Raw genomic sequence first — 57,671 nt, 5'->3', positions numbered from 1 at the left:
TATAGGCGCTGTTATCGGTGCTTTATGCCTGACGTACCTGGGTGAGTATTACGCTAAAATAACCAAAACCATTATTGCTTTCTACACTTTATACCTTGGGATACAGATTTTTTCAAATACTTTTAAAGGAAAGCAGAGTAAGGCTTTGAAGAGGAAAACCAATTTGACAAGATTAGGAGTGATCGGGGGCTTCATTGATTCTTTTGCAGGTGGAGGATGGGGGCCTTTGGTGACGGGAACGCTGATTAAAAATGCTTTTACCCCGAGATTTGCAGTGGGAAGCTCCACCGTTGCCAAATTTATTTTAACCTTAACTGCAGCGGTTACCTTCTTTTTCACATTGGGGATTCAGCACTGGAATATCATTCTTGGCCTTTTAATCGGCGGAATTGTTACAGCACCGTTTTCTGCAATGCTTACCGCTAAGCTTCCGGTAAGAAAAATGTTTTTTATTATCGGAACCCTGGTCATTGTGATGAGCCTGATAACTATTTATAAATCAATATTCAATTAAATTTTTCTGTTTAATGTGGAAAAATAAGACCGGCAAACAACAATTCGGTTTTGAAAATATTTTACTTTTACATCATAAATAACAGTACATGAATCTACACATCATTGCGCTTTTTAAGTTTAATGAAAATTATCTGATGGAAGCGGTTGAATTATTTCAAAATCTGGTAAAAGAAACGAGAAAAGAAGCCGGATGCCTGCAATATGATCTTATAGAAGATAAAGATAATAAAGGGACATTTTTTCTGATCGAATTATGGGAAAGTGTGGAACACCACAACAGCCATAACGGGCAGGATCATCTTCTGGATTTCCGTAAGGATGCTTCCAGGATCATGGAAAGCTCTGCCCAGGTTTATAAGGGATTTAAAATTTACTAAGGAGAAATTTTGTTTACACGTAAAAGGCTGCTTACAATTTGTAGGCAGCCTTTTTAGAAAAAATAGAAAGTATTAAAATTTAAATTATTTTACAATCAGCTTCTTGGTTTCGGTACTGCCTCCGTAAGTGATTTTTACCAGGTAGGTTCCTGAAGTAAAATGCGATAGATTCAAGTCCTGTTTATAGAAACCGGTTTGGTTGGTAAGCTCGGCACTGTATACTTTTTTACCGGTAAGATCATATACTTCTACATTTCCTTTATTGGAAGCCTTTTCTTTTACATCAAATAAAACCGTTACTTTTTTATCAGCAGTCGTAGGGTTCGGGTAAATACCGAAAGAAGCCTTCTGGCCAACCTCTTTTACTCCTAATGTTGACGTAATGTTTTTATATTTGAAATACATATTACCTGTAGTGCTACCTTCATTTGAAGTAAAATACATTCTGTAATAGTCTGACCCCTGCTTTACATAATACACAACATCGGTATAAACTCCTGAAGTAGGTTTCCAAGAATGGCCTATAGCCGTAATTTTAGCTGAGAAACTTCCTGATGCAGGCAGAGTAGCCGTGGCAGTTGCCTGAGTTTCAGGCTGTACTTTTGCGATGGTAACAGAAGGATTCTGAATGACTCCTGCCATTTTATACATCATTGATCCTCCCGGGTAAGTGTAATCTGTCCAGTATCTTGTAAACATTAAGTCCCAGTTGGCTTTTGCAGGCTCAAGATTGGGAACCTTATCTCCTGTAGCGAAAGAGAAATAATTAAAATAAGCATCATCAGACCCGTTCACTACGGTTTTTGTCTGGGTAGCATCCCATGATGTCCCGTTCCATTTTGCATATTTAAAGGTATATCCTGCTGAAAACTCGTTGATGAAGAATTTGTAATAGTTTTCATTTCCATAATCGATAACAAAAACAACCTGACCAACAACTTTATGTGTTGCTATATCATAATTTCCCCATCCGAAATTGAACGGTCCTGCAGGTAGAAGGGTAGATGAGTCAAAAGCTCCGTCCTGGATGCGGGTTGTCTGATCCGGATTATAAAGAGGATTTCCCCATGTTGCTTTCTGAGATGGATTTACCGTATCAAAATCAGCCGGTGTGCTGGAAGTCTGGTAAACTGTTGCTGTTTTAGCATCATTGATCCTGATTCCTTTATCCATTGCGCTGTTTCTGTAAAATGCAATGTCCCAGTTATCTGCGATCTGAGATACTGTAGTGTTGGCAGAAAAATCAAAGAATACACGATTTTGATAAGCAGGTCCCATCGTCATGTTTACTGTTGTGTAACCAAAAGCATCGGTCTGGGCTAATATGGTTTGCTGTACGCTTAGAGAAAGCAAAGAGGCTAAAAGTAGCTTTGTTTTCATAATCTGTTAAAGGTATTTATGTTATTTTTATTTAGAATTATTCTACAAAAATATAATTTTATTTTTAATTATTCTAAATAAACCATTATATTTGTCGAAAATTTTTTGCCTTTATGAAGAAGAAAGTGCTTTCCATTCTATCCTTATCTGTTGTGCTCTGGATAAATGCACAGGAAAAAGATTCTCTTAATCAGAAGAAAATAGAAGAAGTTGTTATTACAGGACAGTATACCCAACAGTCGATTAATAAATCTATCTATAAGGTTGAGGCAATTGATGCCCAAAAGATTAAAAGCATGGCGGCTACGAATGTTGCAGAAGTTTTAAATCAAAGTCTTAATATACAGATTACACCCGATACTGATTCCGGGAATTCCACCGCTAATATTATGGGGCTGGGTGGAGATTACATTAAAGTTTTGATAGATAATATACCTGTTGTAGGAGATACGGGGCTGGGAAGCAATATCGACCTTACCAAGTTAAGCCTGAACAATATTGAAAGAATCGAAATTGTACAGGGAAGCATGGGAGTTGAATACGGAAATGGAGCACTGGCAGGGGTTATCAATATTATTACTAAAAAGAATAATACAAAGAAAATAAGTGTAAGAGCCTCTCTGCAGGAAGAGACTGTAAGAAACGACTACGACCTGCGTAAAAAAGGAAACGGAAGACACATTCAGAATGTAAATGTGGACTATAATCTCAACAACAACTGGTTTGCGAATATCAGCTTTAATCATAACCAGTTTATGGGATATGAAGGAAACAGGGAAGGATACAAATATTTTGGGGATGATGTAGAAAAAACCAGAGGTAATGAATGGAACCCGAAAGACCAGTACGATGCTTCAGCCCTGCTAAAGTATACCAAAAATAAAACATCGTTCTTTTATAAGCTTTCTTACTTACACGAAAAATTCAACTTTTATAATCCGATAGTGACCAGGAAATCACTTAATGACGGCTTAGGTGGCGTTACCTACGAAAGCCTTGACAGAGAATATAATACGGAAAGATGGATTCATCAGTTTAATATCCAGACCCATTTAGGGCATATCCGTTACATGGGGGATTTTTCTTACCAGAACCAGGACCGGAAATATTTTGATTATAATTACGATATTCCAAGCCGTTCAACCAGAGAAAAGAATCCGGAAAATTCTTACTATAAAACAGACGTTATTTATTCAAGAGGATTGTTCAGTAACTTCCTTGACAATAAGAAGTTTGATTTTCAGCTAGGCTATGAATTAGACCATACAAGTGGCTATGCAGCCCTGATTGCAGGTGAATTTAACAGTAAAAATGTAAAGAGAAATATTTTTACCTATTCCAATTTTCTTTCTGCAGAATGGAATATTTCAGATCGGTTTTCTTTAAGACCCGGAGCCAGATTTTCAGTAAGTGACCGGTTTGAAAATCAATTTAATTATTCTCTTTCCGCGAGGTTAAAGACATCGGATAATTCCAACTTAAGGGGCGTTTTCGGAACTGCCAACCGTTTTCCTACCTATGAAGAGCTGTTTACTTATATGATAAACGTTAACCATGACATCCAGGGAGATCCCGATTTATCACCTGAAAAAGGATATTCTGCAGGATTATTCTGGGATCAGAATTTCAGAACAGGAAATGACTGGCGTATAGGATATGGAGTAAATGCTTTGTATCTGGATGTGGATGACAGGATAGAAATGGTAAGAATAGGGTCTTCCACGTATAAGTACATGAACTTAAACAAATACAGAAGCCTTTTATTTTCAGCGAATGCAGATTTCAGTAAAGATCAGTTTGCTTTTGGTGTAAGAGCCTCACTGAACGGAATTTCGGTTTCAATGAGTGAGCTTGAATTTGTTTCCCCTACAGATTTTCAGTATAATGTTCAGGCAGGAGCATCAGCGACTTATAAGTTAAAAGATATAAACACTGCTTTTGCGCTTTATTATAAATATACAGGCCCGGCAAGAAACTATGTCAATACAGGTGAAGGCTTTCAGCTTGGTAAGACAGATGAATTCCATATGATGGATTTTATTGTGAGCCAGCCGTTCTGGAAAAACCGTTTTGAGCTTTCAGTGGGTGTTAAGAATATATTTGATGTTACCACAGTTAACAGCACCATTACGGCAGCAAGCGGGCATAATGCAGCTTCGGACCGTCTGAATCTGTTTTACGGCAGAAGTTATTTTGCAAGATTAATCTATCAATTCTAAAAACTATCATTATGAAATATTTAAAGATATTATCCCTTGTCCTGGTTGCAGCTTTACAATCCTGTCTTTCAGCAGATGATGACCCGGTAGCAGTTGCTCCAATGACCGGTTCCGAGGTAAACGCAAGTGTAGGTGGCCCTACACAGCCCAACCAGCTATGGATCGATTTGAGTGATTATGAAAATCAGGTTGTGAATAAAAGAACCGACTGGGATTTAGGTTTTTATAGCGGAGATGAGTATCGGGTAATTATTAACGGTTCTATCGCAATGGCGGTAGCGAAAATTCCTGATGCCACCAATATTGATAACGTAAAACAAACCGATGTCAACAACCTTTTGGGAATTGTTCAGATGGGAACATTTGATCCCTCTAATATGCAATATGTTGATAACCCGGATGGGAATTTTCTGACACAAACCACAGGTATTCAGGAAATCAAAGAAAATGATGCTGAAAACCCGATCTACCTGGTGAATATGGGAAGAGCTCTCCCTGCCGACGGAGCTACGGTTGCACCTGGTTCTATATTGCTGGCAGGTGATACAAGAGGATGGAAAAAAGTACAGATTGTAAGAGTTCCTAACGGATATAAGATCAAATATGCGGACCTTAATGATACCAATCATAAAGAACATATCATAACAAAAAATACAGACTACACATTCAATTTCTTCAGCATGCAGAATAACCAGCAGGTAACCATACAGCCTGCGAAGAAAAAATGGGATCTGGGCTTTACAAGCTTTACCAATGAAGTATTCCAGAATGGTGCAAGTGCAGGCAGCTATTTTTATGCAGACTTTATTGTAACCAATATGGCTAATGGTGTGGGAGCTTATCAGGTGACCGTTTCCGGCAATCTGGATCAGGCATATAATGCTTTTAAACTCAATGATGTGGATCCGGCGAAATTTATTTTCAACGATCACAGGGCTATCGGAGATAAATGGCGTACTACGACTGGTAATAACAGTACTTCAAGTGCTTTTGTCTACACAGACCGTTTCTTTGTTCTCAGGGATGCAGAAGGATTCTACTTTAAACTCAGGTTTAACAGAATGAAGAATGATGCCGGTGAACGCGGGCATACCAATTTTGAATTTGAACCTTTATAAATAATCAAATATATAGTATATCATGAAAAAATTCATCCTTGCAGCTTCTGTGCTTGTCGCAGTGTATTCTTGCAAAAAAGAAGAAGGTGCTAAAAAAGAAAACACAACGGAAGTTTCTTCTGAAACTCCGAAAAGCAACAGTAAAATAGTTACCCTGAGCGGCGGAATTACAGAAATCGTAAGCGCACTTGGTCTTGAAAAAGAAATCGTAGGTACAGACGTTACCAGTACTTATCCTGAAACATTAAAAGCTACGGCTAAAGATCTGGGACATGTAAGGTCTATGACGATCGAACCGATTATGGCACTGAATCCTACCCTGATTCTGGGGTCAGATAAAGATATCAACCCGGAATTATTGGGGAAAATTAATTCTTCAGGAATTAAAGCTGAGATTTTTAAGCAGGAATATTCAGTAGAAGGAACTAAGAAACTGATTGAGCAGGTAGCAAAAGCTGTAGGAAATACAGATTATCAGAAATTGAATGATAAAATCGATGCTGATTTAAAACAAATCCAGCCGATCGCTAAAAAACCGAAAGTATTATTCATCTATGCCAGAGGAAATATGCTGATGGTATCAGGGAAAAATACACCAATGGCCGCATTGATAGGCCTTGCGGGAGGTGAAAATGCAGTGACTGATTTTGAAGATTTTAAACCTTTGACTCCTGAAGCGGTCGTAAAAGCAAATCCTGATGTATTGTTCTTCTTTACAACAGGTCTTCAGGGTGCCGGCGGAAACGATGGAGCCCTTAAAATGCCGGGTGTTGCCCAGACCAATGCCGGAAAAAATAAAAAGATCATCGCGATGGACGGAGGCTTGGTTTCAGGTTTCGGACCAAGATTGGGAGAGGCTGCAGTAGGACTAAATAAATTATTAATTGAAAGCACAAAGTAAATTATACTTTTATTTTGCTATAAGTACCATACTGCTTGTAATCATAGCAGTATGGTCACTTAATACCGGGGTTTACGACTTTGGGGGTAAATCTGCGTTTGAAATTTTAGGAAAAGTAGTAAAAGGAGATCCCAATTTATCTCTAAGTGATAAATATGTCATCTGGGAAGTGCGTGCAGCCAGGATTATTATGGCTGTTTTAATCGGAAGTATGCTGGCCGTTTCAGGAACGAGCCTGCAGGGACTATTTAAAAATCCTCTGGCAACGGGAGAATCGATAGGCTTAACTTCGGGAGCAACATTACTGGCTGCGATTGCAATTGTTTTAGGAGGGCATTTCAAGCAATATCTTCCTGAGATGGTGCAGTTCTCGCTGGTAGGCATTTCAGCTTTTTTGGGAGCTTTATTCGCAATGATGCTGGTGTACAGGATTTCTACCAGTGGAGGGAAAACCAATGTGGTAATGATGCTGTTAAGCGGTGTTGCCATTACATCAATCGGTTTTTCAATTACAGGATTCCTTATTTATATCTCAAAAGATGAGCAGCTGAGAGATCTCACCTTCTGGAATATGGGAAGTCTTGCTGCTGCAACCTGGACAAAAAATATTGTTTTAATAATCGTCTTGATTATTTCTTACCTTGTTCTGCTCCCGAAAGGAAAGGCATTGAATGCAATGATGCTGGGCGAAAAAGACGCTCAGCATTTAGGAATAAACGTTGAAACACTGAAAAAGCAAATTGTGATTGTTACCTCCTTAATGATAGGAACCTGTGTTGCATTTTCAGGAACGATTGGTTTTGTAGGCCTTATTGTACCTTATATTTTAAGGCTTTTATTTAAATCAGATTATACTTTCATTTTGCCATTGTCAGCGGTTTGCGGAAGTATTTTGCTTCTGATTGCTGATACGTTCAGCAGGAGTATTGTCGCGCCGTCAGAGCTCCCGATCGGTATTTTAACTTCGCTGATAGGAGGTCCGATTTTTATTGCTATTTTAATTAAATTTAAAAAATCACTTCAATGATAAAGGCACATCACATCAGCTATCTGCACCGGGACTTCCATATCCTCGATGGGGTAGATGTCTCTCTGGAATACGGCGAGTTTTTAGCTATTGTAGGACCGAACGGAGCCGGAAAATCCAGTCTGCTGAGCATTCTGGCGAATGAAGTGAAATCCGGGAAGCAAAAGATTTTATTCAAAGATAAGCCGATCAATGACTGGGAAGTCACAGAATTATCCAGGCATAAAGCTAAATTTTCCCAGCATAACAGCAATGATATCCCTTTAGTGGTGAAAGATGTTGTCATGATGGGACGATATCCGTATTTTGATGCCCGGCCGAGAAAAGACGACCTTGAAGCCATGAATAATATGATGTATGAAACCGATGTTTTCCATTTGAAAGACAGGGAATACAATACCTTGTCCGGAGGAGAAAAGCAACGGGTACACCTTTCCAGGGTAATGGCACAATTGCAAAATGATATTGCCCATAAGCTGCTTTTTCTGGATGAGCCTTTGAATAACCTGGACGTGAAGCATCAGTATAAAGCATTAGAAATAATAAAAAATTTTACTAAAAAGGCCAATTCCGCTATTGTTGTTTTGCATGACCTTAATTTGGCAGCACAATACGCAGATAAAATTTTATTAATGAAATCAGGACGGGTTTCAGCCTATGGAACACCGCAGGAAGTTTTTACTGCTGAAACAATCAGCCGGGCATACAATTTTCCCTGCACCATTTGCGATCACCCGATTACCAACAACCCAATGATCATTTTCGGATAACCATGGAAAAAGAAGAATTAAAAATACTTGCTCAGAATCTTGCCAATCCTCAGGGAGAAAAAGGCATTGAAATAGCTGAGATGATGAACGTTACCAACATAGGAATGACCCTGGAAAGTATCAGAACCCTTCTTATCGAAGACGATGAGCACATCCTCGAAATCGGACACGGAAATGCAGCACATCTGAAAAGTATTTTAAATAAAGCTAAAAATATTAAATACACAGGAATCGATATTTCCGAAACCATGTATCATGAAGCCAGAAAGATCAATAAGGAATTTGAAAGCCAGGCTGATTTTGTATGCTATGAGGGCCGGAAACTTCCTTTCGGAGATAAGACATTCGATAAAATATTTACGGTTAATACCGTTTATTTCTTGGAAAAACCGGTTGATTTTTTAAATGAAGCCTATAGAACACTGAAAGATAACGGAACTTTTGTCCTCACTTTTGCACAAAGGGAATTCATGGAAAAGCTTCCTTTTACACAATATAATTTCACATTATACAGCAACAAGGAAATGGAAGAAGTTATTTCCCGAAGCCACTTTAAAAGAATGAAAATTTCTGAAAAAGAGGAAGAAGTAACCAGTAAAACAGGGGAAGAAAAAATAAAAAGAATTTATACAGTTTTAACGATAAAAAAATAAGTAACAAAATGAATACATTAGTTAACGATCTAAAAGAAAAGTGGGCTGCTTTGAAAGTTGAAAATCCACATTTGAGAATAAGAAATGCTGCTGTACAACTGGGAGTAAGCGAAGCTGAATTATTGGTGACAAACATTGGTGACGGAGTAACCGTTCTTAAGCCTGAGTTTCAGAATATTTTAACAGAGGTTGAGCAATTAGGAAAAGTAATGGCTCTTACCCGTAATGACGAATGTGTGCACGAAAGAAAAGGAACGTACCTGAACGGAGATTTCAGCAGCCCTCACGCACAGCTTTTCGTAGGTGAAGATATCGACCTTAGAATTTTCCTTAATTCATGGAAATTTGCATTTGCAGTCGTGGAAGGAGATAAAAAAAGCCTTCAGTTTTTTGGAAAAGACGGTTTGGCCCTTCACAAGATCTATCTGACAAAAGACAGCCATGCAGAAGCATTTGAGGCTATTGTTGAAAAATTCAAGGCAGAAGGTCAGAACCAGGCTTTCGGATTTGAAGCGATTGCTCCGAAACCTGCTGAAAAACCGGATGCTGAAATTGATACGGAAGGTTTTAAAAAGGCATGGACCGAATTGAAAGATACTCATGATTTCTTCATGATGACAAGAAAGTTCGGGGTAAGCAGAACCCAGGCTCTAAGATTAGCTCCTGAAGGGTTTGCTAAAAAAATTGATAACGCTAAAGTTGTGAATATCCTTGAAGATGCTTCAGAAAAGAGTCTTCCGATCATGGTATTCGTAGGAAACAGAGGTATTATCCAGATCCATACCGGAGAAGTAAAGAAAACCCTTTGGCACCAACAGTGGTTTAATGTAATGGATCCTGATTTCAACTTACATCTGGATGTAACGAAAATCGCAGAAGCATGGATCGTTAAAAAACCTACAGAAGACGGAGAAGTAACGGCTGTTGAGGTATTCAACAAAGAAGGAGACTTTATCGTTCAGTTCTTCGGAAAAAGAAAACCGGGGATTCCTGAGCTGCAGGAGTGGAAAGACCTTGTAGCAGAACTGGAAAAATAAATAGTTAGATAATTTGAATGAAGCCGTTTTGTTTTTGTATTCAAGGCGGCTTTTTTATTATTGAAAAGGTGAAATTGCTGACCTGCAAATCGTAAAATTGTAATGAGTATGCATTTCAATTTTAAAATAGACCGTAATAATTTGCGATATTTGTGCAAACCATTCGTGTAATTTGTGTTTAAATAAAATAAAATGAAAAATATTTTCATAGCGGTATTGATGATAAGTCTGGGGTTGATGAATGCTCAGAATTTTAAAGCATACCAATTTTACAACCAAAAAGGAAAAGCTGTTAAAACCGATAAGCTGGTTAAAGAGCTGGCAGACTACGATGTTGTTTTCATTGGAGAAAATCATAACAGTTCTATCAACCACTGGCTACAGCTGAAAATAACAGAGGCTTTGTATGAAAAGAAAAACGGACAGCTTATTTTAGGTGCTGAAATGTTTGAAAGAGATAACCAGGCTCAGCTAAACCAGTATTTAAGCGGGGAATTCGATGCAAAAACACTGAAAGACTCAGCCCGTTTGTGGAATAATTTTGTAACAGACTGCAAACCCTTGGTCGATTTTGCTAAAAATAAAAAACTGAATTTCATTGCAACCAATATTCCGAGGAAATATGCTTCCCAGACCGCTAAAGAAGGCTTGGAATCTTTGAATAAATTAAGTGAAAAAGAAAAATCTTACATTGCCCAATTACCTATAAAAGTAACGCTGGATACTCCGGGATATCCCGAAATGAAAGCAATGATGGGTGAACATGCCGAAGGAACGAAAGTAATGAATTTTATCTCGGCACAGGCTACAAAAGATGCAACCATGGCCGAATCTATTTTGAAAAATATCCAAACCGGGAAAACTTTTATTCATTACAACGGAAATTACCACAGTAAAGAATTTGGCGGAATTTACTGGTACATCAAGCAGAAAAACCCGAACCTGAAAATGGCGGTGATCTCTGTTTTTGAATCTGAAGACCCTGAATTGAAAATTCCTGAAAAAGATTATATCCCGACAGATTTTAATCTTATTATTCCTGCGGATATGACGAAGACTTATTAAACTTTAAGCTTTCCAAATTTTATAAAAATGTTATTTGATTGAAACGGGCTTCAGCCCGTTTTTTTAATAAAGAAAAATCTATCGGCTTTAGCCAAACCCAAGAGCTTGCAAATTTTTAAATGACAATCTTTATCTTTGTGGAACATTCAACAGAAAATGAAAGAAATATCTTTTCTCCTGGTCTTTTTTATAGGTTTAATCAATGCTCAGAATCTGACTTCAGATGAATTGTCAATCATCAATCAGGGCGATATCAATACTGCTTTACCCATTTATCAGACGACAGATTCCAACCAGCATAAAACATTACTGAGCCTTTCAGCAGAAATCAATCCGACCGATCCAAATACGGCAATTCTGGTGAAAAGAATGAAAGAATCACTGCTTTCAACAGATGGCGGAGTAGGAATTGCAGCACCACAAGTTGGTGTCAACAGGAAAATCATCTGGGTTCAGCGTTTCGATAAAGAGGGAAACCCTCTGGAATATTTTATCAATCCTGTCATTGTCTGGAGATCAGATTTGCAGAATTTAGGCCCTGAAGGAGACTTATCAATCCCTGAATTCAGAGATCAGTTTTACAGAAGCAAAGTCATTCAGTTAGAATATGTTGATCTGAAAGGGCAGAAATATTCAGAGATTGTAGAAGGTTTTACAGCCGTCATTTTCCAGCATGAGACAGATCATCTTTTCGGAATCCTGATATCGGATAAAAAAGAAAAAGAGAAGAATGATGCTTATAAAAAAGTAGATGCTTATCAGAATAGCGATTACAATAAAAGATAAAAATAGACTGTTTCATTTGTAAACAGCCTATTCCATGATAAATTATGTTGTAGAAAATTATCTTAGCCGTTGTTGGACACCGAAAGTTTAACCTCAATATTATTTCTTGTCGCATTGGAATAAGGGCAAATCTGATGAGCCTGATCAGTCAGCGACTGAGCTTCCTCAATAGATACACCCGGAATATTTACATCCAGCTCAACGGCCAGTCCGAATCCACCGTTTCCAATCTGTCCGATGCTTACCTGAGCGGTTACAGAGGTTTCACCCGTTTGGATTTTCGTTAAACTGATAACTCTGTTTAATGCGCTGTCAAAACAAGCTGAATATCCCGCAGCAAAAAGCATTTCAGGATTGGCAAAATCATCATTGGCACCGCCCAGAGCCTTCGGCATTCTTACTTCAATATCCAGAACTCCGTTTTCACTCTTTACCTGTCCGTTTCTTCCGCCTTTTGCGGTAACGCTGGTTGTATATAATGTTTTCATACTGTTTATTTTTCTATTTTGTTTAAAATTTTATGTATTGATGTCTTAAGTTCCATTAAATCTTCTATAGGAACATTTATTTTTTCCAGAATTTTCGCCGGAACATCACAGGCTTTCTGTTTTAATTCTTTTCCGTTTTCAGTCAGAAATATCTGAACCACTCTTTCATCTTCCTTTTTTCGTTTCCTGCTGATAAAACCTTTACTTTCCAGTCTTTTAAGGAGCGGAGTCAAAGTACCGCTGTCGAGGAAGAGCTCTTCCCCGATATGATTAACGGTGTACCCGTCCTTTTCCCATAAAATCATCATTACGAGATATTGAGGATAGGTAATATCCAGCTCATCAAGAAACGGGCGGTATAACCCGGTGATTTCTTTTGCGATAGCATATAAGGGAAAGCAGATCTGATTCCCTAATTTTAAAGATTCTGAATTTTCCATAACAATTGAGGAGTGAGCCCTAGACAATTAAAATTATTTTCTGATCGTGAATTCATCCATCGGAATGCGCACTTTTTTCATAGACGACATCCAGTCTTTTTCTTCATCCCTATAACCAAGGTATAAAAGGCTTACACTTTTTAATCCCAGGTCTTTCAGCCCGAGAGCTTCATCAACCACCTGATTGCTGAAACCTTCGGCAGGAGTACTGTCAATTTTCAATTCAGCAGCCTGTGCTAAAGCCATTCCCAAAGAAATATAAGTCTGGCGTGCTGTATGGGTGAAATGCTCATCCGGAGTCTGCGCTCCATAGATAGACTTGATTTTATCCGTATAGCTGTTGAAACGCCCTCTCGGTAAATCTCTTACATCCGTATGAAGGTCATACACCTGATCGATCTTTTCATTAGAATAGCTGTCCCATGCGGCAAAAACAAGAACATGTGAGCTGTCTCTCATGACTTCAGGATTCAATGCGCCTTTAACCATTTTTTCTTTTAATTCCTGATTTTCCACAACGATAATACGGAATGGCTGAAGTCCGGATGAGGTAGGAGCTAACCTGGCTGCTTCTAAAATGGTATTTAAATCTTCTTCTGAAACTTTTTTTGACGGGTCATATGCTTTTACAGCATGTCTCCAGTTTAAATCTTCTATTAATGACATTGCTTTTTATTTTAATGATGTAAATTTTTCAGAACCGAACATCTGGGTTCATAAATTAACGGGACAAAGGTATGATAAAATTAAATTGTGTACAATTTAATTTTAAGAAATATATTTTAGATAAAATCAATTATCTCTTAAACTCCGCAAGTTTCGGATTTTTTCCGAGACGGAAAGTCCCAATCTTTGTCATAGAATTTTAAACCAAAAACAATGCAGAGATTTAAAGACAAATTTGCCCTGATCACGGGCGGAACAAATGGGATGGGTTTTGCAACTGCCCAACAGTTTATCAACGAAGGGGGAAGTGTAATCATTACAGGAAGAAGTGTGGAAACTGTAAATAAAGCAGTGGAACAATTGGGTGAAAGGGCTTTTGGAATTGTTTCCAATGCCGGAAGTATAAAAGACCTGATGAATTTACAGCAGGAAGTGGGAAAATATACGGAAACCATTGATCTGCTTTTTGCCAACGCCGGTTATGGAAAATTTGCACCTATTGAATACATTGATGAAGCCTTTTTTGATGAGCTGTTCAATATGCTGGTAAAGGGCCCTTTCTTTACTGTTCAGCAAATATTACCATTCATGAAAAACGGAAGTTCTGTAATTTTTAATACTTCTGTAGCTACAGAAATATCAATGCCTAATTTTTCAATATATTCTGCGGCAAAATCAGCGGTACAGTCTTTCATCAAAACTTTTGCTACTGAACTTACGGAAAGAAGAATTCGGGTAAATGGCATAAGCCCGGGACATATTAAAACGAATATATTTAACAATACGGGCCTGAACCCGGAGCAGATAGATGAAGCTGTTCAGAATATTATCCCTACGATACCTTTTAAAAGGCAGGGTGAGCCGTCAGAAGTTGCCAGTGCGGTACTTTTTCTGGCCTCCGATGAAGCTTCCTACATACATGGTGCGGAGATCAAAATAGATGCCGGGATTTCTGTGGTTGGGTAATTAAGAATAAAACCCATCACATGGGTGGTGGGTTTTATGTATCAATTGATTTAAACAGCTATTAAGGCTTGCTGCTTATCAAACTGCTTTTCAATACAATATTTTTAATTAAAGTTTCAAAATAATAATACAGGCTGCTGTCTTCACTCATCTGATTTTCCAGGACGATAATGCTTACATCGGAATCAGGAATATAAACATTTAAAGAAGCGAAACCGTCTCCCAATCCGGTATGCCCAAGATACCTGATCCCATTGTCTTTTACAATTCTGATATTATATCCGTAGCCCATTTTATCTTTTCCAAAAACATCGTGTTGGGACTGTACAGTTTCTGCTGTCATTAACCTGTAGCTTTCAGGGTTTAAAATTTTCCCTTTATGAAGCTGATTATTCCATACTGACAGGTCTGCAGCGGTAGTAATCACGCCGTCTGCCGGTAAATTTTCATCGTTAATAAAAGATTCTTCAACAGGAGTGAATGTATTTTCTTTATTTATATGTCCATACACAAGATTCCGTCTGTCAGTTTTTGAATAACAGAAAGTATTCTTCATATTGAGTTTCCGGAACAGCTCATCTGCCATTTCGGTATAAGATCTGCCGGAAGTAGTTTCAATAATTTTCCCTAAAAGAATATTGGAAAGATTTCCATATTTGAAATCTGTTCCCGGCCTAAAAAGTAAAGGCTTATTAATATCCGAAATTCCATGAGTGTGATTCAATAACTGGTGTACAGTAACGGAATCTGCCCAGGGCTGTGTTAAAAAAGGCAGGTACTTTTTTATCGGGGCCTGTAAATTCACTTTTCCTTTTTCAACTTCTTTCAAAAGCAAAACAGAGGTAATCTGCTTGGTGTTGGACATGATCTCAAACTGATCATCAGTTTTTAAAGGTGTTTTGGTTCTGCTGTTTTCAAAACCGGATGCTTTAAAGTATTTATTTCCCCCATTTTTGGTAATTAAAACAACACCATTGAATGGCCTTGGACTTTTTGCTTTAATGAGGCTGTCAATTCTGTGAATATAATCTTTTTTATATTGTCCGTAAGAATAGGAAATTGAAAGGAATACTATTAAAATGGATAGTTTAATAATTATATTCTTCTGATTTTTTGTCTGCATGGATTCAGGTACGATATTTTGATTGTAAATATATTATTTACTCACAAGTTCTGCCCCGAAAACGTCAATAAAATGTTTTCTGATCTTTGCTTTAATATCTTCTACTTCTTCAGGAGCCAGGTCTCTTTCGAGCTCTCTTTTTAAAGAAGTGACCTGTTTGTCTTTGATCCCACAAGGAATAATGTATTCAAAATACCGCATATCCGTATTCACATTTAATGCAAAACCATGCAGGGTCACCCAACGTGAAGCTTTTACCCCCATTGCACAGATTTTCCGGGCATAAGGTTTCCCCACATCCAGCCAGACTCCGGTTTCACCCTGGGAACGTTCACCTTTCAGTCCGTATTCAGCAATAGTCCTGATGATTACCTCTTCCAGGTTTCTCATGTACAAATGAATATCTGTGAAGAAATTTTCAAGATCTAAAATAGGATAGCCTACAATCTGCCCGTAACCGTGATATGTAATGTCTCCACCACGGTTTACTTTTACGAAAGTGGCATCGATTTCCTTTAATTTATCGATTCCGGCCAGCATATTTTCTTCATGGCCGCTTTTCCCTAATGTATAAACGTGAGGGTGTTCTACTAAAAGAAAATGATTCAGAGTGATTGTATGCTGCTCTGCAGGTAAGTCACGGTTTTTAATCTTGGTATCAATAATATCTTTCATCAGTTGTTCCTGATAGTCCCACGAAGGCTGATATTCTTTTACGCCTAAATCTTCAAATTTTACTACTTTATTTTGATTTGTATTCATCTGTTGGTATCTATTTTCTTTTTAATGGCCATATGGAATCGAGATTTCATACCGTTTATTGATATACAAATTTAGTGAATTTTACCCTTTTACGGAATTTATAAAATCTATGGCTTTATTCTTCCAATCTTTATTCTGGAGGAGGATGTTGACAAAAGCAGTTCCGATGATCCCTCCGTCAGCTTTTTCAGTCACATTTTCGAAATCTTCTTTAGATTTTATTCCAAAACCGATCATTACCGGGTTTTGAAGCGGGAGGGACGCTATTCTGGAAAGATAGTCCTCATTTTTCAATACGGCATTTTGATTTCCTGTTGTAGATGAAGAACTTACGGCATACAGAAATCCTGAGCTTAGAGAATCCAGATACAGTGTCCTTTCATCCGAGGTTTCCGGGGTGATCAGAAATGTAAAATTGAGATTGTATTTTTTTAAAATTTTCCGGTAGTTTTTTTCGAATTCAACAGGTGGAAGGTCAGGAATGATTAATCCTGAAACCCCACTTTCTGAGCATGCTGCACAGAAATTTTCGAAACCGAAGCTTAGAACGGGATTGATGTAACCCATCAGGATGACCGGGATCCTGATCTCATTTCTGACCGATTTCAGCTGGGAAAGAAGCTTTTCAATGGTCATTCCGTTTTTTAAAGCAAGTTCATGGGCCTGTTGAATCACAGGTCCGTCTGCCACAGGATCGGAATATGGCATTCCGATTTCCATCATATCGGCTCCGGAATCCTGAATAAGTCTTATTATATCGGCAGTATCTTCCAGTTTCGGAATCCCTGCGGTAAAATAGATGTTGAGTTTTTTCATACTTTTGTATTAATGTCTTATGTAAAATGTATTAATGTATCTCAAAATCATTTTACATGAATACTTTTTGCATTTTACAGATTTTTTAAATAAGTTTCCATATCCTTATCACCACGCCCGCTTAGGCAGATGACCACAATATCATGTTCTTCAAATTTCTTTTTATCTAAAACGGCGAGCGCATGTGAACTTTCCAGAGCGGGAATAATACCTTCCAGTTTTGTCAGTTCAAAGGCAGATTCCAAAGCTTCATCATCATTAATGCTGAAAAATTCAGCTCTTTTTTCTTTGAATAGATTGGCATGGAACGGTCCTATTCCCGGATAATCCAATCCTGCAGAAATAGAGTGAGGCTCAATCACCTGGCCGTCTCCGGTCTGCATTACCAGACTTTTACTTCCATGTAAAACGCCCAGGGTTCCAAGAAAAGTAGTGGCTGCTGATTTTCCTGACTCCATTCCTAAACCACCGGCTTCTGCCGCGATGATTTTTACATTCTCTTCATTTACAAAATGATAGAAAGTTCCTGCTGCATTGCTCCCGCCACCTACGCATGCAATGATGTAATCGGGATTTTCCCTTCCGATCTTTTCGTTCAATTGCTCTTTGATTTCTTTAGAAATAATGCTTTGAAAGCGTGCAACCAAATCCGGAAAAGGATGCGGGCCAACCACACTTCCAATCACATAATGAGTGGTTACAGGATTGTTGATCCAGTCTCTTAAAGCTTCATTTACGGCATCCTTCAGTGTTTTTGAACCGGAAGTTGCAGCAATGACTTCTGCACCCAGCATTTTCATTCTTGCGACATTAGGCGCCTGTCTCCGGATATCAATTTCACCCATGTAAACGATGCACTTCAGGCCAAGTAATGCACATGCTGTAGCGGTGGCCACCCCATGTTGTCCGGCGCCTGTTTCTGCTATGATCCGGGTTTTTCCCAAGCGCTTTGCCAGTAAAACTTGTCCGAGCGCATTATTGATTTTATGAGCTCCCGTATGGTTGAGGTCTTCTCTTTTCAGATAGATATTGGTATTATATTTCCGACTTAGATTTTTAGCAAAATAGAGCGGTGTGGCACGACCGACATAATTTTTAAGAAGATCCTGATACTCATTCTGAAAATCTTCAGAAGCTATAATGTCAAGATAATTTTTCTGTAATTCCTCCACATTCGGATAGAGCATTTCCGGGATGAAAGCTCCTCCGAATTCACCGTAATATCCGTTTTCATCCGGGTTTTTATAATTCATATATATTCTTTTATTGTATTAAATAAGCTATATTATCCGAACCGCGGCGGTTGAGTAAGAGCTTTTTTTATTCAGGCAGGTTGAAAATTAAAATATCATCATCTTTCATAGAAATTTTTATTTGGGAGTCCCGAAGGGACGACTTAATAAAGGATTGGATGAAAATCCATTCTATAAATAATATTAATCCCATAAATATTTTTCATTATATTCAATTTTATGTTTTTTTTCCAATATTCCGGTCAGTTCATCTTTGTAATTGGTATTTTGATGATGCTGACGCTGATTTTTAATGTAACTGATTATTTTATCAATATCTTTTTCACAGACTGAAAATGCTCCATAGCCGTCTTGCCAAAAAAACTGCTCGTATTTTCTTCCTTTTGTCTTTATCCATTTTGGTGAATGTGCCTTAATTTCCTGTACCAGTTTCATTAAGGGGATTTTATAGGATATGGATATGATCATCTGTACCTCCAATCTGCAGTGCTGTGCTTTCAAAATCTTTGCATATCGCCGCAATGTATGCAAATAATTCTTTTTCTATCTGCTCATCAATAAAATCTTCTCTGTGTTTAGTACTGAAGACCATATGAATATAGTTTTTGACAAGTGATTGTGACATTTCGTTTGTGTTTTTTTTAACCGGATTGACATCCGTTTTTTTGTTAAGTCGTCCCTTCGGGACTCCCTTTAATCAAGCTTTTAAATCTTTTAATTTTTGCTATATTTTTGGCCCCAGGTTCAGTTTCAAATTTAGAATTGATATCCAATGCAAAAGGTTTCTGTTTCAGCATCTGAATGTTTTCTGTATTTTCTTCTGAAATTCCACCGCTTAAAAAGTAGGGAAGGGGAATTTTGAATTCGTTTAAAATATTCCAGTCAAACTGTTTTCCTGTTCCGCCAAAGGCTCTTGAATCAGTATCAAACAGGAGGTAGTTGAATGTTGATGGTTGGGCATTGATGACTTTTTCAATTGCATGTATTGCTTCCGGTTTCTGATTTCCTATTCTGACCGCTTTTATAATTCCGGTTTCAGGACCGAGCTTTTTTCTTAATTCAGAAATGAAATCCTGATTTTCATCACCATGGAGCTGGACAAAATTCAAATCTGCTTTCTGAACAATCTCTACTATTTTATTGATATTTTCATTGACGAAAACTCCCACTTTTCCTTTATGATCAATATTTGAAATGTCTTTTAAACTTAGATGATTTAAAACGTACCTCGGTGATCTTTCATAGAAGATAAAGCCAAGAAAGTCTATTTTCAGGGAAATGAGCGCTCCGGTTTGCTCTAAAATGGTCAATCCACAGACTTTAATTTTAGGATTCATTTTTCTGAAGCTATTTGTTCAATGTTGAAGTCTTTTGTTATAGAGACTTTATTTTTATCAGTGAAATGAGCCAGCTCTTGTAGTGTTAAGCCATCTTGCCTTAAAAATATTTTTTTTCCGGGCATCTGAACTTTTAGGCTGAGGCCTGCAGAAGTCTGACCACCATTTTCAGATTCAAATAAGATCCGTCCATCGGGGGGAATGGTGAGATTCCAGGTTTCATTCATATATTTTCCGGTATATCTTTTCACGAATTTTTCTCTTTCTCCGAAAACCAAACCGATAATATGCGGAAAGTCATTATAAGGTTTTCGGTTTTTCATCATCATTTCATCAATTTTTTTCCATTCATCACGCATGAATTCATAATATTTTTGATTCCGCTCATCTTCAGCACCGGGAAAAAGATATAACATGGTGTTGAAAACGGCATAAGACCCCGGTTCGTAATCTTTTCCTGTATACACCGTATCTTTATCTGTAATATAATGGAAAGGAGTGTTTCCGTAAATTTTAGTGCTGTAAGGCGGGCTCCAGTCTGTATTTTCAACACCGAACTCAACAGGTTTTAAATTTCCAAGCTTCATTTGCCATTCAATACGGCCGCCTGCTGAAGACATGAAAGATGTAGTTTGTTTGCTCTGAAGCTGATATTTTGTGCCTTTATAAGTGCCTTCATGAAATGTTTCCCAACCCATATTGCTGCATCCGGATAAAATAAGGATGGCAAATAACATTATGATGTATTTTAGTTGATGGATCATGTCGTAATTATATTTGTGATTTGGAGTGGTTTGGTATAAAATTAAATAATATTTTTAACGAAATGAGAGAAAGCTGTACCCGGGTTTTTATTCTTCATAAAGAACTCACCCATCAAAAATCCGTCAAATCCTTTTTCTTTTAAATATTTAAAATCTTCAATCGTGTAGATCCCGCTTTCAGCAATTGACAGACAATCTTCCGGTAGCAGATTTTTTAACTGCACGGAATGCTTCAGATCAACTTTAAAATCTTTTAAATTTCTGTTATTAATCCCAACCAGATCAATTTCAGGATGATAGTATTCCAGTTCTTCTTCCGTATGGATTTCCAGTAGAACTTCCATTCCAAGCTCATGGGACAAAGCTGTAAATTCTTTCACTTGTACAGGCGTCAGGCAGGCAGCAATCAGCAGGACAACATCCGCACCGATACTTTTTGCCTCATAAAACTGATATTCATCAATCATAAAATCTTTACGGAGAATAGGGACCTGAATCTGATTTCTGACATTTAAAATATCATTAAAAGAACCTCCGAAAAAATCTTTATCGGTAAGAACTGAGATTCCGCTGGCTCCGAAATTTTCATAAGCAGAAATGACTTCCAGAGGAGAGACCTGATCATTAATAATTCCTTTTGAAGGCGATTGTCTTTTAAACTCAGCAATAATTCCGCTTTTGTTTTTAACAGATTCCTTTAAAGAAAACCCGGCATTTTCAAAGAATGCTGAATCATTTAATTGATCAATTGAAATTTTTGATTTTGAAAACGTGATTTCTTCTTTTTTTCTTACTATTATTTTATCTAATATGGTCATATGCTTATTTATCAATGTAACAATATAACAGTGTAACAATTTAACAATCTGAAATAAATGAACTTTTAATTCTCAATCATCAACTTATTTTAGCAGCAATTCCAGGCTTTTCAGTGCCTTTCCGCTGTGCAGACTTTCCTGAGCTGATAACAGACAGTCATCGTAGCTCCCGAATTGGCCAGTGTGGTACAATGCTACGGAAGCGTTAGCCAGGACCACCGAATTTTGCTGTTCTGTACCTTTGCCTTCCAGAATATTTCTGAAGATTTTTGCAGATTCCTGTGCTGTATTGCCGGACTGTATACTTTCCGGGCTTATCACATCAAAGCCTAAAGTTTCCGCCGAATAAATTTCTTCTCCTTTTTTAGTCATAATTTTAGTTTCATGGGTCAGGCTGATTTCATCATAACCATCTAAACTATGAACAAGTATAAACTCCCTCTGATCTTTTTGCAGAAGGTACTGATAGATCCTTGCAATCTCAAGGTTATAAACTCCGATCATTGAAAAACGGGGTTTTGCCGGATTGACCAATGGTCCCAGTAAATTAAAAAAAGTCCTTAGCCCTAAAGCTTTTCGTAGTGCTCCCACCGACTGAAGAGCCGGATGAAAATAGGGGGCGTGTAAAAAGCAGATATTAGCCCTTTCCAGCTCTTCATTCAGTTGGTCTGAATTATTTTTGAAACGATAACCGAGTTCTTCCATAACATTAGAAGATCCTGTAATCGCAGATGCTCCGTAATTTCCATGTTTGGTTACCTTTTGCCCGGCTCCGGCAACAACGAAGCTTGCCAGTGTTGAAATATTGATTGTGTTCTTACCATCGCCTCCGGTTCCTACAATATCCATTGTATTATCTGTGGATAAACTTACAGGAACGGCCATCTGTAAAAGAGCTTCTCTGAAACCTTCAAGCTCATTAAGGGTAATATTGCGCATCAGGAAAATACTGATGAATGCGGTGACTTCAGTCGTGTTGAATTTATTCTGTGCAATTTCAATCATAATCGCCTTAGCCTCAGATTTAGATAAAGTATAATGATTAAAAAGGTATTGTAATATTTCTTTCATTTGTGGTCGTTTTACAGTGGAGGGAATTTCTATAATTTTCAATTGAAAAGGAAGTTTTTAATGATTGTTTCCCCTTCCGGAGTCAGAATACTTTCAGGATGGAACTGTACCCCGTGCACATCATAGGTTTTATGCTGCAGTGCCATGATCATTCCGTCTTTATCAACAGCGGTGATTTCCAGTTCCTCCGGGAAATTATCCGGATTTACAGCCCAACTGTGGTATCTTCCAACTTCAAGAGCTGAGGATAAGTTTTTGAAAAGTCTGGTATTGCTTTTTATAATTTCAGCAGAGGTAGCCACCCCATGGAAAATTTCGGAAAGATTAATTAAACTTCCTCCAAAAGCTTCTGCAATGGCCTGTTGCCCAAGACAAACCCCAAGAATGCTTTTTGTTGGAGCATATTCTTTGATCAGGTCTAATAAAATCCCGGCCTCTTCAGGAATTCCGGGTCCCGGAGAAAGAATTATTTTATCATAAATATTGATTTTTTCCAGAGTGATTTTATCATTTCTTACAACATCCACTTTTTCGTTCAGGATTCTTTCGATAATCTGAACCAGGTTATAGGTGAAGCTGTCGTAATTATCAAAAACTAAAACTTTAGTCTGAGATTTTGAGCTTTGAGTACCAGATACTTTATTATTGTTCATTTTTTTATTTTCTATTGTTATTTTGCTAAAAAACAGTATGTTGACTAATAGCCAATTTTAGTTGCCTTTTCTACAGCTTTTTTCAATGCATTTAATTTATTGTTGACTTCCTGTAATTCATTTTCCGGGGTTGATTTTGCAACCAATCCTGCGCCGGCCTGGTAATACAGCGTATTGTTTTTGCTTAAAAAGGTTCTGATCATAATGGCCTGGTTACAGCTTCCGTTTAAACCGATGATACCGATGCAGCCACCATAATAGCCGCGTGAATCTTTTTCATACTGATTAATTAGCTGCAATGCCTTATGTTTGGGTGCTCCGCTTAAAGTTCCCTGGGGAAAAGTGGAGGCAACCATTTCAAAAGGTTTGGTATTTTCCGGCAATTCTGCAGTCACTTCACTTACCATATGAATGACATGGGAAAAAAGCTGAATTTCTTTCAGTTTGGTCACGGTTACATTTTTTCCGAGCTTTCCAAGATCATTTCTTGCCAGATCTACAAGCATGGTGTGTTCTGCATTTTCTTTAGGATCATTTTTTAATTCTTCAATAGATTGTAAATCAGTTTCAAAATGCCCTGTTCTTTTAAATGTTCCGGCAATAGGGTGGATAATCGCTTTGTTGTCTTTTATAATTAGCTGGCTTTCAGGGCTGGAACCGAACAGCTTATAATTTCCATAGTCAAAAAAGAATAAATAGGGAGAAGGATTGATATTTCTTAAAGCACGGTATACATTGAATTCATCACCCTGAAATTTCTGTTGAAACCTTCTGCTCAGCACCAGTTGGAAAACATCACCTCGCATACAGTGCTTCTGAGCGGTTTTTACAAGATCTAAATATTCTTCATCAGTAATATTTGAGGTTTCCTGACCGGATTTCTCAAAAGGGTAGATCACAGAATTTTTATTTTTCAGTAAATTTTCTAATGAATGAAGCTCAGATTTTACGCCATCAATCTGGTTTTCAATGATGTGCATTTCATCGTTATAATGATTGATGGCAATTACATACTGGTACAATCTGTATCTGAGGATCGGGATTTCAACCTCCGGGCTCTGTGCTTTAAAACTGATATTTTCAAAAAATTGTACGGCTTCAAAACTGGTATAACCGAAAAGGCTCTGTGCTGTTTCTTCTATCGGATCATTGGTTTTTTCACACTCAAAAACACCTGAAAATTCTTCCAGAACATCCGGAATTGTATGATCAGTGATGAATTGTTTGATTGGCTCTTGTCCGGGAAATTTAATTTCAAACTCTTTAAGGTTTTTAATTTCAATCCCTGCAATGGCATTAATGGCAATAAAAGAAAAATTATTGTCAATATTTTTAGAATCTGAGCTTTCAAGAAGAATGGTGTCCCTGAATTTGTCCCTGATCTGCAGGTAAATTGTCATGGGAGTTTGCAGGTCACCCAGTGTTTTTTTCGAAACGGTTTTTATTTGTATTTTTTTGTTAAACATTTGCAATTTATTTTTCAGTTTGAGCGATAAGGATAAAAAAAAGACTTCAACGAAATTCGTCAAAGCCTATTATATAGTTTCTATATTATTTCTGTGTACGTTAACAACATGATAATACCTTCAGACCCGACGAAGAGTTTGAAAGCCACCACCAAATATTGTTACTGTTATTAAGCATGGGACAAATGTAAATAATTTTTCGATACAAAAAACAAAAAAAATAAAAATTAAAAAAACTTATCTGAAAAACAGTTATTTCAGTTCCTTTAATTCTTTCTTTAATTCTTCGATTTTCATTTTATAATTTTTATCATCGTATATTTTTACATAATCTTCTAATGCAGAGATGTATTCTTCTACAAATTTTTTATTGGTTCTGTCTGCTTCATATTTAATTTTAGCTGTATTTACAGGTACCTGCATTTCGTATTGCTGCATCATTTTACCTTCTTCAGACTGATGATAGAGAATGACAATATTCTTTTCATATCCGGGAATATATTTTACGGGAAACGGCTGATCCATCTGCGGAATCCGGATTGCATTTTCTATCGGATAAATGGCTGCTGAGGTTGTTGAAAAAAAAGTATCAATATATTTTCCATCCTGCTTTTTTACAATAGCTTCGTAATCATGGATGTACATGTTATTTAAAGTAGAGTTGGTTTCAACATCGGAGGTGATAATTGCCGTGCTTTCGACACCGTATCGGTTGAGAAACCATGCATTTAAGAACTGGCCTGCAAACCCGTTGAGAATAGCAAGAGGCAGGATCGGGATTAAAAATAATGCCTTTTTAGTTGTCCATGAAAGCAGTCCGAAAAATAAAATAAGAATAACCACAGTATAAAATCCATGATGGCTGGTGAAAAACAAAATTTTTGAAATTAAAACCATGCATTAAATATAATTATTTAAACGCTAAGATCACAAAGATGTTATTTTTATAACTGTAGAATTTATCACAAAGACATTTCACTCAACAAGATACATTGTCTTTAGCTAACGGAGTAGCTTTGCGAATAAAAAAACTATCATTAAAGTCTTGCGATCTTAGCGTTGAAATCATTTATTGTACCGGTTCAGACAAAGGAATATCGGGAGTTCCGCTGTAGAAAACAATCAACGTGGCTCCCTGCTCTCCGGTTTTACCTCTGTGGGCGGTATTAACCACTTCAGGAAGTACCTGACCTTTTTTTACCCACTGTGTCTTTCCGTCTTCTTTTCTCTCAATCTGAATTTCACCTTTTTCTACATAAGCTGCATTAATAACCGGATGTTTATGCCAGCTCAGTGACGAATTGGGAGGTACGGCAATTTTAAGAACCGAGATCTCCGGCTGCGTTGCAGGATAAGCAGGATAGGCAGTTCCGTCCCACGATTTAGTGGTTTTTAAAAGCGTTATCGATTCAATCTTATCAGAATATTCTGATTGTGGCTCGCTTGATGAATTATCACAAGAGAGAAAGAGGGAAGAAAGTACAGTAAAGAAAGCTGTACTCAATAAACTTTTTTTAGTCATACATTTTTAATTAATAAGTTGATTTTTGGTTCGGATTATCCAATATACAAAAATAGCAACTCAATTTAAAATTCTCTAATATTTGAATTATTTTTTATTGATCATTTAAAATCCTGATGTCAAAAAATATTTCCTAAAGAAAACATTTGTCATAAGTTTAAAAGTTTATTTTTTATATTTTTGTTTCCAAATTAGAAAAAATGAAAAAAGTATTAGCAATTGCATTTATCGGAGGTTTATTCGTAGTAAACTGCTCTAAAAAACCGGATCATTCATTACAGGACAGCAACACAATGCTGGATGAGCCTGAAACTCCTACAGTTGTAGATTCTACTGCTAAACCTGCTGCTCCGGCTGCGACCCCTGCAACTGCTGCTCCTGAAGCTTCTAAAACAGATTCTACAGCGAAAAAATAATGAAAAAACTGTTTTTGACAGGAAGTATAGGTCTTCTGATCTTTTCCTGTTCCAAAAAAGAAATTCCACAAACAGATACTACATCTTCTGAAACAGCTGTTGTTTCAGAACCTGCAAAAAACAATCTTTCAGGACAACAGATTATTGAAACCCTGGATTGTACAGCGTGTCACAGTGTGAATGAAAGAATGATAGGACCTTCGTATCAGGAGATTGCAGCTAAATATTCTGATAAGGATGTTGAAATGCTTGCTTCAAAGATTATAGAAGGCGGAAGCGGTGTTTGGGGTGGCGTACCCATGTCGGCCCATCCTCAGGTATCAAAAGAAGATGCCAAAAAAATGGTAGAATATATTTTAAGTCAGAAAAAATAATATATGCCTGCTGAAAAATCCAGTCTGCACACTAGAAATCTGCATCGCAATCCTTATGATTTTGATCAGCTTATTTCTTGTGTGCCGGAACTGAAGCAGTATGTCTTTGTTAATGCTTATCAGACTTTGACCATTAATTTCAGTATTCCTAAAGCTGTTAAGTTGCTTAACAAAGCTTTATTACAACACTTTTATAATATTCAGAACTGGGATATTCCTGAAGCTAATCTTTGTCCACCTATTCCCGGACGGGCAGATTATATCCATTATATTGCAGATTTACTTGCTGGACAACAAGGTGAGATCCCGACAGGGACATCTGTAACCGGTTTGGATATTGGAACAGGAGCCAATCTTGTGTATCCTTTAATTGCTCATCAATCTTACGGATGGACAATGCTGGGAACAGACATTAACCAGGATTCTCTGGAGAATGCCCGACAGATTTTAGATCATAATCCGGATTTGTGTATCCGGCTAAAACAACAGCCTGATTCTGATCATATCTTCAAAAATATAATAGATATTGAAGACCGGTTTATGTTTTCGTTATGCAATCCTCCTTTTCATGATTCTGAAGAATCTGCCATCAAAGGAAATATGAGGAAAACAAAAAACATAAGCAAATCAAAGTCCCGGAAACCCCTGCTTAATTTTGGCGGGCAGCACTCTGAATTATGGTGCGAGGGCGGTGAGCTGGCTTTTATCACAAAAATGATTGAAGAAAGCGCTCTATATTCATCACAGGTCCTTTGGTTTACATGCCTGGTTTCTAAAAAAGATAATCTGTATAAATTAACCACGTTGCTGAAGAAAGTTAACGTAGCAGAATTCAAAACGATTGATATGGCTCAGGGGCAGAAAATCAGTCGAATTTTAGCCTGGACATTTATTCCTCAGAAGGATAGGAAAGAATGGTTTTAAAATGTCAATAGTGAATCTGCTGCGCAAGTGAATGGTGAATGAGTGGGACATTTAGAAATCTGGTGTAAAGCAGATTTATTATTCGTTAAGAAATTCACTGTCCAATAGATTTACAATGGATATTTGATCATTTAAATTGTTGACAATCAGTAATAATCTATACTAAGAATTTCACTGCGAAGCAGATTCACTATTGATAATTCACAGCCTGCTGTCTCCATTTAAGAAATTTATGCCAAAAGCCATTGACGATCAATTCAAAAATGCCTAAATTTGTACGCTTTTAGAAAAATAAGAAATGCAATTATCAGAACAAGAAATCATTAGAAGAGAAAAGCTGAATAAGCTTGTTGAAATGGGGATCAATGCGTTCCCTGCAGATGAATACAAAATTACAGATACGACAGAATCTATAAAAAAGGATTTTTCTGAGAGTAAACAGGTGAAGATTGCTGGCAGATTAATGTCCCGAAGAATTCAAGGGAAGGCTTCTTTTGCTGAATTGCAGGATTCTACAGGTAAAATTCAGGTCTATTTCAACAGAGATGAAATCTGTACAGGAGAAGATAAAACCTTATATAACGAGGTATACAAACATCTTTTGGATATCGGTGATATCATCGGTATTGAAGGAGAATTGTTTACTACACAGGTAGGAGAAAAAACCGTTTTGGTGAAGAACTTCACCCTTTTAACGAAAGCTCTCCGTCCGCTTCCACAGGCCAAAACCGATGATGCCGGAGTGGTGCATGACGGTTTTACCGATCCTGAATTAAGATACAGACAACGTTATGTAGATTTAACGGTGAACCCACATATTAAAGAAATTTTTGTGAAAAGAACAAAACTGTTCAATGCTATGAGAACTTTCTTTAATGATGCAGGATATTTTGAGGTGGAAACCCCGATTCTTCAGTCGATTCCGGGAGGGGCCGCTGCAAGGCCGTTTATTACACATCATAATGCTTTGGATATTCCATTATATTTAAGAATTGCCAACGAATTATATCTGAAAAGACTGATCGTAGGTGGTTTTGACGGGGTGTATGAATTTTCTAAAAACTTTAGAAATGAAGGGATGGACAGAACACACAACCCCGAATTTACAGCAATGGAAATCTATGTAGCTTATAAAGACTACAACTGGATGATGGATTTCACCGAGAAACTTCTGGAGTTCTGTGCCACTCAGGTAAACGGAAATGCAGAATCTACTTTCGGGGAACATAAAATAAACTGGAAAGCGCCTTATCCGAGAGTATCTATGACGGAAGCGATCCAGAGATTTACAGGTTTCGATATTACAGGAAAAACAGAACAGGAATTGTTTGATTTTGCTAAATCTATCGGAATTGATGTGAATGAAACCATGGGTAAAGGAAAATTAATTGATGAGATTTTCGGTGAAAAATGTGAAGGAAACTTCATTCAGCCGACGTTCATCACAGATTATCCTATTGAAATGTCTCCGCTTACAAAGAAACACAGAAGCAAAGAAGGTTTAACAGAACGTTTTGAATTAATGGTATGTGGAAAAGAAATTGCCAATGCTTATTCAGAGCTTAATGATCCGATCGATCAGAGAGAACGTTTTGAAGAACAGATGAAGCTTTCTGAAAAAGGGGATGATGAAGCGATGTTTATCGACCAGGATTTCCTTAGAGCCCTTGAGTATGGTATGCCACCAACATCAGGATTAGGAATCGGAATGGATAGACTGATCATGTTTTTAACGAATAATGAGTCTATTCAGGAAGTATTGTTCTTCCCTCAGATGAGACCGGAAAAAACCGCTCCTCAGATTGAATTGGGTGAGGATGAAAAAGTGATTCTTGAAATCCTAAACTCTCAGGAAGAAGCCATGTCTTTAGCTGAAGTAAAAGAAAGAAGCCAGTTATCCGGTAAAAAATGGGATAAAGCTTCCAAGACTTTGACAAAGAATAATCTGGTGAAAGTAGAGAAAATTGATGAAAATCTTTTGATAAAATTAGCTTAATTTTATAACATATATAAAAACCTCCGTATTTACGGAGGTTTTTTCTTGTTGTATATCTTTATCTTCTCTGCTTACTGAACGAAGCCATTAAGTAAAATAAAAACGGCAGAATAAATAATGATCCCAGCATCAATGCCCAGGCTAATGCTGAAATTGTTTTCGGGGCAGCAACGTGTTCCAGTAAAGAAAGATGCTGTCCGTTTCCGAATAAAATAATATTGGGATTGTGCTGATAGGTTGCAGCAACTAATATCATAATCACCTGAAAACCGGCTAAGGCTCTCACAGGAAGCAGTTTTCGAGTATACATTGCTCTTAAGATTAAAGCCAGACAAATTGTTGCAAAAGCAGTTGCCATAATTCCTAAAGGCTTTGAGAAAACCCGCATTAATAACGGAATATCCGAGATATAAGCCGTGAAAAATACCAAAAGCCCTGTGATGACAACAAAAATCATGGTCTGTTTTGATTTTTTGATCATTAAACCCAATTCCAGGCGATCGGTTGTTTCTCTTAAAGCAAATACGGAAGCAAGGTAGGCACAAATTGAAACGGTGAATAACCCAACCGCAACCCCAAACCAGTTCAGCCAGCTGAAAATATATAAATCTAAAAATCCCGTTGCGTCCGGATTGATGGAATGTGAAACCGTTGCAGCTGCAATGAGTCCCAGGAAAAATGGAGTCAGCAGACTCGAAAAATAAAATATCTGGGTGTAAACATGCTGCCAGTCATCTTTTACCACATCGTAATGCCTGAAAGTGAAAGCTGTTCCTCTTGCAATAATCCCCACAAGCATTAATACCAATGGAATATGAAGATAGGTAGATAATGTAGTGTATATTTGAGGGAAACCGACAAAAAGAATCACGATTGCAATAATCAGCCACATATGATTGGCTTCCCAGACCGGGGCGATAGATTCATACATGATCTCTTTGGTTTTAGGACGTGCTTTTTTATTTGTGAAAAGTTCTACGATTCCCGCACCGAAATCTGCCCCGCCTAAAATCATATAAAGACAGATGGAAAGCCAGAGAAAGCCTATTACAACATAGATCATGATTTCTTGTTTTTATCGTTAAACTGAGCATCCGTAGGATCATATAGTCTTGGGACCATCTGTATCTGTCTTCTCAGCAGGAAAATAATAATTAGTGATAATGATACAAAAATAGCAGTGAAAAAGTAGAATGAATACTGTATTCCCGGCATTGGGGTTACTGCATCAGCAGTTCTCATGATTCCGTAAATGATCCAGGGCTGGCGTCCGACTTCTGTTACCGTCCATCCGGCTTCCAGAGCGATATAACCGAAGGGGGTGGCAATTAAAAATGTTTTAAGCAGCCAGTTTTTATCAAGCCATTCTTTCCTGAAAAAGAAAGCGTATAAATAAACGATTCCGATGCAGATCATAATAACTCCAAAGAAAATCATAATCTGAAAAGCATAGTGCACAACAGCGATTGGTGGCCATTCATCTTTTGGGAAATCATTTAATCCTTTTACTTCGGAATTGAAATCATTACTCACCAGGAAACTTAAGACTTTCGGGATCTTAACGGCATATTTTATTTCACCTTTTTCTTCATCAGGAATTCCGCCGAGAACGAATGCTGCACCTTTTTCTGTTTCAAAATGGGCTTCCATTGCGGCCAGTTTTATAGGCTGTCTTTCAGCAACAGATTTAGCTGCGATATCTCCGCTTAGAGGAGCTCCGAATGCACCTATTAATGCAAAACCTGCAGCTATTTTAAAAGCTTTGGTATGAAATTCTACATTTTTCTTTTTCATGATTAAAAAAGCATGAACTCCAGCCACTGCAAATCCTGTAGCACAGAATGCCGCAACAGTCATATGCAAAGCCTGAGGAAACCATGCATCATTGAACATGGCTTTTATCGGGTCTATATTGACATATTGTCCGTTGATATAATCGAAACCGGCTGGAGAATTCATCCATGCATTGGCGGCAACCACCAGAATACCGGAAGCTAATCCGCTTAAACCGACCAGAAAGCCACAAAACCAGTGAAACCATTTATTGAACCGGTCCCATCCGTACAGAAAAAAGCCAATGGCAATGGCTTCAATAAAAAATGCCGTTCCTTCCAGAGAAAAAGGCATCCCGAAAATAGGTCCTGCATGTTTCATAAATCCCGGCCAGAGAAGGCCAAGCTCGAAAGATAACATGGTTCCGGAAACTGCTCCTGTAGCAAATAATATAGCAACTCCTTTGCTCCATGCTTTGGTGAGCCCTTTATATACTTCGTTTTTGGTTTTAAGGTATTTCCAGTGGGCAAAAGCCATTAAAAAAGGCATCACCATACCCACACAGGAAAAAATAATGTGAAAACCCAGAGACATGGCCATTTGTGCACGAGCGGCAATGAAATCGTCCATAATATCAACTTTTTGAGTAAATAAAGTTACGGATAAATTATTGACCGTTCATATGATTTACGACAGTTGTTATTGAGGAAATTCATAATAACTTTGATTTTTTTGAATGGGTTTTATGTTGATAAGTCAACTTTTTTTGACATATTTTAACTTTCATAAGTCGAAAAAAATCACGATATTTGTAAGTCTTTGCATTTAGCAAAAATTTTAATATTTGATATGAGTCAGAAACAATATACAGCTAGTAGTATTCAGGCATTGGAAGGAATGGAACACGTTCGTATGCGTCCTTCAATGTACATTGGTGATGTAGGGCTTAGAGGTCTTCACCATTTGGTTTATGAAGTAGTAGATAACTCTATTGATGAGGCTTTGGCAGGATACTGCGATACCATCTTCGTTAGCATTAAAGAAGGAAACGGAATTGAAGTAATTGATAATGGTAGAGGTATTCCTGTAGATTTCCACGAAAAAGAACAAAAATCAGCTCTTGAAGTTGTAATGACCAAGATTGGAGCAGGTGGTAAATTCGACAAGGATTCTTACAAGGTTTCGGGAGGTCTTCACGGAGTAGGGGTGTCATGTGTGAATGCACTTTCCAACGAAATGATAACTACTGTTTACAGAGATGGAAACATTTATCAGCAGGTCTATTCCAAAGGAAAAGCACAGACGGGAGTAGAGGAGATCGGAAACAGTGACAAGAGAGGAACAAAGCAGTTTTTCCAGCCCGATGATACTATTTTTACAGAATTAGTTTACAACTACGATACATTAGCAAGCCGTTTAAGAGAGCTTTCCTATCTTAATAAAGGAATTACCATTACACTTACCGATGAAAGAGAAGCTTTGGAAGACGGGTCTTTCAAAACAGAAGTTTTTCATTCCGAGGGCGGATTAAAAGAATTTGTTGCATATATCGATGGAAGCAGAGAATCTATCATGGAGCACGTAATCTTCATGGAAGGTGAAAGAGATGATATTCCTGTGGAAGTGGCAATGCGTTATAATACTTCATTTAACGAAAATCTTCACTCTTACGTTAATAATATCAATACCCATGAAGGAGGAACTCACTTAGCCGGTTTCAGACGTGCTTTGACGAGAACGTTGAAAAAATATGCCGATGATCTGGGAATTCCACAGAAAGAAAAAGTAGAAATTACCGGAGATGATTTCCGTGAAGGCTTAACAGCCGTAGTTTCTGTTAAAGTGATGGAGCCTCAGTTTGAAGGACAGACCAAAACGAAATTAGGGAACTCTGAAGTTTCAGGAGCAGTAGATAAAATCGTAGGAGAAATGCTTTCCAACTTCCTGGAAGAAAACCCTAATGAGGCTAAACTGATCGTTCAGAAAGTAGTTTTAGCTGCAAAAGCAAGGCAGGCTGCTAAAAAAGCCCGTGAAATGGTTCAGAGAAAATCTCCGATGGGAGGTTCCGGACTTCCGGGGAAATTATCCGACTGTTCATCAAAAAGTCCTGAAGAATCTGAATTATTCTTAGTAGAGGGAGATTCAGCAGGTGGAACAGCGAAACAAGGTAGAGACAGACATTTTCAGGCTATTTTGCCTTTAAGAGGTAAAATTCTGAATGTTGAAAAATCAATGCTTCATAAAGTATATGATAACGAGGAGATCAAGAATATTTATACAGCTCTTGGTGTTTCTGTAGGAACAGAAGAAGACAGCAAAGCCCTGAATATGGTTAAATTGAGATACCATAAAATCGTAATCATGACCGATGCCGATATCGACGGGTCCCATATCTCAACGCTGATCCTTACTTTCTTCTTCCGTTATATGAAGGAACTTATTGAAAACGGATATATTTATATTGCCCAGCCACCTTTATATTTATTAAAAAAAGGAAATAAGAAAATATATGCTTATAACGAAAAAGAGCGTGAAGAATTTACGTTAGAAATGTCTCCGGATGGCAAAGGTGTTGAAGTTCAGCGTTACAAAGGTCTTGGGGAAATGAATCCTGAACAGCTTTGGGAAACAACTCTTAACCCTGAACACAGGATTTTAAAGCAGGTAACCATTGATAATGCAGTGGAAGCAGACAGTGTTTTCTCAATGCTGATGGGGGATGAGGTTCCTCCAAGAAGAGAATTTATCGAAAAGAATGCAAAATATGCTAAGATTGATGCTTAATTGCAATTAATTTTTTTATATGATATAAAAAGGCTTCATTTTTTGAAGTCTTTTTTATTTTAATGTAAACTATAATTATTTTAACATTTATTAAGATTTTGCTATTTTTGCTAAATTTTAATAACCAATGATGAAAATCTTAACGGCAGGGGCTCTGTGTATTGCTTCTGTTTACTATGCACAGAATTATCCAGTTTCTGCAATTCCTGAAAATCTGAAGAAAAATGCTGATGTTGTTGTCAGAAAAGATTTTACAACCGTTCAGATCAATAGTATTGACGAGATAAAATATCAGATTAATACCGTAACCTCTGTTTTAAATAAAGACGGTGATTCTCATGCACAGCCTTATATCCCGTATGAAAAAGGAGATCAGATTTCAGATGTTAAAGTAATCATTTATGATGAATCCGGGAAAAAAGTAAAGAGTTATTCTAAGTCTGATTTTGGTGATTTTGCTAATAATTCACAAGGTGTTTTTTATTCTGACAACCGTTTTTTAGGATTATCTTACACGCCTACGCAATATCCTTATACCATTGAGTTTTCTTATCAGATTACTGATGAAAATACAGTTTTTATTCCTGATTTTGTACCGTTTACTACCACTGGTGTATCGGTGGAAGAAAGCCGTTTTACAGTGATCAATAAATCAGGGATTGAGCTTCATACAAAAACCTATCCCTCTAAATACAATTATGCTTCAGTAGTAGAGAACGGAAGTACTACTCAAAAGGTATATTCTTATAAAAACGTTCCCGCAGTGGAGGATGCATTTCTCCTTCCACAACCATCGAATCTTCTGCCCAAAGTAAGTTTTGCTCTTGAGAAATTTAACCTTAAAGGGAAACAGGGCAGCATGGATAGTTGGAAAGCATTCGGAACCTGGTATTATAACAGCATTATACAACCGGTTTCATTGTCTACACCGGCTATTAAATCTGAAGTGGCAGCCCTTAATCTACAGGGTTCAACAGAAGAAAAAGTAAAAAAGCTTTACCAGTATATGCAGTCTAAAACCAGATATATTTTCGTCGCATTAGGTATTGGCGGCTGGCAGCCGATGCAGCCTGATGAGGTACAGAAGAAAGGATATGGTGATTGTAAAGGACTTACCAACTATATGAAAACCCTTTTGGATGAAGCCGGAATTCCCTCATATTATTCAGTGATCAATTCAGGGACATCCCAGATTTCTTTTGATCCGGAGTTTCCTAAAATGGGTGGAAATCATGTTATCTTAATGGTTCCGACAGAAAAAGGCAATATCTGGCTGGAAAATACTTCTCAGCAGGTAGCATTCAATCACCTGAGCTTCAGAACAACAGATCGTAACGTACTTTCCATTACAAAAAACGGGATTGAGCTGATTAACACACCCTCATATCCGGCGGGTAAAAATAAAGAAAAGCAAATTTTAAAAATTAAGCTTAATGAAGACAACAGTATTACAGGGCAGGGGCAGTTTGCATTTTCAGGAAGTCAGTATGACTATAGTTTAAGATATGCTACGTTGTCCCCAAAGGAAAAAAATGAAACGGTAAAAAGTCAATTGGATCTTTTACATTTCGAAAAAATAGAAATGAAAGACTTCGTTAATGATAGAGATAATGCTGTTGCAAAATTTAATCTTGATTTTAAGGCTAATCATTATTCTAAGAATGCGGGAAGCAGTATGATTTTCAGAGCGGTTCCTATTTATTCGGATAATATTTATAAGACAGATGAAAAACGGGAGCTACCCTTTGAAATTCTACAGTCTTTTGAAGATGAATACCTGATCAGTTTTGAAATTCCCGAAAACTATAAGATCGATGAAATACCAAATGATACCAGTTTCAGTTCAGAGTTCGGGACTTATAAACTGAGTTTTGTGAAAAATGGAAATGAGATTAAAGTGAGCAGAATAATCAAAGTAAATAAAGGGATATATCCAAAAGAAAAATACAACGATTACATCGGTTTCAGAAAAAAAACAATAAACATCGATAACTCTAAAATTTTAATTACAAAAATTTAAGCATGAAAAAAACAATATTAATTGCTTTATGCTCTATCAATATAGCTTTTATACAAGCCCAAAAACATGAGTTTCTCGACCCTCCGAAATTCAATGATGCAGATTTGTCTAAACAGAAATCTTTACTGGATGAAAATGCGCCGGCGGAAATCTTATATAAATCGATGCATTTCAGTATCGATTCAAATACCGGAACCCTCCAGAAAAATGCTTTTTACAGGGTGAAAATTTATGATAAAGAAAAAGCGGAAGACTGGTTAAATCTTGAGGTTCCTCTTTATCAGAGTGGAAGTGATCATGAGATTTTGTCTAAAATGAAAGCTTATACCTATAATATTGAAAACGGAAGCGTAATAACAACAAAAGTAGACAAAAGCTCTAAATACAAAAGCAAGGAAAATAAATACGTTTCAATTACCAAATTTGCCTTTCCCAATGTGAAAAACGGTTCTGTTATAGAATACCAATATGAAGTAACCTCTCCTTTTTTATTTTCAATTCCTGAAATACTGATTGAATCGGATACCCCTTCATTGTACACGGAATATGTATTGGATACCCCGGCTAATATTGCTTATAACGTAAATTATACCGGCTCGCTTAATCCTAAATACAGGGAAATAGAAGAAAAAATGCTATTTGGATTAAATTACAGGACTTATAGATTCGGATATGAGAACCTTAAAGGCTTTAAAACCGAAAAATTTATTAGCAATGATAAAAACTACCGGACTAAAGTAAGTGCAGAGCTTCATTCTACCAATTTTAGGGAACTGAAGCTGTATTCATCATCATGGGAGAAAATTAAAGACAGGCTTTATGAAAATGATGATTTCGGAAGTGAGCTCAAAAGAATGAAGCTGGCGAAAGACAATATGCCGGCAGAAATTGCAGGCTTAAGTACTGATCTGGAAAAAGCCAATGCCATTTTTAAATATGTTCAGAGTACATTTACATGGAACAAATATTCCGGGGTGTATACTGAAGACGGAATAAAAAAACTATTGGAAACCAAAACCGGAAATGCTGCAGAAATTAATTTATTTCTGGTTATGCTATTGAGAGAAGCCGGGATTAAGGCAGATCCGCTGCTTATTTCTACAGTAGGTAATGGCATCATCAATGTGGCATCACCCAATGTTTCCAATCTGAATTTTGTTATTGCAGCCCTGAAAATTAAGGATGAATTCCATTTATATGATGCTACTTCCAAACAATCGTCAATAGATATGTTGCCACCCAGAGACTGGAACCAGTTTGGAATCTTATTGGCCAAGGAAAAGGTACAGCAATTATCAATGGTGAATGGGAAACCTAGTTTTACTTACCTTACGGCTCATGCTAAAATAAATGAAGATGGAAGTGTTTCGGGAACATATTCGGATAAAGATACCGGAACCTATGCCATGTTTGCTAAAGAAAATTATGATGATAATGCCGACAAATATAAAAAACAATACAAAGATAATTATGCTATAGATTTCACTGGAATTGATTCCAAAGTGCTTGACAACGGAGATTTTGAAAGTACAATGAACTTTTCATCAGATAATTTAATTGATAGGATAGGGAAAAAAATGATCATCAATCCGATGCTGTTCCTGAATAAAAATTCCAATGAATTTGATCAGACGGAAGCAAGAAAATACCCTATTGATTTTATTTCTGCCTATACAAAGATTAAAAAAGTGATTCTTGAAATTCCTGAAGGTTATAGTATTGAAGAGATGCCGAAAAACAAAAAGATTGTTACCGATGATAAAGAAATAGAATACAGCTATATTATGGAAAAAAAAGGAAATACATTAGAAGTAACATCAACCACCAAAGTTATGAGCCCCGATTATCCTAAAGAATATTATCCTGCATTCAAGCAGATCTGGGGAGTAGCCTCGAAAAATGAAAACCAGGTAATAAGTTTAATTAAAAAATAAAAAAAAAGCTTCTATATTTTAGAAGCTTTTTTTTTATATTTGGTAAAACCAATAAAATATAATAATATGTTAACTCTTTTACAAACAGATCCTTACGATAGTATGGATGGAGCCGCTGCTGCAGGGCTGGGAATCGGAATGATGCTATTTTATCTTGTCGTGTATCTTTTTTACGGATATTGTATGTATAGAATATTCCAGAAAGCAGGACGTCAGGATGCCTGGGCGGCATTTATTCCGATTTATAATATAATTGTTTTACTTGAAATTGTTAAAAAACCGGTTTGGTGGATCATCTTATTTTTCATTCCGCTTGTTAATTTATTTGCAGGTTGGATGGTAAATGACGGCCTTGCGAAAGGGTTTAATAAAGAAACCCCATTGTATACGATTCTTTTATTCTTTCTGGGATTCATCTTTATTCCTGTCTTAGCTTTTAATGATGATAAATTTGACAGTCAGAGAGTTCCGGCAAACTAGAAAAAAATAATAAAAAATAATCAGAACCATTCATTTTGTGAATGGTTTTTGCATTCATACAAAAAAATAAATTATGAAAAATACCATTGCTATGGTAGCATTATCCTCTTTCTTTATTTTTTCAGCTTGTAAAAAGACTGAAACCAATAATGCAACCCCTGAAAAAACAGAAACCTCACAGCCTGATACATTTGTTGTAGACTCTGTAAAAGTGAATGATTCAATAAAAATAAGTGATTCACTTTCAGTGAGTTTTTCTTCAAAATTATTGGTGTTTCCGGCTATAAAAGAGAAAAAGCTGCTTGACAGTATTTATTTTGGGAGTAAAGGGCTTACAGATTTCTCAAAAGAAGGCTTACAGAGTTTTTTGCAGAAAGATAAAAATGAATATTTTAATTCAATCAAAAAAGACAGTAAAGACTGGATATCAGATATGGGATATGCCCAAAGCTGGAATTCAGATTTTTATATGAACTTAAAATCCAATACCAATGATTTTATGCATATCGAATATCTGTCTAGCTCTTATGAAGGAGGAGCTCATGGAAATTATGGCTTTTCGGAAAGAGTTTTTGACTTAAAAAACAATAAAAAAGTAGAACTGAAAGACATTACAACCATGCCTAAAGATAAAATAGGGTTGATCTTAATGAAAAACATCAATAAGATCAAAAGTGGAACTACAGATGAAAAAGGGCAGGTCAATAATTCAGAAATGCTTTTGGTAGAAGCAATTCCGGCTACAGATAATTTCTATTTTGATGATAAAAACTTATATTTTCATTACAGTCCTTACGAAATTGCAGCTTATGCAGCAGGAGATATTACAATTCCTGTTTCATGGGAAGATTTAAAAGGAACTTTAACTCCCGGATTTAAAGAAAGAATGAAATTTAAATAATATAAATGCTTCCGAATATGGAAGCATTTTTTAATTTTGCAATAATGGAAAAAGTAGCTTTTATTATCAATCCTTTTTCGGCTAAAAAAAATTATCAGCCGTTTCTCAATGAGCTTAAAAAAAAGGTGAAAAATCCTTTATACTATATCTCAGAATCAATTCAGGGTACGGATGATTTTATTCAGGAACATTTTAATACAACTGATATTTTTGTTGCGATAGGAGGGGATGGTACTATTTCTACAGTAGCAAAGAGCCTTATCAACACTGAAAAGATCCTGGCCATTTTTCCTGCAGGTTCAGGAAACGGATTTTCGAACGAAACCCGGTTCAGTAAAAACCTGGATGAATTATTGGAAAAAATAAAAGCAAAAAAATCAAGGAAGATTGATACGTTTACTGTGAATGACAAGCTTTCAATTAATGTTTCAGGAACCGGTTTCGATGGGAAAGTGGTCAAAGAATTTGAAAAAACCGATCGCGGATTCAAAAACTATATCAAAGTTTCACTGAAAACATTCTTTAATTATAAGCCAATTAAAATAAAATTTTCAGATGAAGCCTATCAGCAGTATAATGGTAAATATCTGATGCTGAATATTGCTAATACCCGTCAATTCGGGAACAATGCCTATATTGCCCCAAAAGCAAGTAAAAGTGACGGTCTGGTAGATATGGTTTTGGTGAAAAAATTTCCATTAACCTATTCGGCTCTATTTGCCTTCAGGATGTTTACCAAGAGGCTGAAGGATGATGAGTATGTAACCTATCTTCCTGTTTCAGAAATTGAGTTTAAAGTAAATACCAAAAACTGGCACCTGGATGGGGAGTTTAATAAAATAAAATCTCCGGTTCACGTAAAAGTTCAGCCTTCAAGCCTGAATATTCTGGTTTAAGGTCTGGGTTTGATGATGCTTTACTGGCGAAAGATAAAAAAGAATTTATCTTATTTAGTATAATTTTTACAAAGCTTATAGATTTCAAAAACCTATAAGCTTTATTTTTTTTAAATCAAAATACTTGAATTTAAGGGGAAAAACCCTGATTTCATTCATGTAATCCCTAAACCTCCAGTTTCTTTTCAATCTCATGCGGGTGATCAAGGCAGAATTGCAATTGGTTTTTATCCAGCTGCTTTTCCCAGTTGGCCACAACAACAGTTGCTACAGAATTTCCGACCACATTGGTTAGAGCGCGGCATTCACTCATGAATTTATCAATCCCCAGGATTAAAGTCATCCCCGCAATTGGAATTTCAGGAACAACCGCTAATGTTGCTGCTAAAGTCACAAAACCTGCTCCGGTGACACCTGCTGCTCCTTTGGAACTTAGCATTGCTACAAGAAGCAGCATCAGCTGCTTTTCGAGGGGAAGATGAATGTTCAGAGCCTGGGCAATAAACAAAGAAGCCAGGGTCATATAAATATTGGTTCCATCTAAATTAAATGAATAACCTGTAGGAACAACAAGGCCTACAATTGTTTTAGAGCAGCCCGCTTTTTCAAGCTTTTCCATAATACCGGGTAATGCAGATTCTGAAGAACTTGTTCCCAGTACTAAAAGAAGCTCCTCTTTAAGGTAATACATGAATTTAAAAATATTAAATCCGTTGTACCATGCTACAGCTCCCAGTACTAAAACCACAAACAGGATAGAAGTAATATAAAATGTACCTACAAGGAAAATGAGATTTAAAACGGAGTGAAGTCCATATTTTCCAATGGTGAAAGCCATTGCCCCAAAAGCCCCTATCGGAGCAAATTTCATCAGCATGTGTACAATTTTGAAAACGGGGGTTGCAAGATCCTGAAGGAAATCTGTTACTTTCTGGCTTTTTTCTTTCGTTAAAACTAGCGCAATACCCATTAAAATAGCAACCAGAAGCACCTGTAGGATATTATCACCGACCAAAGGACTGAAAAGCGTCTCAGGAATAATATTCATAATGAATCCTGTAAGTGTAGATTCGTGAGCTTTATGCTGGTATTGGGAAACATCTCCAGAAAGTGTTGCCGGATCTATATTTAACCCCGATCCCGGCTGTAAAATATTCCCGACCACCAGACCTATAATCAGGGCTAATGTGGAAAATGTGATGAAGTAAATCATCGCTTTCACTGCAATTCTTCCCACTTTTTTTAAATCGGTCATATGAGCGATACCTAATGTAAGGGTAATAAAAATAACCGGTGCAATGATCATTTTCACCAGTTTGATGAATCCATCTCCCAATGGTTTCATTTTTTCTCCCAGTTCAGGGTAAAACCTGCCCAGAAGAACCCCGGCGATAATAGCTATAATAACCTGAAAATAAAGTTGCTGATAGAATTTTGTTGTTTTCAAGGGATTTTTTGGCTTTTAAAGGCCGAAAATTAAGGAAATTTATTTTGAAATATGATAAAAGTCATGAAAAGTTTTTGAGGGGGCTGAAAGCGTCGCCAAAACTATAACTATAAATTCTAATTTCTGATATATATTTTTTTCCAATATCAGTTTGAGTAAAGCTGATACTCTTTAATAATCTTAGTCTCTTATTAAGCCAATGGTTTAATCTATTCCACAGCAACAGAATCATCGCCTCTTCCGTCTGCTACAGCATGGATACTTCCATTATCATCAATTAAAATCATTTCTGTTCTTCCGATTTGTTTTATCCTGTCGATTTTATAATTTTTTTTCTGAAGTTCTGAAATGGTAGTTTCCGGGAAATTATTTTCTACAGAAACGGTTTCAGGGAGCCATTGGTGGTGAAATTTCGGGGAATTGACGGAAATATTGGTATTTAATTTAAAATCCACCACATTGACAATCGACTGGTATACTGAAGTGGGTATAGTCGTTCCACCCGGAGTTCCCACAACCATGTAAGGTTTTCCGTTTTTGAGAAGGATCGTTGGAGTCATCGATGAAAGCATTCTTTTATTCGGCTGAATGGAATTTGCCTCACCACCCACAGCTCCAAACATATTCGGAACACCTGGTTTTACAGAAAAATCATCCATTTCATTATTTAAAAAGAATCCGGCTCCGGCAACCACTACTTTACTTCCGTATAATCCGTTAAGGGTAGTAGTGACTGATGCTGCATTTCCGTCTTTATCAATAACTGAAATATGAGTGGTTTCAGTAGATTCTTTCGGCTGCTGAATAATTTTTCCTACCTCAGCGCTTGGAGTAGCCTTATCAAAGCTAAAATTTTTCCATCTGCTTTTTAAATACCCATCGGAAATTAAATAAGCTGTTTTATCCTGTATAAAATCAGGATCACCCATATATTCAGCCCTGTCGGCATAAGCTCTTCTTTCTGCTTCCACCATGATTTGTACTGCCTGGGTAGAATTCTGCTGATACTTTTCAAGGTTTTCATAGCTTGCCATTTTAAGCATCTGGGCAAGAAGTAAGCCCCCACTTGATGGTAATGGCATAGACACAACATTATTTCCTTTATAATCAAACTCCAATGCTTTTCTTTCGGCTACTTTATAGTTTTTTAAATCTTGAGAAGTGACAATCCCGTTTCCCTTTTTCATTTCAGCAACTAAAAGCGCTGCTGTTTTTCCTTCATAAAACCCTTTTAGACCTGATTTCTGAATCAATTTTAAGGTTTCGGCCAGCTCTTTCTGAACTAAAATATCACCGGTTTTCCATGGGGTATCTTTTACAAATACAATGGCGGACTGATTATGCTTTTTGAAATTATCTTTATTTGCATTTAGCAGATTAGCCTCCTGCTCTGTTATAGCAAAACCGTTTTCAGCCAGGTCAATGGCAGGCTGAATGATTTTATCCATCGGAAGCTTACAGTGTTTTAAAGTGGCAAAAAATCCGGCTACACTTCCCGGAACACCTACCGCTAATCGTCCGTTTTGTGAAAGATCCGTGTCGGCTTTTCCGTTTTTGTCGATATACATGTCTCTGGAAGCTTTCAGAGGAGCTGTTTCACGGTAATCCAGGGTGAATTTTTCACCATTGTTTTTTACCCCTACTAAAAATCCACCGCCTCCGATATTTCCGGCCTGAGGATAAACTACAGCCAAAGCGTATTGAGTTGCTACAACAGCATCATAGGCATTACCACCCGTTTTAAGGATTTTTGCTCCGGCTTCACTGGCGAGAGGGTGGGCAGATACGACAACTCCCTTATTTTTTACTTTTACTTCTTTGACAATATTAAAACCCGTAAACTGAGCAGGTGAAAAATGAAATGCCATCAATATGGCAACCAGAAATACTCTCTTCATAAGATTATGTTTAAGGCAAAAGTATATAATTTTTAAAGAAATTCCGGCCTGCAATATGAGTTTATATCTATAGTAACAATTATAAAATAGGGTATGTTTACTTTGCTGAAATGAATTATAATAAAAAGCTGCCATAATCAGATAAAGTTTTTCTTTCAGTAATACAAAAAGTATGTTTTTACCTACTTTTTTATTATGGTTAACATGATTTTTTTACTTTTGTAGCATTCTAAAAAAAATCTAAAAATGGAATCCTATACGGAAAAAATACTCATTACGGGTGCCCTGGGCCAAATCGGTACCGAGCTTACAAACAGATTGGTTGAAATTCACGGAGCTGATAACGTTGTTGCTTCTGGATTAGACAGATGGCAGAAAGGAATCACTTCTGCCGGACATTATGAAAGGATGGATGTGACGAATACCCAGCTGGTAAGACAGGTAATTAAAGATTATGATATTACTACTGTTTATCATTTAGCTTCATTATTGTCGGGAACTTCAGAAAAGCAGCCTGTTTTTGCATGGAAACTTAATCTGGAACCTCTTCTTCATTTTTGTGAAATGGCTAAAGAAGGACTTCTTAAAAAAATCTTCTGGCCCAGTTCAATTGCTGTTTTCGGAAAAGGAATTCCAAAAGAGAATGTAGGGCAGGATGTGGTTTTAAATCCTACAACCGTATATGGAATTTCTAAAATGGCCGGTGAAAAATGGTGCGAATATTATTTTGATAAATATGGAGTAGATGTAAGAAGCATCAGGTATCCGGGATTGATTTCATGGAAAACTCCGGCGGGAGGCGGGACAACAGATTATGCTGTGGAAATTTTCTATGAAGCAATCGAGGAAGGAAAATATACAAGCTTCATTTCTGAAAATACAGGAATGCCGATGTTGTATATGGATGATGCAATCAATGCAACTTTAAAATTAATGGATGCCCCAAAAGAAAGTTTAACGGTTCGCTCTTCATATAATTTAGGAGGAATGTCTTTCACTCCAAAAGAATTGGCTGCAGAAATTAAGAAAGAAATTCCTGAATTTGAGATCGATTATAAGCCGGATTTCAGACAGGCAATTGCAGATTCATGGCCTGCCTCAATTGATGATTCGGTAGCGAAAAAAGACTGGGGACTTTCCTATGATTTTGGAATTTCTGAAATGTCAGAAGACATGATCAAGAATCTTAAAGTGAAATTAGGTAAAAATTAATATATCTAAATTTTACTTTAAATATAATGTTATTTAACATTTGATAATTAATATATTATAATTTTTATCTAAAATTTAATTTAAATGATATTGCTAACTTTTAACATCGTAAATATTGATGCGAAGCCTAAAAATGATGCTCAGATTTCTGATGAAAAAAGATTGAAAATTACAGAAGATAATACAAAAGCGATTCTTAGAATTTTAGATATTCATGATATAAAAGCAAGTTTTTTTGTAGAGATTTCTATCATCGAAAAACTTCATCATCTTATAAAAGCAATTTCGGGTCGTGGACATGAAATTGCTTTTTATAATAAAAACTCCAGCCTTCAGGAAATTGAAGATATTAAAAAAAATGTACAGAATTTTCTGGAAAAACAAATCCGCGGGATCCGGCAGAAAGATCATAAACTACCTCAGGATAATTTAAAATTATTGGAGTTTAATTATGTTTCCAATATTGATAATGCCAATATTCTTTTTCCTTTTAAGCGTTTAAAAAGAAATACAGAGATTATTGAGGAAGATGGTTTAAGCATTGTACCGGAAAGTATTTCTCCTTATAGCCAGTTGCCATACAATGATTTTGTATTTCAGATATTGCCGATGAGTTATTATCAGAATATGGTGTTTGAAACACTGAAAAATGATGATTTTGTCCTCATCTATCTTAATTCCTGGCAGTTTACGGATTTTAAGAAATATCCCTTTGAAATTCCATTTTACAGAAGTCTGTTCTCCGGCAGAAAAATGGAAGACAAATTAGATATCCTGCTTAGTTTTATCAATGAGAAAGAGCTTGCTACTTCCAGGATGAAAGATTATATTTTTTAGGCAGCGGATTAAGAGACAAGAGAGCGAAAACCTTCTGTAAATTTACTCCGGGGAGTAATCTTTGGAAATTATTTCGGCTAATTCTAAGGCGCATCCCCAGGCTACAGTGAAACCTGAACCCCCATGTCCGTAATTATGGAAAACATGTGGGTACTGGCTGTCAAATGTAAAACGAACCTGGCTGCGATTAGGCCGCAAACCTACCACTTCTTCTAAAATTTCAGGCCTTTTGTGGAACAATCCGGTTGCATGGAAACGGGATAAAATTAAATTTGTATCATTGCTTTCTATATTCATATTCCAGTCATTGAGATAATCGGTACCTCCAATAATACAGTCGGTACTTCGCCTGATGATATAGCTCAAAGCTCCGTTTTGTGTAGAATTCACACATGATTGTACGTTCAGCCATTCAGTTCTTAATATCTGTCCGCGCATAGGCACAAGTTCGTGGTCCATACATATAAATTTTGCACCCAGTCCCGTGCAATTCACTATTAAAGCATCCAACTCGCTTAATTGTTTTAAAGAGCTGATCTCAATCTGTTCAAACGTACCTCCATTAGCTATAAACCGTTCAAAAAGGTGTGGCAAATATAAGTGAGGTTCAGCAAGTGGAACAGTGGCTACATAGGCAGCTTCTGCTCCGATTGGTAATTCTTGATCGGTAGCGTCCCTCAAAAGAGCTCCTTTTGGCAATTTTTGTGTCCATAAGGTATTGCTGGAGGCATTATACGCTATGGTAAAAGGAATAAATGAAACTCCGTTACCCGGAAACAGTTCTTTGGAATAACGCTGGTATGATTTATTTCCCCACCGACTTGCTTCTTCCACGGGTTGTATGGCAAAAGGAAACCATATGGCGCCTACTTTGTCTGATAAAGTATTTTCGAATCGTTCTCTGGCCAATAATCGTACTTTCCAATTTTTCTCCTGTAAGACTATAGCGCTTGTAAGGCCGATAATGCCGCATCCGACAACTGTTATTTGTCTCATTTTTCATTCATGTTTTTTTACAATATTTCCTTTTATAACTTTTCCCGGAATCCTTGCGAAGCATAGCTCCTTTAGAATAGGGGGTGTCATTTACCCATACATATTACGTAATATTTTATAAAAAATTCCTGAAACTTTTGGATGACCTTACCTTTTTCATGCAAAAAAGACAAGTCAGAGATTCAACTAAGAAAATCTTTGACTTGTCCGAGTATGTTTAAAAACTAAGCTTTAGAAAACAATATCTTTTTTAGCTTAACTCGAAGAGTGTAATTTCCGGCAATACACCCACTCTTCCCGGATAACCGATAACCCCGAACCCCCTGTTTACATAAAGGAATTTTCCCTCACTCTCATAAAGATCAGCCCACTTTGGATAACGGTACTGAACCGGTGACCATTTTACATTTTTCAAATCGAGGCCAAACTGCATACCATGAGTATGTCCCGAAAGTGTTAAATAAACATTACCCGGGTGTTTTTTTACTATTTCATCGAAATGGGTAGGGTCATGGCTCATTAAAATTTTTGCAGCAGATTCCGGGACGTTTTCAAGCGCCTTATCAAGGTCTCCGAATTGTGGAAAAGGTTTTAATCCCCAGTTTTCTACTCCCAGGATATACAATTTCTCACCATTTTTCTCAATGGTCCTGTTTTCATTTCTCAACATGTCAAATCCTGCCTGTCTTTCATATTCGACAAGGGTTTCAAGATTCTTTTTCTTGGCATCCGGTGATTCCCAGGCAACATAATCGCCATAATCGTGATTTCCCAATACTGCAAGCTTACCGTCTTTGGCTTTAATTTTAGAAAATAAAGGAATAAACGGCTTGAATTCATCGGCTACATTATTGACCATATCTCCGGTGAATAAAACCAGGTCCGGGTTCTGTTCATTAATCATGTGAATGGCATGTTCCAATTTACTTGGATCTGAGAAACTTCCGCTGTGAACATCAGAGATCTGTATGATTTTATATCCTTTAAAACTTTTGGGAAGATGAGTGAAATTTACTTTAACCTTTCTTATTTTATGACGGTATTTCCCGAATGTGATTCCGTCGATAAATAAAGCAGAAAGAACACCTCCGAGACCTAATCCCATTAAGCTTAGAAACTTTCTTCTTTCAGGGAAAAAATGATCCGTTGGCCGTGTTAACCCGATCAGGTATCCTCCGGTCCTGAAAATATCATCAATGAGCAGAAATAGAACGATGAACACTTTAGGTAGAATGAAAACCAAAAATAAGGAAATCATGATCTGGGCCCTTACCATACTTTTGTCGGCTCTGTTAAAATGCAGGACTTCATAAGTAAAGAATCCATAAATGACCAAAGAAACGACCCAATAACCGATTCTTATCCAGAGATTATCTGTCAACGTTCTTATTGCCTGGTAGATGTAGATTTCTAAAAACAGGAAAACAGCGGCAATAATTAAAAAATTTCTTTGCATAATCAGGTTTTAAAAAAGCACAAAGAAGATTTCCTTTGTGCTTTTATATTTTTTTATAATTATATTATTTTAAGGAAATCTGTAAACGATAGCGTTGATGTTCATTCCGGCACCTACCGAAGTCATTACAATACTACCTTTTCCTTTAAACGATTGACCCTGCATTTTTCCTTTAATTATTAAATCATACATGGTAGGAATCGTTGCTACAGACGAATTTCCGAACTCCTGGATCGTCATAGGAGAGATCGAATGATCATAGTCTTTCACTTCATAAAGTTTATGAAGTCTTTCAATCATTGCATAATCCATTTTAGCATTAGCCTGATGGATTAAAATTTTATCAATATCCCCGATGGAAAGGCCTGCATTATCAATAGTTTCTTTGATGGCTACAGGAACATTCTTTAAAGCATATTCATAAATTTTTCTTCCCTGCATTCTTACAAATAAACGTTTCTGGTCTGCATCTTTGTTGATGGAAGGGCCATTTTCAAGATAGCACAATTCCGGGCCATTGTCACAGATGGTGTTCTTAGAAATGATTCCTACATTTTCATCATCGGTAGCCTGTACCACTACAGCACCGGCGCCGTCTGCAAAAATCATCCTGTTTCTGTCATGCGGATCGGTTACACGGCTTAGCGTTTCCCCACCGATGACAAGAATTTTTTTGGCCACATGGGCTTTGATTAAGTTATCAGCAAGAATCATAGCTTCAACCCATCCCGGGCATCCGAAAATCATATCATAAGTGATACATTTCCTGTTTGTGATCCCTAGTTTATTTTTAACTCTGGCAGCCATATTAGGCATAAAATTGACATATCCGTCAACCGTAACCTCTCCGAAATTACTTGCATAAATAATATAATCAAGCTCCTCAGCATCTATCTTTGCATCTTCAATAGCAATTTTAGCGGCTTCATAACCGATTTGTGAGTTGGAAAGTTCTTCTTCAATAAACCTCCTGTTTTCTATCTCTGTAATTTCTACAAACTTTGCAATAATTTCTTCAGCAGGTTTTTCTATCTTCTCTCCTTCATCCGTATAAAACTCAGAATTCAGAAAAAAGTCTCTACCAATAACTCTATTAGGAATATAAGATCCAGAACCAATAATGATCGTATTCGGCATTCGTTTATATGATTTTTTAAAAACGCAAAGTTAATAATTAATCTTAATAACGAAGAATTAAAAATATTATTAAATTTGCAAAAATTGTACTTTACAGTCTATGAAAAACAATCCATCCTTAAAAGGCCTACTTATTGCTGTTGCAGCGTTTATCATTGCCTTCGGGGTTTATTTCCTTTTTTTATCCAAAAAAAATTATTACATCGTAGACAATCCTACTCCCAATACGTATTATTATAAGATTAATAATGGTTCCGAGGGAATTATTTCAGCGGGGCAAACGGTGCATGTTGATTTAACGATGGGCAAAAATTCTATAAAAGTTTTTGATCAGAATAAAAAAATGCTGTATGATTCAGCATTTGAGGTAAATAAAATCCGTGGACTTTTAAACATCGCTCATCAGGATTATTATATTAATCGTCAGTACTATGGATACAATCTTAAAAAAGATTCATTACTTTTGGCGCTTGATAAGACCGTAATAGACGGAAAAGAGTATTTTGGAGGAGCTAAGCACTCCAATAAGCTTTATACAGAAGATTTTTACTATAATGTAGATGAAGATTATGATAAACTGATCAAAAATGTTCAGCAGGTAGAATTCAGATCAAAGATCTTCAGAAAACAAGATTACCTTAACTATTATAAAGAATATTACAAGTTTTGACAAAAGATATCAACCAAGTAACGCCCTACAATTCTGAGGCTACAAAAAAGAGCCAGGTAGAGGATATGTTCGACAATATTGCACCGAAATATGATCTTTTAAATCGTGTTTTATCCATGAAAATTGATGTTTTATGGAGAAATAAGCTGGTGAAATGGATGAAAAATGATAGCCCGCAGGAAGTGCTGGATGTGGCTACAGGAACGGGAGATCTGGCAATCACGATTGAAAAAGGAACCGGTGCAAAAGTAATTGGTTTAGATTTATCGCAACAAATGTTAAATGTTGGCGTTATTAAAATAAAAAAACTTATTTTAGACGGCAAAATTTCCATGCAAAAAGGAGATGCAGAAAATTTACCTTTCGAGGACAATAGATTTGATGCTGTTTCCGTTGCATTTGGAGTAAGGAATTTTGAAAATCTTACAAAAGGTTTATCAGAGTTAAGAAGGGTAGTTAAAGATAACAAGAGTGTTTATATACTGGAGTTTTCAAAGGTTGAGGGGTTCTTAGGGCCATTGTATATGTTTTATTTTAAAAATATATTACCTGCCATCGGCAGACTGGTTTCTAAAGATAATAGGGCATATACCTACCTTCCGGATTCTGTAAATGCTTTTCCTTTCGGGGAAAAGATGAGACAAATTCTTTTAGATACAGGATTTAAAAAAGTTGAATATAAAAAACTAAGTTTAGGTATAGCCACAATTTATAAAGCAACAAAGTAACCTATGAATAAATTTTTATTAAAAGCACTGGTTTTAGCCTCAGTAAACATTGCAGTTTTTGCAGACGCGCAATTCAGAACCCGAAACAGAATGGATAAGTTGGAAGACTTTGACCAACAGGTGTTCAGTTGGGGTTTTTATCTGAATGGTAACAAACTAGACTACCGTATAGTACTCAACCCAAGATACGGTATAGATGGGAATAAGAATCTTGTTACATCTAAAGCAAGTTACAGCTTCGGAGCCGGATTGATCGGGAAATGGAGACTGAATGACTATTTGGATTTACGAGTTGAACCAGGCTTACAATTTGCTCAAAGGGAACTTACTTTCAATACCCAGTCCAATGATCAGTATGCAGGAGGTACTTTAACGAATCCTCCGTTTATTCCGATTCCTTTAACGGAAACAGACAGAGTGAGACAAGTGAAATCTACTTTGGTTGATGTTCCCGTATTATTAGAACTGCACGGGCACAGATGGTACAATTCAAGGCCATATGTTGCGGCAGGGGTAAACTATATTGTGAATTTACAGTCAAACTCTGATTCTACAGACGATAACCTACAGCAGGTTTTCAGATCTACTACCCATAACTTTGCATGGTCTGCAGAAATGGGGATTCAGTTTTATTTTAATAAATTTAAGCTGACTCCTGCCATCAGAGGAACATTCATTATGAATAACGAAGTAGTGGCAGATAATCCCAATACACCGCCATACTGGTCTGCAGCAATGTCTACGTTGCAAACGAGAGCAGTCATGTTTGTATTGAAATTTGAGTAAAAAATAGACTTAAAATATAGAAAGGAGATGCTGGGCATCTCCTTTTTTGTTAACCAAATCAAAATATAGAGGGTTTTATATTTGTTTAATGTTATTATTTTTTTATTTTTGCTAATAGTTAGAATATATAAACCTGAAATGCTTCAAGATTTAGAAAACAATCTTTCAGAACTGGAAAAAAAGATTTTGAATTTACATAAAAACCATCAAAATCTTACGGAAAGGTTTTCGGAATTGAATACAGAGCATGAAGAACTGAAGAAGAAATACGATGAGGAGAGAAAAAAAAATCAGGTATTAGCAGAAGAACAAAAAAATATAAAGCTTTATTCAGCAATATCAGGAAATCCTGAACACAATAGATTAATGAAAAACCATATCAACAGATTGGTAAAAGAAATTGATTTCTGTATTGCTCAGCTTCAAAACAGTGGATTATAATGGAGGTAAGGAGAATAACCATCAACATTGCAGGAAGAGTATATCCGCTGAACGTACCGGCAGCAGAGGAAGAAACTTTGCGTAAAGTAGGGAAGCAGATTGAGAATATGATTAAAGATTTTGAACAAAATTTCGATGTAAGAGATAAGCAGGATGCATTGGCCATGTGTGCCCTGAAACTGGGAACCAATGCCGAAGTGGTATCTCTTAACTACGATAAAACAATACATTCTACCAACGAAAGATTAACCAAAATTAATCAGTCGTTGAATGAAATTGGGAAATAGATTTTTTTCCCGTCAGACTGCCTACAATAATTCTAACACATTAAAGGTAAACTCAACGCTAAACAATTACCGAACAAATGTCCATCGAATGGCGTGCCGGTTCTCCGGATTACAGACAGTGGAAATCAGTTCAAATCGTGTTGATTAGGAGTTTACTCTCAATCTTTGAATTGTTGTGGGCTTTTTTATTTGAATATGAAGACAATTAAAACTCAATATATATGACAACAGCCATTATAGTCGGCGTTATTTGCTTGGTGATTGGTGCGGTTATAGGGATCTTTTTCTCTAAAAGCTCACTGAATACAAAGGCAAAATTTATTATAAATGATGCAAAGAAAAATGCCGAAAACCTTATAGAAAAAGCTAACGTACAAGCCGAATCCATAAAAAAAGAAAAGAATCTTCAGGCTAAAGAAAAATTTCTCGAATTGAAATCTCAGCATGATGCAGATATTCAGTCTCGTGAAAAGAAAATGCAGGAAGTAGAAAAAAGAACAAAGGATAAGGAACACAAGCTGAATGATGAGCTCAGCAAAACAGGAAAACTTGAAAAAGACCTGGATAAGCAGATTGCAGATTACGCTAAGAAAACTGAAATTTTAGAGCGAAAACAACAGGAACTGGATTCAATTACAGCTAAAAAAGTTGAAATCCTTGAAAAAATATCCAATTATACTGCTGATGAAGCCAAGGCAGAATTGGTAGAATCGATGAAAGCTGAAGCTAAAACAAGAGCCCAGGCCCATGTTCAGGGAATAATGGAAGAAGCTCAGATGAATGCTAAAAATGAAGCCAGAAAAATCGTCATCCAAACCATTCAGAGAATAGGAACCGAGCAGGCTATTGAAAACTCAGTATCTGTTTTCAATATTGAATCTGATGAAGTAAAAGGTAGGATCATTGGTAGAGAAGGTAGAAATATCCGTGCTTTGGAAGCCGTAACAGGAGTAGAGATTATCGTTGATGATACTCCGGAGGCGATTCTTCTTTCATGTTTTGACCCGGTAAGAAGAGAGATCGCAAGATTGTCACTTCACAGATTGGTTACAGATGGAAGAATCCACCCTGCAAGAATCGAAGAAGTTGTAGAAAAAACAAGAAAGCAAATTGAAGAGGAGATCATTGAAGTAGGAAAGAGAACAATTATAGACCTTGGGATTCATGGATTACACCCGGAATTAATCAAGATCGTCGGTAGAATGAAATACCGTTCTTCTTACGGACAAAACCTGTTACAACACTCAAGAGAGGTTGCCAATATTGCAGCAACCATGGCAGCGGAACTAGGATTGAATGTAAAACTGGCTAAAAGAGCAGGTTTATTACACGATATCGGTAAAGTTCCTGAACAGGAATCAGAACTTCCGCACGCATTATTGGGAATGCAGTGGGCTGAAAAATATGGAGAAAATGCAGAAGTGATCAATGCGATCGGAGCTCACCACGACGAAGTTGAAATGACGTCTTTATTATCACCGATTATCCAGGTTGCCGATGCTATTTCAGGAGCAAGACCGGGCGCAAGACGTCAGGTACTGGAATCATATATCCAGAGATTGAAAGACCTGGAATCTGCTGCGCTAAGTTTTGACGGCGTATCAAGTGCTTATGCGATCCAGGCAGGTAGAGAACTGAGAGTGATGGTAGAAAGCGGCAAGGTGAATGATGAAGTAGCTTCTCAATTGTCCTATGATATTTCTGAAAAAATTCAGAATGAACTGACGTATCCGGGACAGGTAAAAGTAACCGTGATCAGAGAAACGAGAGCTGTGAATATCGCAAGATAATAATTGAAATAAGATATTATATAAAAACCTTTCAAGAGATTGAAAGGTTTTTTATGCAATATTGAATGAAAGAATAGAGTGTCAAAGAATATATTCAATTCAATCTTAGGATTTTAGACTTCTAATTTCTTCTTGTAATTCTTCTATTTGCTTTTTCAGAAGATTGATATAATCCTGTTGATTTTCAAGAATAAATTCTGGGATGCTATAGAAATAATTATTACTTGCAGAATAATTACCAGATTGATTATCATAGTTATTAACCTGATGCATTATAGAGTCATCTTCTTTAATATCTTCCACTGTGGTATCCAATGCTTTTGCCATACGTTCCCATTCTTCCTCTGAGATTTTAATTTCTCCTTTTTCTCTTCTTTGGTATTGAGACTGTGTCATATGTAATATTTTAGCCATGCTTTCCTGTGTGTATTTTTCCTTACGTGCTTTTATCAGCTTATTTTTGATCATAATTATGTTTTTTGGTATTGCAAATATATTATTTTATGGGCTGAAATTCACATAAAATTCACATAAAAACCTTGATCTTATTTCAACAATGCTTGATATATTTGAAATGTCAATAAGACACAAAATGATTTAAATTAAATTATTATGAAAAATTCACAAAAAAAAGATGAGCTATTTAGCAAGTTTCAAAATTCAAAAATTGAAAGAATTAAACTTGACAAAATTTCGGGAGGGAAACGTATACCTACATCTCCTATAGATGTCCAAACTGGCCTAACATCTAGTGGTAATCACGATAACGATGTAACTCCTCCAGACTATTATTATGATGGTACATTGTAATATTAACAGAAATTATTCATTTAACGAAAATTTATGAAACAACTTTGTCAAGGCTCAAAGCTTCGACAAAGTTTGTTATTTTTTGTATTATTAAAAATTATAATATAACACTATTTTACAAAAAATGTATACAAAATTTCATTACATATTATTAATTTTTGCCCTTTGTTTCTTTGGATGTAAAAAAGAAGAAAAAACAGACTCTTACTTCAAAGTAAGAAAAACTTTGGAAAAGGTTTTGGAAGATGATCAGAAGTACAGACAGCAAGCTACCACAGATTGGTGGAAGGAACAAGGAAAGCTTGATAGAAAAAATATTAAAATTGTAACAAAGATTATTGATAGTTTAGGGTGGTTGGGAAAAGATAAAATTGGAAAAGATGCAAATCTTGCTTTGTTTATAGCCATTCAGCATGCCGATAAATTATCAACAATGGAAAAATATCTGCCCATGTTGAAAGAAGCCGCGAATAAAGGCAATGCTGAAAAAGGACAAGCAGCCTACTTGATTGATAGAGTTGAATTATTAAATAAAAGAAAACAGATCTACGGAACCCAATATTCAATAAAAGAAAATGGGACTGCCTTTATAGAAAATCTTATTGATTCTGCAAATGTAAATTCCAGAAGAAAGTCTATGGATCTATATCCTATTGAAAAGTATATTAGAATGATAGATTCCTCAAACAGTGTAGAGAACACACAAAAAATAAGATAGATTATAAAATGATAGTTATTTATACAGAAGACAATGATATTACCACAAATCTTGTGATGGACTGGCTTTCTGTTCTATATAAAGGAGAAGTAAAAAGAATCAATACAGATTATTTTCAAATACCAACACAGGATGAGTATTTTATTGATATAAGTGAAAGTATTGATGTAAAAGCTATTTGGTATAGAAGACCTGGAAGAAGACCTTTTCCCATCAGAACCATTCCCCAAGACTTATTAACGGGAAAAATAGATAATAAAAAATTAGAAGCATTGTTAATGCATTCTGCCAATAAAGAAATTGAAAATATTAACGCTCATGATTTGGCAAACAAATACAAAGCAAAAAATATTTTGGGAGGTTCCCTAAGATACGAAGTTAATAAATTTCAGGTTTTAAGAATGGCAAAAAATATCGGGATAGATATTCCTAAATCTATTTTGACAAACAGTAAATCTAAGCTAATAGATTTTTATAATGATTGCCATGGGGAAATAATCTCCAAAATGCATGATATGCTGCTTTGTGATATAAATGAGACTCATTCTACTTACGCAACCTACACAGAAAAAATAGAATTAAGCTTTATTAATAATTTGCCAGATTATTTTTTTATCGGGCACTTTCAGGAAAAATTGGAAAAAGAATACGAAATACGCAGTTTCTATTTAGGTGGAGATATATTTTCAATGGCAATGTTTTCTCAAAAAAATAAACAAACCAGTGTAGATTTTAGGAGATATAATAGGGATAGCATGAACAGACGCGTTACATTCAAGTTACCTTCTGTTATTGAAGATCAAATACGTATTTTGATGGAAAAATTAAATCTAAATTGTGGTTCTTTAGATATCGTAAAAACAAAGGATAGATACGTTTTTTTAGAAGTTAATCCAGTGGGGCAATTTGGATTTGTAACAGGAGCCTGTAATTATCACCTGCATAAAAAAATCGCCGAATACTTAATACATTAAATAATGGAAAAAAAAGAATTTGTTTCTCTTTTTAAAGAAGAAAGCTATAAATTACTCCCTATAAATTATCATTTAATAAGAAATGTTTACTATACTAAAGAAGAAGTAAAACGTTTTAATTTACATTATTCCGCTCACAGTAATTTTCACCAGACTACGATATATGACATTTTTTATAATTAAAAGCCAATAATTATTCTCTAATGAATAGATTTTTTAACTTATACTCCAATTGTATTCCTGTAAAGGGAAATGAAGAAAGTATAATTGTAGATCTACAAAATACTGAACATATAAATGTACCTAATCTACTACTTGAAATTCTTAAAAAAACACGTACTCATACAGTAAGTGGAATAAAAAATTTTTTCAATAATAATTTGAACGAGGGTATAGACCACTATTTTAATTATTTGGAAGATATTGATTACGGTTCCTTCTTAGATAATGTTGAAAATTTTCCGGAGCTTAATTTGGAATGGTATTCCCCGTTTAAAGTTAACAGTGCAATCTTAGAAATTCATGAAGATTGTAAATATGACTTTAATTCTGCAATAAAAGAATTAAGTTCCTTAGCTTGTTCTAGTATTCAAATAAGAATTAATAATCCAAATGTTAATAATATATTATCCAGCATATTGGATGCAACACGAAAATCAAGAATCAGGAATGTTGAAATTTTCCTTCCTGAATCGCTATATGAAGAGAATTATTTAATTTATCTTGATGATATTGAAAATAGAATTAAAACATTTGTAATTCATAGTGTTGAAGATGAAATCTTAACTAAAAATTTATATAAAAATTCAAAATATTACATAGACAATAAATTAATTTTTACATCAAGGACTATTAACAGTTCAACCACTGATAATATAAAAAAAGAAAATTTTATTATCAATATGGAATTTTTTACTGAAGCTCAACATCATAATGTTGAAGACTTACCCTTTTTCAAACAGTTGATAAATATAAAATATTCTCTAATTGAT

General features: G+C 36.3%; 58 protein-coding genes and 1 pseudogene (1 of these 59 running past the window's edge). 34 read left to right on the top strand and 25 right to left on the bottom strand.

The window, feature by feature from the left end; genetic code table 11:
* A protein-coding gene (locus PMI13_RS15265; protein ID WP_007845259.1) for a sulfite exporter TauE/SafE family protein crosses the window boundary here: on the top strand, positions 1 to 514 show its 3' portion. The gene continues 374 nt to the left of window position 1, outside the view; only the last 514 of its 888 coding nucleotides appear in the window; its start codon lies off the left edge, out of view; its stop codon occupies positions 512 to 514.
* An 88-nt stretch (positions 515 to 602) separates the two neighbouring features.
* A complete protein-coding gene (locus PMI13_RS15260) occupies positions 603 to 893 on the top strand; it encodes a putative quinol monooxygenase (protein ID WP_007845258.1) in 291 nt (96 codons plus the stop codon).
* 84 nt (positions 894 to 977) lie between these two features.
* On the opposite strand, the gene PMI13_RS15255 is transcribed toward PMI13_RS15260, so the two are convergent.
* Positions 978 to 2,273, bottom strand: coding sequence for a T9SS type A sorting domain-containing protein (locus PMI13_RS15255; protein WP_007845256.1), 1,296 nt, complete (start codon positions 2,271 to 2,273; stop codon positions 978 to 980).
* Positions 2,274 to 2,386: 113 nt separating this feature from the next.
* Here PMI13_RS15255 and PMI13_RS15250 point away from each other — a divergent pair, with 113 nt between their 5' ends.
* The 9 genes from PMI13_RS15250 to PMI13_RS15210 all read left to right on the top strand — a co-directional run bounded on the left by PMI13_RS15250 (position 2,387) and on the right by PMI13_RS15210 (position 11,849).
* Positions 2,387 to 4,492, top strand: coding sequence for a TonB-dependent receptor plug domain-containing protein (locus PMI13_RS15250; RefSeq protein WP_007845255.1), 2,106 nt, complete (start codon positions 2,387 to 2,389; stop codon positions 4,490 to 4,492).
* Positions 4,493 to 4,503: 11 nt separating this feature from the next.
* Positions 4,504 to 5,610 carry an HmuY family protein gene (locus PMI13_RS15245; protein WP_007845253.1) on the top strand — a complete coding sequence of 369 codons (1,107 nt, stop codon included), beginning with the start codon at positions 4,504 to 4,506 and terminating at the stop codon, positions 5,608 to 5,610.
* A 22-nt stretch (positions 5,611 to 5,632) separates the two neighbouring features.
* The gene (locus PMI13_RS15240; protein ID WP_007845252.1) at positions 5,633 to 6,511 is read left to right on the top strand and encodes a heme/hemin ABC transporter substrate-binding protein; all 879 of its coding nucleotides are present in this window, start codon (positions 5,633 to 5,635) and stop codon (positions 6,509 to 6,511) included.
* Complete coding sequence (locus PMI13_RS15235) at positions 6,495 to 7,538, top strand: FecCD family ABC transporter permease (RefSeq protein WP_007845251.1); 1,044 nt, start codon at positions 6,495 to 6,497, stop codon at positions 7,536 to 7,538. Before PMI13_RS15240 ends, PMI13_RS15235 begins: the two co-directional genes overlap by 17 nt.
* Complete coding sequence (locus tag PMI13_RS15230) at positions 7,535 to 8,308, top strand: heme ABC transporter ATP-binding protein (protein ID WP_007845250.1); 774 nt, start codon at positions 7,535 to 7,537, stop codon at positions 8,306 to 8,308. The genes PMI13_RS15235 and PMI13_RS15230 overlap by 4 nt, the downstream gene beginning before the upstream one ends.
* Positions 8,309 to 8,310: 2 nt before the next feature.
* A complete protein-coding gene (locus PMI13_RS15225; protein ID WP_007845249.1) occupies positions 8,311 to 8,961 on the top strand; it encodes a class I SAM-dependent methyltransferase in 651 nt (216 codons plus the stop codon).
* A gap of 8 nt (positions 8,962 to 8,969) precedes the next feature.
* Positions 8,970 to 9,998 (top strand): hemin-degrading factor, encoded by a 1,029-nt coding sequence (locus tag PMI13_RS15220; protein WP_007845247.1) that lies wholly within the window; start codon positions 8,970 to 8,972, stop codon positions 9,996 to 9,998.
* A 192-nt stretch (positions 9,999 to 10,190) separates the two neighbouring features.
* Positions 10,191 to 11,063 (top strand): ChaN family lipoprotein, encoded by an 873-nt coding sequence (locus PMI13_RS15215; RefSeq protein ID WP_007845245.1) that lies wholly within the window; start codon positions 10,191 to 10,193, stop codon positions 11,061 to 11,063.
* A 156-nt stretch (positions 11,064 to 11,219) separates the two neighbouring features.
* The gene (locus tag PMI13_RS15210) at positions 11,220 to 11,849 is read left to right on the top strand and encodes a peptide deformylase (RefSeq protein WP_007845243.1); all 630 of its coding nucleotides are present in this window, start codon (positions 11,220 to 11,222) and stop codon (positions 11,847 to 11,849) included.
* 62 nt (positions 11,850 to 11,911) lie between these two features.
* Here the strand turns inward: PMI13_RS15210 and PMI13_RS15205 are convergent, their stop codons facing one another.
* The 3 genes from PMI13_RS15205 to PMI13_RS15195 are packed head-to-tail and all read right to left on the bottom strand — an operon-like array spanning position 11,912 to position 13,443.
* Positions 11,912 to 12,337, bottom strand: coding sequence for an organic hydroperoxide resistance protein (locus PMI13_RS15205; protein WP_007845242.1), 426 nt, complete (start codon positions 12,335 to 12,337; stop codon positions 11,912 to 11,914).
* Positions 12,338 to 12,342: 5 nt separating this feature from the next.
* Complete coding sequence (locus tag PMI13_RS15200) at positions 12,343 to 12,777, bottom strand: MarR family winged helix-turn-helix transcriptional regulator (protein ID WP_007845241.1); 435 nt, start codon at positions 12,775 to 12,777, stop codon at positions 12,343 to 12,345.
* 33 nt (positions 12,778 to 12,810) lie between these two features.
* Complete coding sequence (locus tag PMI13_RS15195) at positions 12,811 to 13,443, bottom strand: NAD(P)H-dependent oxidoreductase (protein WP_007845239.1); 633 nt, start codon at positions 13,441 to 13,443, stop codon at positions 12,811 to 12,813.
* A gap of 213 nt (positions 13,444 to 13,656) precedes the next feature.
* On the opposite strand from PMI13_RS15195, the gene PMI13_RS15190 reads away from it, so the two are divergent.
* Complete coding sequence (locus PMI13_RS15190; RefSeq protein WP_007845238.1) at positions 13,657 to 14,409, top strand: SDR family oxidoreductase; 753 nt, start codon at positions 13,657 to 13,659, stop codon at positions 14,407 to 14,409.
* Positions 14,410 to 14,470: 61 nt separating this feature from the next.
* Here PMI13_RS15190 and PMI13_RS15185 read toward each other — a convergent pair whose 3' ends face one another.
* The 13 genes and pseudogenes from PMI13_RS15185 to PMI13_RS15125 all read right to left on the bottom strand — a co-directional run bounded on the left by PMI13_RS15185 (position 14,471) and on the right by PMI13_RS15125 (position 25,994).
* On the bottom strand, positions 14,471 to 15,532 hold the full coding sequence (locus PMI13_RS15185) for a serine hydrolase domain-containing protein (RefSeq protein WP_007845236.1): 1,062 nt from the start codon (positions 15,530 to 15,532) through the stop codon (positions 14,471 to 14,473).
* Between the two features lie 33 nt (positions 15,533 to 15,565).
* The gene (lipB, locus tag PMI13_RS15180) at positions 15,566 to 16,294 is read right to left on the bottom strand and encodes a lipoyl(octanoyl) transferase LipB (RefSeq protein ID WP_007845235.1); all 729 of its coding nucleotides are present in this window, start codon (positions 16,292 to 16,294) and stop codon (positions 15,566 to 15,568) included.
* 81 nt (positions 16,295 to 16,375) lie between these two features.
* Positions 16,376 to 17,110, bottom strand: coding sequence for a tryptophan synthase subunit alpha (gene trpA / locus PMI13_RS15175; RefSeq protein WP_007845234.1), 735 nt, complete (start codon positions 17,108 to 17,110; stop codon positions 16,376 to 16,378).
* Positions 17,111 to 17,184: 74 nt separating this feature from the next.
* Complete coding sequence (gene trpB / locus PMI13_RS15170; RefSeq protein WP_007845231.1) at positions 17,185 to 18,363, bottom strand: tryptophan synthase subunit beta; 1,179 nt, start codon at positions 18,361 to 18,363, stop codon at positions 17,185 to 17,187.
* 183 nt (positions 18,364 to 18,546) lie between these two features.
* A pseudogene (locus tag PMI13_RS21425) lies at positions 18,547 to 18,955 on the bottom strand (transposase).
* A 76-nt stretch (positions 18,956 to 19,031) separates the two neighbouring features.
* Positions 19,032 to 19,700 (bottom strand): phosphoribosylanthranilate isomerase, encoded by a 669-nt coding sequence (locus PMI13_RS15160; RefSeq protein WP_007845223.1) that lies wholly within the window; start codon positions 19,698 to 19,700, stop codon positions 19,032 to 19,034.
* Positions 19,697 to 20,437, bottom strand: a complete 741-nt coding sequence (locus tag PMI13_RS15155) for a hypothetical protein (protein WP_007845221.1) — start codon at positions 20,435 to 20,437, stop codon at positions 19,697 to 19,699. Before PMI13_RS15155 ends, PMI13_RS15160 begins: the two co-directional genes overlap by 4 nt.
* A 68-nt stretch (positions 20,438 to 20,505) precedes the next feature.
* The gene (gene trpC, locus PMI13_RS15150) at positions 20,506 to 21,282 is read right to left on the bottom strand and encodes an indole-3-glycerol phosphate synthase TrpC (protein WP_007845220.1); all 777 of its coding nucleotides are present in this window, start codon (positions 21,280 to 21,282) and stop codon (positions 20,506 to 20,508) included.
* An 84-nt stretch (positions 21,283 to 21,366) separates the two neighbouring features.
* On the bottom strand, positions 21,367 to 22,353 hold the full coding sequence (trpD, locus tag PMI13_RS15145; RefSeq protein WP_007845218.1) for an anthranilate phosphoribosyltransferase: 987 nt from the start codon (positions 22,351 to 22,353) through the stop codon (positions 21,367 to 21,369).
* Between the two features lie 38 nt (positions 22,354 to 22,391).
* Positions 22,392 to 23,006 carry an anthranilate synthase component II gene (locus tag PMI13_RS15140; protein ID WP_007845216.1) on the bottom strand — a complete coding sequence of 205 codons (615 nt, stop codon included), beginning with the start codon at positions 23,004 to 23,006 and terminating at the stop codon, positions 22,392 to 22,394.
* Between the two features lie 44 nt (positions 23,007 to 23,050).
* The gene (locus tag PMI13_RS15135) at positions 23,051 to 24,472 is read right to left on the bottom strand and encodes an anthranilate synthase component I family protein (protein ID WP_007845213.1); all 1,422 of its coding nucleotides are present in this window, start codon (positions 24,470 to 24,472) and stop codon (positions 23,051 to 23,053) included.
* A gap of 252 nt (positions 24,473 to 24,724) precedes the next feature.
* Positions 24,725 to 25,369 (bottom strand): hypothetical protein, encoded by a 645-nt coding sequence (locus PMI13_RS15130; protein ID WP_007845211.1) that lies wholly within the window; start codon positions 25,367 to 25,369, stop codon positions 24,725 to 24,727.
* 172 nt (positions 25,370 to 25,541) lie between these two features.
* Positions 25,542 to 25,994 (bottom strand): cupin domain-containing protein, encoded by a 453-nt coding sequence (locus PMI13_RS15125; RefSeq protein WP_007845210.1) that lies wholly within the window; start codon positions 25,992 to 25,994, stop codon positions 25,542 to 25,544.
* A 200-nt stretch (positions 25,995 to 26,194) separates the two neighbouring features.
* Here PMI13_RS15125 and PMI13_RS15120 point away from each other — a divergent pair, with 200 nt between their 5' ends.
* The 4 genes from PMI13_RS15120 to lysS all read left to right on the top strand — a co-directional run bounded on the left by PMI13_RS15120 (position 26,195) and on the right by lysS (position 29,704).
* Positions 26,195 to 26,410 carry a hypothetical protein gene (locus PMI13_RS15120; protein ID WP_007845208.1) on the top strand — a complete coding sequence of 72 codons (216 nt, stop codon included), beginning with the start codon at positions 26,195 to 26,197 and terminating at the stop codon, positions 26,408 to 26,410.
* Positions 26,410 to 26,784, top strand: coding sequence for a c-type cytochrome (locus PMI13_RS15115; protein WP_007845207.1), 375 nt, complete (start codon positions 26,410 to 26,412; stop codon positions 26,782 to 26,784). Before PMI13_RS15120 ends, PMI13_RS15115 begins: the two co-directional genes overlap by 1 nt.
* 3 nt (positions 26,785 to 26,787) lie before the next feature.
* The gene (gene rlmF, locus PMI13_RS15110) at positions 26,788 to 27,708 is read left to right on the top strand and encodes a 23S rRNA (adenine(1618)-N(6))-methyltransferase RlmF (protein ID WP_007845206.1); all 921 of its coding nucleotides are present in this window, start codon (positions 26,788 to 26,790) and stop codon (positions 27,706 to 27,708) included.
* Positions 27,709 to 28,006: 298 nt separating this feature from the next.
* Entirely contained in the window at positions 28,007 to 29,704 is a 1,698-nt protein-coding gene (gene lysS, locus PMI13_RS15105; protein ID WP_007845205.1) for a lysine--tRNA ligase, read from the top strand.
* 58 nt (positions 29,705 to 29,762) lie between these two features.
* Here the strand turns inward: lysS and PMI13_RS15100 are convergent, their stop codons facing one another.
* Both PMI13_RS15100 and PMI13_RS15095 read right to left on the bottom strand, forming a co-directional pair.
* A complete protein-coding gene (locus tag PMI13_RS15100) occupies positions 29,763 to 30,767 on the bottom strand; it encodes a cytochrome d ubiquinol oxidase subunit II (RefSeq protein WP_007845204.1) in 1,005 nt (334 codons plus the stop codon).
* Positions 30,764 to 32,107: a cytochrome ubiquinol oxidase subunit I gene (locus PMI13_RS15095; protein ID WP_007845203.1), complete on the bottom strand. Its 1,344-nt coding sequence runs from the start codon at positions 32,105 to 32,107 to the stop codon at positions 30,764 to 30,766. The genes PMI13_RS15100 and PMI13_RS15095 overlap by 4 nt, the downstream gene beginning before the upstream one ends.
* Before the next feature lie 219 nt (positions 32,108 to 32,326).
* Here PMI13_RS15095 and gyrB point away from each other — a divergent pair, with 219 nt between their 5' ends.
* From gyrB to PMI13_RS15065, 6 genes are all read left to right on the top strand, one after another.
* The gene (gyrB, locus tag PMI13_RS15090) at positions 32,327 to 34,261 is read left to right on the top strand and encodes a DNA topoisomerase (ATP-hydrolyzing) subunit B (RefSeq protein WP_007845201.1); all 1,935 of its coding nucleotides are present in this window, start codon (positions 32,327 to 32,329) and stop codon (positions 34,259 to 34,261) included.
* Positions 34,262 to 34,388: 127 nt separating this feature from the next.
* Positions 34,389 to 36,281, top strand: coding sequence for a DUF3857 domain-containing protein (locus PMI13_RS15085; RefSeq protein WP_007845199.1), 1,893 nt, complete (start codon positions 34,389 to 34,391; stop codon positions 36,279 to 36,281).
* 2 nt (positions 36,282 to 36,283) lie between these two features.
* Positions 36,284 to 38,215, top strand: coding sequence for a DUF3857 domain-containing protein (locus PMI13_RS15080; protein ID WP_007845198.1), 1,932 nt, complete (start codon positions 36,284 to 36,286; stop codon positions 38,213 to 38,215).
* Positions 38,216 to 38,281: 66 nt separating this feature from the next.
* On the top strand, positions 38,282 to 38,695 hold the full coding sequence (locus PMI13_RS15075) for a DUF5684 domain-containing protein (protein ID WP_007845197.1): 414 nt from the start codon (positions 38,282 to 38,284) through the stop codon (positions 38,693 to 38,695).
* A 73-nt stretch (positions 38,696 to 38,768) separates the two neighbouring features.
* Positions 38,769 to 39,596, top strand: coding sequence for a DUF3298 and DUF4163 domain-containing protein (locus PMI13_RS15070; RefSeq protein WP_007845195.1), 828 nt, complete (start codon positions 38,769 to 38,771; stop codon positions 39,594 to 39,596).
* Positions 39,597 to 39,640: 44 nt separating this feature from the next.
* Positions 39,641 to 40,492 carry a diacylglycerol/lipid kinase family protein gene (locus PMI13_RS15065; protein ID WP_034670326.1) on the top strand — a complete coding sequence of 284 codons (852 nt, stop codon included), beginning with the start codon at positions 39,641 to 39,643 and terminating at the stop codon, positions 40,490 to 40,492.
* Between the two features lie 166 nt (positions 40,493 to 40,658).
* On the opposite strand, the gene PMI13_RS15060 is transcribed toward PMI13_RS15065, so the two are convergent.
* Together PMI13_RS15060 and ggt are read right to left on the bottom strand one after the other, a co-directional pair.
* Positions 40,659 to 41,939, bottom strand: coding sequence for a dicarboxylate/amino acid:cation symporter (locus tag PMI13_RS15060; protein WP_007845190.1), 1,281 nt, complete (start codon positions 41,937 to 41,939; stop codon positions 40,659 to 40,661).
* 209 nt (positions 41,940 to 42,148) lie between these two features.
* Positions 42,149 to 43,837, bottom strand: a complete 1,689-nt coding sequence (gene ggt, locus PMI13_RS15055) for a gamma-glutamyltransferase (RefSeq protein ID WP_034670327.1) — start codon at positions 43,835 to 43,837, stop codon at positions 42,149 to 42,151.
* 246 nt (positions 43,838 to 44,083) lie between these two features.
* Between ggt and PMI13_RS15050 the strand changes: the two genes are divergently transcribed.
* A complete protein-coding gene (locus PMI13_RS15050) occupies positions 44,084 to 45,049 on the top strand; it encodes an NAD-dependent epimerase/dehydratase family protein (RefSeq protein ID WP_007845187.1) in 966 nt (321 codons plus the stop codon).
* Positions 45,050 to 45,133: 84 nt separating this feature from the next.
* Positions 45,134 to 45,886, top strand: a complete 753-nt coding sequence (locus tag PMI13_RS15045) for a polysaccharide deacetylase family protein (RefSeq protein WP_007845186.1) — start codon at positions 45,134 to 45,136, stop codon at positions 45,884 to 45,886.
* Positions 45,887 to 45,928: 42 nt separating this feature from the next.
* Here PMI13_RS15045 and PMI13_RS15040 read toward each other — a convergent pair whose 3' ends face one another.
* The 3 genes from PMI13_RS15040 to PMI13_RS15030 form a co-directional block, all read right to left on the bottom strand.
* Positions 45,929 to 46,882, bottom strand: coding sequence for an FAD-dependent oxidoreductase (locus tag PMI13_RS15040; protein WP_007845184.1), 954 nt, complete (start codon positions 46,880 to 46,882; stop codon positions 45,929 to 45,931).
* Between the two features lie 250 nt (positions 46,883 to 47,132).
* Positions 47,133 to 48,338, bottom strand: coding sequence for a metallophosphoesterase (locus tag PMI13_RS15035; protein ID WP_007845183.1), 1,206 nt, complete (start codon positions 48,336 to 48,338; stop codon positions 47,133 to 47,135).
* Positions 48,339 to 48,407: 69 nt separating this feature from the next.
* Positions 48,408 to 49,475 carry a 3-oxoacyl-ACP synthase III family protein gene (locus PMI13_RS15030; protein ID WP_007845181.1) on the bottom strand — a complete coding sequence of 356 codons (1,068 nt, stop codon included), beginning with the start codon at positions 49,473 to 49,475 and terminating at the stop codon, positions 48,408 to 48,410.
* A gap of 100 nt (positions 49,476 to 49,575) precedes the next feature.
* Between PMI13_RS15030 and PMI13_RS15025 the strand changes: the two genes are divergently transcribed.
* The 6 genes from PMI13_RS15025 (at position 49,576) to rny (ending at position 54,177) form a co-directional block, all read left to right on the top strand.
* Complete coding sequence (locus PMI13_RS15025) at positions 49,576 to 50,145, top strand: hypothetical protein (RefSeq protein WP_007845180.1); 570 nt, start codon at positions 49,576 to 49,578, stop codon at positions 50,143 to 50,145.
* Entirely contained in the window at positions 50,142 to 50,873 is a 732-nt protein-coding gene (gene ubiE / locus PMI13_RS15020; protein ID WP_007845178.1) for a bifunctional demethylmenaquinone methyltransferase/2-methoxy-6-polyprenyl-1,4-benzoquinol methylase UbiE, read from the top strand. Before PMI13_RS15025 ends, ubiE begins: the two co-directional genes overlap by 4 nt.
* Positions 50,874 to 50,876: 3 nt before the next feature.
* The gene (gene porT, locus PMI13_RS15015; RefSeq protein WP_007845177.1) at positions 50,877 to 51,659 is read left to right on the top strand and encodes a type IX secretion/gliding motility protein PorT/SprT; all 783 of its coding nucleotides are present in this window, start codon (positions 50,877 to 50,879) and stop codon (positions 51,657 to 51,659) included.
* 138 nt (positions 51,660 to 51,797) lie between these two features.
* Entirely contained in the window at positions 51,798 to 52,100 is a 303-nt protein-coding gene (locus tag PMI13_RS15010) for a hypothetical protein (RefSeq protein WP_007845176.1), read from the top strand.
* Complete coding sequence (locus PMI13_RS15005) at positions 52,100 to 52,387, top strand: cell division protein ZapA (protein ID WP_007845174.1); 288 nt, start codon at positions 52,100 to 52,102, stop codon at positions 52,385 to 52,387. Before PMI13_RS15010 ends, PMI13_RS15005 begins: the two co-directional genes overlap by 1 nt.
* Positions 52,388 to 52,608: 221 nt before the next feature.
* Positions 52,609 to 54,177, top strand: a complete 1,569-nt coding sequence (gene rny / locus PMI13_RS15000; protein WP_007845172.1) for a ribonuclease Y — start codon at positions 52,609 to 52,611, stop codon at positions 54,175 to 54,177.
* 105 nt (positions 54,178 to 54,282) lie between these two features.
* On the opposite strand, the gene PMI13_RS14995 is transcribed toward rny, so the two are convergent.
* Positions 54,283 to 54,645 carry a helix-turn-helix transcriptional regulator gene (locus PMI13_RS14995; protein ID WP_007845170.1) on the bottom strand — a complete coding sequence of 121 codons (363 nt, stop codon included), beginning with the start codon at positions 54,643 to 54,645 and terminating at the stop codon, positions 54,283 to 54,285.
* 144 nt (positions 54,646 to 54,789) lie between these two features.
* Between PMI13_RS14995 and PMI13_RS14990 the strand changes: the two genes are divergently transcribed.
* From PMI13_RS14990 to PMI13_RS14970, 4 genes are all read left to right on the top strand, one after another.
* Positions 54,790 to 54,987 carry a hypothetical protein gene (locus PMI13_RS14990; RefSeq protein ID WP_007845169.1) on the top strand — a complete coding sequence of 66 codons (198 nt, stop codon included), beginning with the start codon at positions 54,790 to 54,792 and terminating at the stop codon, positions 54,985 to 54,987.
* A gap of 124 nt (positions 54,988 to 55,111) precedes the next feature.
* On the top strand, positions 55,112 to 55,705 hold the full coding sequence (locus tag PMI13_RS14985) for a DUF6624 domain-containing protein (protein WP_007845163.1): 594 nt from the start codon (positions 55,112 to 55,114) through the stop codon (positions 55,703 to 55,705).
* Positions 55,706 to 55,713: 8 nt separating this feature from the next.
* On the top strand, positions 55,714 to 56,679 hold the full coding sequence (gwsG, locus tag PMI13_RS20725) for a grasp-with-spasm system ATP-grasp peptide maturase (protein ID WP_007845161.1): 966 nt from the start codon (positions 55,714 to 55,716) through the stop codon (positions 56,677 to 56,679).
* Positions 56,680 to 56,882: 203 nt separating this feature from the next.
* Positions 56,883 to 57,671, top strand: a 789-nt coding sequence (locus PMI13_RS14970) for a hypothetical protein (protein ID WP_007845158.1), incomplete at its 3' end; no start/stop codon positions are given.

Source organism: Chryseobacterium populi (assembly GCF_000282115.1).
GTDB classification, from domain to species: Bacteria; Bacteroidota; Bacteroidia; order Flavobacteriales; family Weeksellaceae; genus Chryseobacterium; species Chryseobacterium populi.
Note: the sequence above shows the minus strand (reverse complement) of the source record. Positions and strands in the feature narration are given on the sequence as shown.

Coding starts and splice junctions, on each gene's coding strand:
- PMI13_RS15190 (WP_007845238.1), top strand. CDS start 13,657: ATGCAGAGATTTAAAGACAAATTTGCCCTGATCACGGGCGGAACAAAT.
- PMI13_RS14990 (WP_007845169.1), top strand. CDS start 54,790: ATGAAAAATTCACAAAAAAAAGATGAGCTATTTAGCAAGTTTCAAAAT.
- PMI13_RS15260 (WP_007845258.1), top strand. CDS start 603: ATGAATCTACACATCATTGCGCTTTTTAAGTTTAATGAAAATTATCTG.
- PMI13_RS15065 (WP_034670326.1), top strand. CDS start 39,641: ATGGAAAAAGTAGCTTTTATTATCAATCCTTTTTCGGCTAAAAAAAAT.
- PMI13_RS15230 (WP_007845250.1), top strand. CDS start 7,535: ATGATAAAGGCACATCACATCAGCTATCTGCACCGGGACTTCCATATC.
- PMI13_RS15200 (WP_007845241.1), bottom strand. CDS start 12,777: ATGGAAAATTCAGAATCTTTAAAATTAGGGAATCAGATCTGCTTTCCC.
- PMI13_RS15125 (WP_007845210.1), bottom strand. CDS start 25,994: ATGACTAAAAAAAGTTTATTGAGTACAGCTTTCTTTACTGTACTTTCT.
- PMI13_RS15040 (WP_007845184.1), bottom strand. CDS start 46,882: ATGAGACAAATAACAGTTGTCGGATGCGGCATTATCGGCCTTACAAGC.
- lipB (WP_007845235.1), bottom strand. CDS start 16,294: ATGAATACAAATCAAAATAAAGTAGTAAAATTTGAAGATTTAGGCGTA.
- PMI13_RS15185 (WP_007845236.1), bottom strand. CDS start 15,532: ATGCAGACAAAAAATCAGAAGAATATAATTATTAAACTATCCATTTTA.
- PMI13_RS15120 (WP_007845208.1), top strand. CDS start 26,195: ATGAAAAAAGTATTAGCAATTGCATTTATCGGAGGTTTATTCGTAGTA.
- PMI13_RS15240 (WP_007845252.1), top strand. CDS start 5,633: ATGAAAAAATTCATCCTTGCAGCTTCTGTGCTTGTCGCAGTGTATTCT.
- PMI13_RS14985 (WP_007845163.1), top strand. CDS start 55,112: ATGTATACAAAATTTCATTACATATTATTAATTTTTGCCCTTTGTTTC.
- PMI13_RS15250 (WP_007845255.1), top strand. CDS start 2,387: ATGAAGAAGAAAGTGCTTTCCATTCTATCCTTATCTGTTGTGCTCTGG.
- PMI13_RS15045 (WP_007845186.1), top strand. CDS start 45,134: ATGATATTGCTAACTTTTAACATCGTAAATATTGATGCGAAGCCTAAA.
- PMI13_RS15225 (WP_007845249.1), top strand. CDS start 8,311: ATGGAAAAAGAAGAATTAAAAATACTTGCTCAGAATCTTGCCAATCCT.
- PMI13_RS15035 (WP_007845183.1), bottom strand. CDS start 48,338: ATGCAAAGAAATTTTTTAATTATTGCCGCTGTTTTCCTGTTTTTAGAA.
- PMI13_RS15140 (WP_007845216.1), bottom strand. CDS start 23,006: ATGAACAATAATAAAGTATCTGGTACTCAAAGCTCAAAATCTCAGACT.
- rlmF (WP_007845206.1), top strand. CDS start 26,788: ATGCCTGCTGAAAAATCCAGTCTGCACACTAGAAATCTGCATCGCAAT.
- PMI13_RS14995 (WP_007845170.1), bottom strand. CDS start 54,645: ATGATCAAAAATAAGCTGATAAAAGCACGTAAGGAAAAATACACACAG.
- trpC (WP_007845220.1), bottom strand. CDS start 21,282: ATGACCATATTAGATAAAATAATAGTAAGAAAAAAAGAAGAAATCACG.
- PMI13_RS15210 (WP_007845243.1), top strand. CDS start 11,220: ATGAAAGAAATATCTTTTCTCCTGGTCTTTTTTATAGGTTTAATCAAT.
- trpD (WP_007845218.1), bottom strand. CDS start 22,353: ATGAAAGAAATATTACAATACCTTTTTAATCATTATACTTTATCTAAA.
- PMI13_RS15205 (WP_007845242.1), bottom strand. CDS start 12,337: ATGAAAACATTATATACAACCAGCGTTACCGCAAAAGGCGGAAGAAAC.
- PMI13_RS15220 (WP_007845247.1), top strand. CDS start 8,970: ATGAATACATTAGTTAACGATCTAAAAGAAAAGTGGGCTGCTTTGAAA.
- PMI13_RS15030 (WP_007845181.1), bottom strand. CDS start 49,475: ATGCCGAATACGATCATTATTGGTTCTGGATCTTATATTCCTAATAGA.
- PMI13_RS15070 (WP_007845195.1), top strand. CDS start 38,769: ATGAAAAATACCATTGCTATGGTAGCATTATCCTCTTTCTTTATTTTT.
- PMI13_RS15130 (WP_007845211.1), bottom strand. CDS start 25,369: ATGGTTTTAATTTCAAAAATTTTGTTTTTCACCAGCCATCATGGATTT.
- lysS (WP_007845205.1), top strand. CDS start 28,007: ATGCAATTATCAGAACAAGAAATCATTAGAAGAGAAAAGCTGAATAAG.
- trpA (WP_007845234.1), bottom strand. CDS start 17,110: ATGAAAAAACTCAACATCTATTTTACCGCAGGGATTCCGAAACTGGAA.
- trpB (WP_007845231.1), bottom strand. CDS start 18,363: ATGAATTATAAAAACCCGGATGAAAACGGATATTACGGTGAATTCGGA.
- PMI13_RS15115 (WP_007845207.1), top strand. CDS start 26,410: ATGAAAAAACTGTTTTTGACAGGAAGTATAGGTCTTCTGATCTTTTCC.
- PMI13_RS15245 (WP_007845253.1), top strand. CDS start 4,504: ATGAAATATTTAAAGATATTATCCCTTGTCCTGGTTGCAGCTTTACAA.
- PMI13_RS15100 (WP_007845204.1), bottom strand. CDS start 30,767: ATGATCTATGTTGTAATAGGCTTTCTCTGGCTTTCCATCTGTCTTTAT.
- PMI13_RS15085 (WP_007845199.1), top strand. CDS start 34,389: ATGATGAAAATCTTAACGGCAGGGGCTCTGTGTATTGCTTCTGTTTAC.
- PMI13_RS15160 (WP_007845223.1), bottom strand. CDS start 19,700: ATGAATCCTAAAATTAAAGTCTGTGGATTGACCATTTTAGAGCAAACC.
- gwsG (WP_007845161.1), top strand. CDS start 55,714: ATGATAGTTATTTATACAGAAGACAATGATATTACCACAAATCTTGTG.
- ggt (WP_034670327.1), bottom strand. CDS start 43,837: ATGAAGAGAGTATTTCTGGTTGCCATATTGATGGCATTTCATTTTTCA.
- PMI13_RS15135 (WP_007845213.1), bottom strand. CDS start 24,472: ATGTTTAACAAAAAAATACAAATAAAAACCGTTTCGAAAAAAACACTG.
- PMI13_RS15195 (WP_007845239.1), bottom strand. CDS start 13,443: ATGTCATTAATAGAAGATTTAAACTGGAGACATGCTGTAAAAGCATAT.
- rny (WP_007845172.1), top strand. CDS start 52,609: ATGACAACAGCCATTATAGTCGGCGTTATTTGCTTGGTGATTGGTGCG.
- PMI13_RS15005 (WP_007845174.1), top strand. CDS start 52,100: ATGGAGGTAAGGAGAATAACCATCAACATTGCAGGAAGAGTATATCCG.
- PMI13_RS15095 (WP_007845203.1), bottom strand. CDS start 32,107: ATGGACGATTTCATTGCCGCTCGTGCACAAATGGCCATGTCTCTGGGT.
- PMI13_RS15010 (WP_007845176.1), top strand. CDS start 51,798: ATGCTTCAAGATTTAGAAAACAATCTTTCAGAACTGGAAAAAAAGATT.
- PMI13_RS15080 (WP_007845198.1), top strand. CDS start 36,284: ATGAAAAAAACAATATTAATTGCTTTATGCTCTATCAATATAGCTTTT.
- PMI13_RS15075 (WP_007845197.1), top strand. CDS start 38,282: ATGTTAACTCTTTTACAAACAGATCCTTACGATAGTATGGATGGAGCC.
- PMI13_RS15025 (WP_007845180.1), top strand. CDS start 49,576: ATGAAAAACAATCCATCCTTAAAAGGCCTACTTATTGCTGTTGCAGCG.
- porT (WP_007845177.1), top strand. CDS start 50,877: ATGAATAAATTTTTATTAAAAGCACTGGTTTTAGCCTCAGTAAACATT.
- PMI13_RS15255 (WP_007845256.1), bottom strand. CDS start 2,273: ATGAAAACAAAGCTACTTTTAGCCTCTTTGCTTTCTCTAAGCGTACAG.
- gyrB (WP_007845201.1), top strand. CDS start 32,327: ATGAGTCAGAAACAATATACAGCTAGTAGTATTCAGGCATTGGAAGGA.
- PMI13_RS15155 (WP_007845221.1), bottom strand. CDS start 20,437: ATGTTATTTGCCATCCTTATTTTATCCGGATGCAGCAATATGGGTTGG.
- PMI13_RS15215 (WP_007845245.1), top strand. CDS start 10,191: ATGAAAAATATTTTCATAGCGGTATTGATGATAAGTCTGGGGTTGATG.
- PMI13_RS15050 (WP_007845187.1), top strand. CDS start 44,084: ATGGAATCCTATACGGAAAAAATACTCATTACGGGTGCCCTGGGCCAA.